The sequence below is a fragment of the Paenibacillus durus genome (genome assembly GCF_000756615.1).
Taxonomy (GTDB): Bacteria; Bacillota; Bacilli; order Paenibacillales; family Paenibacillaceae; genus Paenibacillus_AQ; species Paenibacillus_AQ durus.
In genome coordinates this window covers 3,401,386-3,458,497 of the sequence record NZ_CP009288.1, presented here as the reverse complement: position 1 = coordinate 3,458,497, position 57,112 = coordinate 3,401,386, and the positions used below count along the sequence as shown (strand labels likewise).

The window sequence follows — 57,112 nt, the reverse complement described above, 5'->3', positions numbered from 1 at the left end:
CCCGAAGTATGGCTTCAGGAGAGAAAGACGGTTTCCCGATGGGCTGCGGGGCGGAAGAGCTGGCAGCAGGAACAGGAGAAGCAAGGTCAGCAGGAGAGAAAACAAGCCGATGATGATAAAGGGAAGAGACCAATCGCGGGCGGCGAAAAAGCTGCCAAGCGGCAGACCCAGCATTTGGGCAATGGAGAGACCGGCGGTGGCAATGCCCATTCCCTGCAATATTTTGTCCTTGGGAAGCAGGATAGGAATGGACGCCCAGATTTGCGGGGATATGACGGCCGCACTGACACCGGCAAGAAAACGGAACAGGACCATGCTCCAGAAGCCGGCAGCAGCGGCGCATAATCCCGTGGAAATAGAGAATGCGGCCATCCCGAATACCATAACATGCTTACGGTTGAGCCGATCGGATATCGGTCCCGCCACCAGGGCAAATAAGGCATAGCCTAGAGCATAAGCGCTGACCATCCAGCCCGAGCTTGCCGTAGATACATGAAACTCATGCCTAAGGACGGGAAGAAGGGGACTGATCAGAAAGGTATCCGTGCCTATAGCGAACATGACCAGAAAGAAGAGTGCCAAACTTGATTTTTGCATAATAAGCCTCCTATTTCATTAGTTAAATAACTATTGAACAATATAGCTATAAAAAACCGGATCACAGGGAATCCAGGAATCCGGGCAAATAAGTGTCGAATGTCTCATAATGAAGCTGTATGTATTTGGTCTGAGCTTCCTTTCGGACAAGAATCAGCCCTGCCTCCCTCAGGGTGCGGAAATGGTATGAGGCGTTCGATTTGGAAGCTTCGCAGCGTTCTCCGATCTCTCCGCAGTTCAGTTCAGTACGGCTGCCCTTTAGGGTCCGAATGATCTGCAGACGGGTAGGATCGGCCAAAGCCTTGAAGATGCGCACACGTTGTTCGTCAGAAGCGGCAAGTTGTTCAATAGTCATAGAACTATTATATCGTCATGCGGCAGTCTGTCAATCGGAATGTCATAATGTTGCTACAAATTGAAAGGGAAAAGCTATACCGTAGTGAAAAATATGTTGTATAGTAAATTTAATTACATAATTCCTATTAAAAAACTAGGTTTAACGTTGACTGGAAATACCAGAGGCAGATGCAATCCCTTGCGGGGGTTGTTTCCGCCTCTTTTTTCATTATCCGGCTAACGGGAAAGGAGAAACGATGTCTCATCACTTGACGGATTCCAATCACGACAACGTGAAGCATCAGCAAATTCGTCTCATTCACAAAAGAACAGGGAGCATAGCGCTGGCTGCAGCGATTATAGCGGCGTATATACTGCTCCTGCTGCATCCCGAAGCGTTCAGCATGTTCCAGAATCTTATCATGATGAAAAACGTGCCGCAGCTAACCATGAACGCAAGTTACGGCATGATTTTGACAGTTGGCGTTCTAACCTCCTTTCATTGCGCAGGAATGTGCGGGGGCATCGCAATCGCCCAGTCCGTGCGTACCGGAAGCGGGCACGGCAGGCTGGACCGCTTTAGGCATTACGCCCCCTCCATCCGCTATAACGGAGGCCGAGTGATTTCCTATACGATTTTTGGCGGACTCGCGGGCGGGCTTGGCCAGGTGTTCCAATTTTCCGGTGTCTGGCGGGGGATTATCCCTTTGCTCGGCGGACTGTTCATGATCATTATGGGGATCAATCTGCTTGGTTTGTTCAAGGTGCTTCGCAGAGTGAATCTGAGCATGCCCTCATTTGCGTTCAACCTTATTAAGAGCGGCGCTTCCCGTCTCGGGCCGTTTGCGGTAGGGCTGCTGAGCGCGTTCATGCCCTGCGGGCCTTTGCAGATTATGCAGCTGTATGCTCTGGGTACAGGCAGCGTCGTTCACGGAGCTCTTTCCATGCTGGTCTTTTCCCTCGGGACGGTGCCCATGCTCTTCCTGTTTGGAGCCGTGCATCCAATGCTTAGCAAAAAGTTCGCCGGGCGAGTCCTAAAAGCAAGCGCACTGATTGTCATCGTTCTGGGACTGGTCATGCTGAATAGAGGATTTGCCCTAACCGGCATTTCCCTCGCTAACGGTAGCGATCATTGGAGTGACAATGCGGTGATTGCTCAGCTGGCCCCGGACGGCAAGACACAGGTTGTGGAAGCGCGGGCGGGAAAGGACAGCTATCCGCAGATCGTTGTGCAGAAAGGAGTTCCGGTCAGGTTGAATCTCTATGTGGATGAAGAGGATTTGAATAGCTGCAACAATACCGTAAGCCTTCTTGGCTTCAAGATCGAGCAGAAGCTTCATGCCGGAGACAATACAATCCGGTTTACACCTAATGTGAAGGGCGAGTTTGTCTACACCTGCGGGATGGGCATGATCAAGAGCAGCATTATTGTCGTAGAGGATATCAAACCATAGCAATGCATACCAAGGAAGGAGGGGTCAGGATGGCGGAAGCTACCCTTCGTGTATACGGAATGACCTGTACGCTATGCTCTATGACCATAGAAGCGGCGCTTAGCAAGTTGAAGGGGGTCCACAGCGTATCGGTCAGTTATGCGACAGAGAAAGTGCTTGTTGAATATGAGGAAGAGACCCTCGATCTATCGGAGGCTGTACGTGTCATCGAATCCCTGGGCTTTTCAGCAGGCGTCAAAGGAAAAGAACAAGAAAATGGCCGTCGCAGCGGCAGACAGCGGGAAATGAACAAGCTGAGGACTCGTCTTATGATTTCCGTCCTGCTCAGCCTTCCGCTTTTTGTAGCGATGCTGCTGGGAGGCCTTGGATTATGCCATGATGTAATCTATGGGAAGCAGGAAACGTGGTTCTCGCAAATTCTTGATAGCATCAGACAAAAAATGCTATGGATGCATAACTGGAAAATCCAGCTGGCGCTTGCCGCTCCCGTACAATTCATTATCGGCTGGCCTTATTACAAGAACGCCTTCTATTCCCTTAAAGCGAGAAAAGCTACCATGGATATTCTGGTCGTGCTCGGAACGAGCGCTGCGTTCGGCTATAGCTTATATACGGTTCTATATAAAGAGACCCTGGTGATCGCCGGGATGCAAAATATTTACTTTGAAGCCTCCACCGTAATCATTACCCTGATTCTCCTTGGAAAATATCTGGAAGCGGTAGCCAAGGGAAGAACCTCCAGCGCCATTCGCGCTTTGATGGAACTGGAGGCCAAGTCGGCCCGCGTTGTCCGGGGTGGGGAGGAACAGGATCTGCCTATAGCCGAAGTGCAGGTGGGGGATGTTGTCATCGTTCGCCCGGGCGAGAAAATACCGGTGGACGGCATCGTGACGGAAGGAAGCTCGTTTGTGGACGAATCCATGCTCACAGGGGAAAGCACTCCGGTGCAAAAAGGGGAACACGATACCGTCATCGGTTCTTCCTTCAACCAGCATGGAACTTTCAAATTCCGGGCAACCAAGGTGGGAGGGGAAACCTTCCTTGCCCGAATCGTACAAATGACGGAGGCGGCTCAGAACAGTAAAGCGCCCATTCAGAAAATAGCCGACAAGGTGGCGACCTATTTCGTCCCTTTCGTCCTGCTTGCTTCATTAATAACGTTTTCGATTTGGTACTGGGTGATTTACGGGGGAACGGTATTTTTACTGGACCTGGCATTGATCAACGCGGTAGCGGTGCTGGTTGTATCCTGCCCGTGCGCCCTTGGGCTGGCTACCCCTACCGCCATTATGGCCGGCATGGGCAGAGGCGCTCAAAACGGGATTCTCGTCAAAAACGGTGAGCAGTTGGAGCGGGCGGGAAAGATTACGACGGTGGTCTTTGATAAAACCGGAACGCTGACATCCGGCAAACCGCATTTGACCGATCTTATTGCGACGGGAGGCGCAGACCGTTCATTAAGCCAGGACCGTATCCTGTTCTTGGCCGCCGCTGCGGAGAAACGGTCGGAGCATCCTTTGGGTCAGGCTATCTATGAAGCCGGAGCGGCTCGGTTCCCGGAGGGCATACCCGAACCTGCAACCTTTTTCGCTGTTCCGGGAAAAGGGGTTTGCGCTTTTGTAGACGGGGCCGAGGTGCTGGTAGGTTCGCCGCTGTTCCTTGCCGGGTACGGCGTGGATCTGGAGCGGTTCGACGGCCAGGCTTCGGAGCGGCTTCGTCAAAGCGGGAAGACGACCGTGTTCATAGCTATCGACCGGGTGCTGGAAGCTGTGGCAGGATTAGCAGATGAGCTTAGGGAAGGGGCGCTTGAGGCTGTTGCCGAGCTAAAGCAAATGGGACTTGAACTGCATATGCTTACAGGCGACAACCGCCGGACGGCCGAAGCTATAGCCGCGCAATTGGGAATTCAGCATGTGGTAGCGGAGGTCCTTCCGGAGAGTAAGGCGCAGGAGGTTGAGCGGCTGAAGCAAAAAGGGAAGGTTGTGGCCATGATTGGAGACGGGATCAATGACGCCCCTGCCATGGCAACGGCTGATATCGGCATTGCTATTGGATCGGGAACAGATGTGGCCATCGAGACAGGGGACATTGTGCTGCTAAAAGACAACCTTCTCGCTATTCCATCCGCGATCCATCTTTCGATCAAGACCATGACCATTATCAAGGAGAATCTGTTCTGGGCCTTCATCTATAACCTGCTGGCAATTCCTTTGGCAGCCGCAGGCTACCTAAATCCGGTGGTGGCTGCCGGCGCCATGGCCTTAAGCTCCCTGTCCGTCCTGTTTAACTCATTGCGTCTGAGACGCTACAAGCCGGGACACCTAAAAGTTTTCCAAAGCAAACGCCGTTTGCAGGAAATTCGGTCATAATCAGAAAGAACAGTATCAGGCTCCTGCGGCTCGTTCTCCGGCCTAAACATAATGCGGCTCATCAATGGCGCTTTCCGCCGTCGGTGAGCCGTTTGCGTGTCTTGTCTAACCGGCGCTTCCTGTGGTATAGTTCTAGACGCATAAAGAATAATTGAAGAAGAAAATCTGCGGGTTTTTCGCAGGAGAGGTTCGCAAACTCCCTCTATAAAAAACTAAGATCCGATATGCCCGAAGATGGGTATGTCCATTTTTCACGTTCTTAGTCAACATGGATCAGGTTTGATGAAATCTCGTTCTTCTTTCCGAATACCGGCGGAGAATGCCGAAGGAAAAGAGAGGGATTTTTTGTTATGTCCGAAGGAAGATTGAAAGAAGAAATGCCGGACGTTACGCTGCTGGGCAACCAGGGGACGCAGTATAAGTTCGGTTACGCGCCCGAAGTGCTGGAGACGTTCGATAACAAGCATCCGGGCCGGGATTATTTTGTAAAGTTCAACTGTCCGGAATTTACGAGCCTGTGCCCAGTGACCGGCCAGCCCGATTTTGCCACCCTGTATATTTCGTATATTCCCGAGATCAAGATGGTCGAGTCCAAATCGCTCAAGCTGTATCTGTTCAGCTTCCGCAATCACGGTGATTTTCATGAAGACTGCGTCAACATCATCATGAACGATCTGATCAAGCTGATGGACCCGCGCTATATCGAGGTATGGGGCAAGTTCACCCCACGCGGCGGCATTTCCATCGATCCTTACTGCAACTATGGCCGTCCGGGAACCAAATATGAAGCAATGGCCGAGCACCGGCTGCTGAATCATGATTTGTACCCGGAGACAATCGACAACCGATAAGGAGAGATTCGAGCATGAACAAAAAAGCGATGGTCGTCTTCAGCGGCGGACAGGACAGCACAACATGTCTGGTATGGGCATTGAAGCAGTTTGAAGAAGTGCAGGTCGTGACCTTTAACTATAATCAGCGGCATGCGGCCGAAATTGAAGTCGCCAAGGAAATCGCCGCCCATTTCAATGTGAAGCAGCATATTCTGGATCTGGGCTTGCTGAACCAGCTTGCGCCGAACGCTCTGACCCGCGGGGATATTGAGATTAAGGCGGGAGAGGACGGGGAGCTTCCGAGCACATTTGTCGACGGGCGGAATTTATTGTTCCTGTCTTTCTCGGCAATACTGGCCAAGCAGTTCTCGTACAACCATATTGTTACAGGCGTATGCCAGACGGATTTCAGCGGCTACCCGGACTGCCGGGATGTCTTCGTGAAGTCGCTGAATGTTACGCTTAATCTGTCGATGGATTACGAATTCGTTATTCATACCCCGCTTATGTGGCTGGACAAAAAAGAAACATGGCAGATGGCCGACGAGCTCGGCCAGTTTGACTATATCCGCGAGCATACGCTGACCTGCTACAACGGGATCAAGGGAAGCGGCTGCGGCGAGTGTCCGGCCTGCCAGCTGCGAAATCGCGGCCTGAAGCAGTATGAAGCGATCAGAAAGACGGTGGGCCGCTAATGCTGCATGAGGTTTCGGTATGTAAAATCTTCTCGTTCGACGCGGCGCATCAACTGGTAGGGCATAAAGGGAAATGCGCCAACGTTCATGGGCACACGTATAAGCTGGAGGTTGTGCTGAAAGGCAAGCCGGTCGCAGAAGAGGGGCGTTCCGATGAAGGCTTCGTCGTCGATTTCGGCGATATTAAAGAGCTGGTGAAGGAACGAGTTGTCGACCGGCTGGACCATGCTTTTCTCGCCAAAGGCGACGAGCCCGTTCTGGAGGCCCTTAAGACGAGCGGCTCGAAGACGGCGGTGCTGTCTTTCCGTACGACGGCTGAGAATCTGGCCAGCTACATCGCCTATACACTGAAGACGAGCGGCCTTCCGGTGTATTCCGTCAAGCTGTGGGAGACGCCGAGCGCTTGGGCTGAGGTCCTTGCCGCAGACATCCCCGAAGAAGGTCCGTCTTACCGGTTGTATGGAGGCTGCGATCTATGAGCGCCAAAATTCCGGTAATCGAAATGTTCGGGCCGACGATCCAGGGAGAAGGGGCGGTCATCGGCGTCAAGACGATGTTCGTCCGCACCTACGGCTGCGATTACCGCTGCGCCTGGTGCGATTCCGCCTTTACCTGGGACGGAACCGGTAAAGACAAGAGGGTCATGATGGACGCCGAAGAGATTATGTCCGGTCTGACGGAGCTTGGAGGCGACCGTTTCGACTGTGTGACGATATCTGGCGGCAATCCGGCGTTGATCGGCGAGGGACTGTCCGAGCTGATCGGCCTTCTTCATGAACGCGGCATCAAGGCCGCGATTGAAACCCAGGGCAGCCGCTGGCAGGACTGGTTCATGGAGGTGGATGCTCTTACCATCAGTCCGAAGCCGCCAAGCTCGGGGATGCCGACTGATTGGGAAGTGCTGGACAGCATTATGGCGCGGGTTCGCACAAGCGGGAAGGGTGGCCACAGCTTGAAGGTCGTCGTCTTTGATGACGAAGACTACAAGTACGCGGCCCAGGTTCATCACCGTTATCCGGATGTTCCGTTCTTCCTCCAGCCAGGGAACGATAATGTCACGGAAGAAGGCGACATATCGGCGCGTCTCTTGAACAAGCTGGAGTGGCTGTTTGAGAAAGTGATTGTCGATCCAGAGATGAACGCCGCCCGTGTTCTCCCTCAACTGCATGCATTGATCTGGCACAACAAGCGGGGAAAATAATTTAGGCGTGTGGTTGACTGCCACCACGTATCGCCCCACCGCGCGTTGGGAGCTGCACGCGGTGCAGAAGTTATTCATACAACCAGCGACATTTGTCTGTGAAATTTGTTTCTTTTTCTGAAAATGTATTTTATTTATTACAGCTTGTTGACAGTGTAAGATGAATGATTGACAGTTCAGCAGGCAATCATTTAGGATGTAAATTAAATAATTCCGATAAACAAAGTATGGATTTTAACGAAGCTGACTGGATCGCCAGAGGCCGGACCCAACACCTGTATACAGGTTGTAGGTCCGGCCTTTTGCTTTTTAAAAAGGTCGGCTTAACCAGATGAAGGAGGGGAAGCAACTGGGGGTTGGATTTTATACGAGGGGAGTTCATATGAATAATTTCAATTATAACCATCAGAATGGACTGATCATCACATGCTTAAGGCTTTGAAGTCAATTCATCATGCGCTGACAAGCTACTATCTGTTTTTTTTGCTTATCATCATTTGGGAGCTTGCTCCCAGACTTGGATGGGTCAGTGCTGTTTTCGTCCCTCCTTTTTCCAGAGTTATTAAGGTAGGAGCGGATTTGGGAGTCGGAAATATTCTGCTGTATATTGCAATAAGTCTGAAAAGGGTGTTCGCAGGTTTCTTTATATCCACTTTGCTGGCTCTGCCTCTTGGATTTATACTGGCTGGCGCGCTTCCATGGCTGGCCCGGTTCATTAGACCGTTCACCCTGTTTCTTTCCCAGATTCCGCCCTATATTCTCTTTCCCGTATTCGTCATTATTATCGGCATAGGCGAAGGGGGAATCTATACGGTTATCTTCTGGTCATCCTTTTGGCCGATACTGTTCACTTCCATTGCCGGGATCAGCCAGGTTGATCCGCTTCTTGTCCGGGCAGCAAAGGCCATGAATGCCAGCCGTATTCAGATTTTTTTCAAGGTGGTGCTTCCGGCGGCTTTTCCGGCGATCATGACCGGCATGCGGACAGGCCTCACGATGAGCTTCTTTATGCTGATTGGCGCGGAGAGCATGGGAGCGGATAAAGGGTTGGGCTGGCTCATTCACAATGCGCAAAGTATGGGATTCATCGAACGGATTTATCTCGGAGCCTTGATCGTGGCTGCGGTCGGAGCGCTGCTGAATTTCATTCTGGATTTTCTGGAAGAGAACATCGTGGACTGGAAAGAGGTCGCGGAGGAACAGACCGTTTAGCATGATAAGACTGAATAGACAGTGAGGTAACCTAACACATGAGCACGTTCTGGTTAAATCTTAGAAAAATTGGCTTTGGAAGCATTCCGATTATTCTGTTCTTCATTTTCTGGGAGGTCGGAGCGGGAATGGTGCCCAAAGGCGTAATTTCCCCGCCTTCAGAGGTTATTAAGATTCTATGGACAGCGGCAACTTCCGATGTGCTGTTCAAACAGACCGCAGTTAGCCTAGGGAGAGTAGGCATGGGCTTCGTACTTTCCATTCTCGTTGCCCTTCCGTTAGGCTTTCTTCTCGGAACATTCTTCCAACCTGCCGAGAAGCTGCTGCTGCCCTTCTTTCGGATGTGCGAGAAATTGAACCCGTTTGCCATCATTCCGATATTTATGATCTTTTTCGGAATTGGCACAGCCGAGAAAGTGGCGGTAGTCTTCTGGGCTACCCTGTGGCCGCTGCTGTTCAATACGATGGCCGGCGCCAGAGCCGTTGACTATTCGCTCATACGCGCAGCGAGATCGATGGGTGCGACGAGACGGGAGCTTTTTCTCAAGGTAATCCTGCCGTATGCGCTGCCCAACATCTTTATCGGCGTTGAAATTGCAGCTCAATTGTCCTTCTTCATGATTATCGCCTCGGAAGTCATTGGGGCCAGCACTGGACTGGGCTGGTACTATATCAGCGCTACAACCAAGTATCAACTGCCGCTAATGTACGGCATCATACTTTATATTACGGTGTTGTCCATCCTTATCAATCTTGCATTTGGAAGGTTAAAGAAGCACTTTCTGGTATGGAAAGAAGCCGTTCAAATTCATTAGGCGGTTCAATATTAAAAAATGTTCAGGAGGTTAAAAGAAATGGCAAACAAGAAGAAAACAAATTTCATTATTATCGGTTCTTTGGCGGTTGTTATTGCCGGCGGGATCGGAATTGGAAGCTATTATGGAAGAACATCGGACACGATCCAAGGTGCGGCTGGCCTTAAAAATCTCAAGGATGCGAATAATACAGCGGCAAATTCCGGCAAAAAGGTAATCACGCTCAAAACCGATACCAAATTGAATTGCTCCTCAACGCCTTGGGTCATCGCAGAGAAAAAAGGATTCTTCGCGGAGGAAGGTCTGGAAATCAAATATACGGGTGAGTTGAAAACGGAGCAGAAGCTTCCGGCCATTCTGAACGGAACCAATGATATCGGAGGGACATTGCCTAATGCATTGGCTACATATATTGCAGGCGGTGCCAAGGTCAAGGCGGTTACTTTGGGCGAGGTTGACCCGCCGGATAGCGTTGATCCCAAATTCCGTCATATGCGGTATGTGACCAGTGAGAAATTTGCCGGTAAAACATTAAAAGAGTATGTTGAATCGAAGAAGGGAGCCAAAATCACGGTCAGCGGCACCGCCCCGAACTGCAGCACCTTTATTTTTAATGAGATTTTTAGAAAAGAAGGATTGGACCCAAGCCAAATCCAATATGTCGCTTTCGAATCGGATACGGCTGCCATTCAAGCTGTTCAGCAGGGCAACCTGGATGTCGCGGGCATTCATCCTCCGTTCTACAAGCTGGCCAATGATTCCAAGCTCACCCTGCTGGCCGATTCCCATGATACAGGGCTGGGTGCCGCATCGGGCGCTTCCGTTTATTACTTTACCGATAAATTTATCCAAGAGAACCCGGAAGCTGTTCAGCGCTTCGTGAACGCCATTAAGAAAGCGCAGGACTGGGTTAATCACAATACGGACGAGTCCGTCAAGCTGACTGCCGAATATATCGGACAACCGGTAAATGCCACCCACTATTACTTTACCGACAAAGGTCTGCCAACCGACCTCTTCCAGCCATGGATTGATGATCTGGTTCAGTCCGGCACACTGAAGAAAGACCAAGTCAAAATTGACGATATCGTCACTACGCAGTTCAGCAGCTAAATATCACTTAAGACCGCACGCGAGCCGTTCGCTGTGCGGTTTTTTAGAAACGGCTTCGTTCTTCCGTGCAGGAGGAGGGGAGCCGTTTTTTCTATTGAAGGATGTCCTGTAAGACTGCCTTGTCATGAGAATGTAAGAACTATCCCATATAATGGGTCGTGTAAAAATACACCGAGAAATGGAGAGGATAAAATGTCTATATTGCAGGCAAGCGGCCTGATTAAGCATTACGGCAAAGGGTCTAGTGCAGTTCGTGCGCTTCGAGGAGTAGATTTGGAAGTTCAGGATGGAGAGTTCGCGGCGGTGGTCGGTACATCGGGAAGCGGGAAGTCCACGCTGCTGCATTTGCTTGGCGGGCTGGACCGGCCGACTGAAGGGAAGGTTTTAATCCGGGGCAAAGATATTTATGCGATGAACGATGACGAACTGACGATTTTTCGCAGACGAAATATCGGGTTCATCTTCCAGCAGTATAATTTAGTACCCGTACTGAATGTGTATGACAACATCGTTCTGCCGATCGAATTGGACGGAAACCGTCCCGATAGTGAGTTTGTCTCGCATGTCGCCGAAACGCTGGGGCTGACGGCGCTGCTCCATCGGCTGCCGGGTCAGCTCTCCGGGGGCCAGCAGCAGCGGGTCGCCATCGCCAGAGCGTTGGCGGCCAAGCCTTCCTTTGTTCTGGCGGACGAGCCGACCGGCAATCTGGACAGCGCTACGAGCCAGGAAGTAATCGGGCTGCTGAAGGTGACCAGCCGGCAGTTTAATCAGACGATGGTGATGATCACGCATAACGAGGAAATCGCTCTGATGGCCGACCGGGTGATCCGGATCGAGGACGGTCAGATTATGGAGGGCAGGGTCTATCATGTTTCCAAACAATACTAAGATCGCGGTAAACAAGCTGGCAGCCGGGAGCATGCGAATGAGCCGCACAAGAAACCGGTTTGTTATTCTGGCTATTATTTTGACGACCTGGCTGATTACCTCTTTTTTTAGCATCGGCATGAGCGTTTCCAAATCATGGGATATGCAGGAGGCCAAGCTCGCCGGAACGATTGCCCAGGCCGTATTGTCCGCTCCAACAGAAGATCAGCTGGAGAAGATGAAGGCCCTTGATTATGTCCAGGCGGTCGGACTTCAGGCCGTGCTTGGCGCCGCTGAAGGCATTTCGGGCGATCCGGACAAGACAGCCCATTTGGTCTGGTATGATGAGACCGAATGGAACACGATGCGGGGGCCTGCTATTGACGGATGGAAGGGAATGTATCCCGCCGCCGAGAACGAAATTGCCGCTCCGCTGGAGCTGCTCCGGCAATTGGGGATCGATAAGCCCGAAATCGGGATGAACCTTCCTCTAAGCTATACCGTGGTGTCTGGGGGCAAGGCGGTGCAGCATAAAGAGACTTTCAAGCTTACTGGCTGGTTCAAGGACTACTCACAGCTGGGCTCCGGAGACTTGGGCAGTCTGCTAGTATCGGAGCCATTCGTGAAACAGAGCGGAGCCGCGATGCAAGATGTCGGTGTGGCATCTATTTTATTCACGGACAACAAAAATATTGAAAAATTAATGGATAACATGCGGCAGGATCTTAAACTCTCGAAAGGCCAGGAGCTAAGCCCCGCATCCGGCATATCGTATACGGACAGCGGAAGAACATCGACGCTAATCGGCTATGGCGGATTGGTTCTATTCGTAATGCTGAGCGGCTATCTGCTGATTTACAATGTGCTGTATCTGTCAGTTGCGGGCGATACCCGGTTTTATGGCCTGCTGAAGACAATCGGCGTCACGCGCCGGCAGATCCGGACCATGATTCGGAGGCAAGCGCTGCGGCTCGCGCTGATCGGCATTCCAATCGGTTTAATCGCCGGAGCGGCTACTTCGTTTGGTATTGTGCCGCTTGCCTTGAACACGATTGACTTACAGGTTGGCGGAAGCATCTCGTTTCACCCGCTTATTTTTGCCGGAGCGGCTCTGTTCGCCCTGATCACGACGATGGTCAGCTGCATCAAGCCGGCCAGGGTTGCAGGCAAAATCTCGCCCGTGGAAGCGGCCAAATACACCGGAATTACTCCTTCTTCCAAAGCGAGAATGAGCAGCGGCGGCTCGAAGCTGCACCGGATGGCGCTGCGCAACATCTTCAGAGTAAAAAAACGTGCGCTCGTCGTATTTTTGTCCCTGTTTCTAGGGTTAACCACCTTTCTGGTTATCAACACTCTGGTGCTCAGCATGAACCCGGAACATTTTGTGGACGATTATATGCGGCATGATTTTGAATTGACCCATGAGTCCGGAGGGGATAAGCAAGCTGTAACACCCGAGCTATTGGCGAAGATCAAGTCGATCCCCGGGGCAAAAGACATTAGAACCACATATCTCGCGAATGCCGTGCTGGATTATGATCCCAAAGTGTTCGGAAAATACGTGGATGAATTCAAGGCGCGATATATGGGAGGCGGCTCGGGGGAAGTCGATTTTACGAAAAGGCCCGATATGTTCAGTGGGAATGTGATAGGGCTTGACCCGGCCGACTTTCGTGAGGCGAATCAGAAGCTGCCAGCTCCCGTAAAGGTGGAGCGGTTTGAGATCGGTGAGGTGGCACTGCTGGATGGGGAAATTCCCGCTTTCAAGGCCGGAGACAACTTTACAATGAAGATTGCGGGCGCCGCTAAAAAAACGAAGATGGAGATCGGCGGAATGACAGGCTTCGATGGCCTGGTTACTTTTCGTAAAACTGCTCCCAATGTGTATATTAGCCAGACTGCTATGAAGCAAATCTTAAAAGATCCGATTATTTATAAAGTCTCCTTTAATGCGGATCGGAAGGACTGGCCGGAAGTCGCAGAACAGGTCAAAGCGGCAATTGCCGGAAACGGTGATCTGAAACTGGAATCCAAAGTCGACATGATGAATATGATGCAATCGGCCAAGCTGGCGTTCTATATTCTCGGCGGGGGACTTGCGCTGATTCTCGCCCTGATCGGCCTGTTGAATTTCGTCAACATTATGATTACGGGCGTTCTGGCGAGGAAGCCGGAGCTGGCCGTGCTGGAGAGCATCGGGATGACGTCGCGGCAGATTAAAAAGCTGCTGCTGCTTGAGGGAGCCTGGTATGCGTTCATTTCCTTACTGCTTGTCACCGCGTTTGGGAATGCGCTCGGCTACGGCGCGTATCGGCTCTTCAGCCAAGAAGCGACGTATGCGGTTTATACCTTCCCGGCCATTCCGCTTTTGGTAGTGATTGTGCTGGTGGCCGCAGTTTGTCTAGTGGCTCCCGTTGCCGCTTTCAGGCGGGTTCGCAGCTCTCCACTTCCCGAACGTCTGCGCGAAGCCGCCTGATTCCGGGCGGGGAATGCGCAGCATGTCGCTGCACGTCTCCGGCGGTCCTTGATAAACTGAAGGCGGAGGGGTGAAGAAGATGACCACCATTATGATCGTTGAAGACGACCGGCTGCTGCTTGAGGGATTGGCCTATACACTGGAAAAAGAACGATATGAAGTGCTGGCGGCCGGCTCTTACAGAGAAGGCGTGGCTTACTTTCAATCCCATAGCATCCAGCTTGCCATTCTGGATATCCGCCTGCCCGACGGCAGCGGCACCGACTTGTGCAGGGAGATCCGCCGGAGCTCCGGCACGCCCGTTATTTTCCTTACAGCCAACGATACGGAGCCGGAAATCGTCGCCGGCTTCGACCTTGGGGCGGACGACTATATTTCCAAACCTTTCAGCATGGAAGTGCTGCTGCGCCGGATAAAGGCTGTCTTAAGAAGGACCGGGGAAGATGAAACCGGAATGGAACGTTATTTTATTTATAAAGATTTGAAGGTCGATTACGGCAAAATGACGGTCTGGAAAAACGAAGAGGAGCTGAAGCTGACGACGACCGAATACCGGCTGCTTGAAGCGCTTGCGCAGAACAGCGGACAGGTCATGACCCGTGAAATGCTTCTGGACCGGCTGTGGGACCAGTCGGGGAATTTTGTCGATGAGAACACGCTCAGCGTCAATATCAAAAGGCTGCGGGATAAGCTGGAGGACGATCCCAAAAACTGCCGGTACATCAAGACGGTTTTCGGCATCGGCTACACATGGGGTGACGGATGAACAAGAATTCGTTCCGAATCTTTTTGTTAAGGTGGGCGGTTATATTGGGATTCGTGTCCGTCCTGTTCGTCATGCTGATGTTATACTTCCGTCCAGAGCCTCCGGTCTTGATCGGCGGTTTCGTCTATATTGCTTGCGCCGGCGCGATATGCGCGGGGTTCATGTTCTCTGTGCGAAGGGAAATGGAAACCGTTCTTACGCAGCTCTCTGAAATGATCCAGAGTCTTATTTACAGCCGGGATAAACAGATATTTTCGGTGACCGAAGATACGCTGCTGTCCAAGCTGCAAACCCAAGTGATTCAACTAACCGGAATCTTGTCCGTCCAAAAAGAACGATATTTGAAAGAAAATAGAGAGATTAAATCGTTAATCTCAGACCTCTCGCACCAGCTTAAGACGCCTCTCGCCAACCTGGCGATGTACAGCAGTCTTCTTGATGACGCCGGATTGCCCCCGGATAAGCGTCTGGAGTTCGGCAAGCGATTAAAGAGCCAAATCGATAAGCTGGCATGGCTGATGGACAACCTGATCAAATTGTCGAGACTGGAATCCGGGATTATTTCTATCAAGACAGAAGCGAAAGATCTGGGTAATACGGTGCTTGCCGCAATCAAGCAGGCGTTCCCGGCGGCGGAGATGAAGAACGTAACCATCGAGTGGAAAGGCGGACAGGGAATTTCGCTTTGCCATGACGCCAAATGGACGGCAGAAGCCATCTATAACGTGATCGATAATGCTGTAAAATACACGGAGCCGGGCGGGAACATCATCATCACACTCATAGCCTATGATCTGTTTGCCAGAATCGATATCGCGGATAACGGACAGGGAATTCCGGGCGAAGAACTGAATGCCATATTTAGACGATTCTACCGCGGGTCGAATGTACGGGATGCGGAAGGCATTGGTCTCGGACTGTATCTGACCCGCAAAATAATCACCGAGCAGGGCGGATACATCAAGACGGCATCCGAGCCCGGCAGCGGCAGCACATTCTCGCTGTTCCTCCCGCTGGGTCGGGCATCTACGGGAAAAGATGATTTCCTGTAATAAAAAGTTCGGTCTTATTATCTCTATATAGTAACAAGGAGTGTATTGAGATGCCATTAATCGAAACGAAACAGTTGGCCAAGAAATATGGTCAGGATGAAACGACGGTGCAGGCTCTATATCCGCTTGATCTTACGATTAACGAGAATGAATTTTTAGCTATTGTGGGACCGAGCGGGAGCGGGAAAAGCACGCTTTTACAATTGCTTGGGGGCTTGGATACTCCGAGTTCCGGCAAGGTAACTATTGAGGGACAAGATTTATATGCAATGAATGAGAGGGAACGGTCGATTTTTCGCAGAAGAAATTTTGGATTTATCTTTCAGTCGTTTAATTTGATTCCGATCTTAACAGCCGAAGAGAATATTACTATGCCCTTGTTGCTGGATGGGAAAAAGCCGGATTTGACATATCTGCGTGAGCTTTCGCGTAAATTGGGCATCGAAGAACGATTGCACCACCTGCCGGGGCAGTTATCAGGGGGGCAGCAGCAGCGGGTTGCAATTGCCCGTGCGCTTTCCGGGAAACCGAAGATTGTCTTTGCGGATGAACCGACAGGTAATCTGGATACCCGTATCGGAGAAGAAGTACTTGATCTATTGATTGAATCGGTACGGGAATTCGGCAAGACGCTAATCGTAATCACACATGACCCCAAGGTAGCTGAGCGCGCTTCCTCTGTATTAAATATAGTGGACGGCCGCATTATGGAAGGGGCAAGACAATGAACTCTTACCTGCAATTTGTTACGAAAAGCTTGTCCCGGCAAAAGATGATGGCTATTCTGGCGGGTATAAGCATTATTCTGGCAACCACGCTTCTTACAGCGCTGGGCTTGTCCTATTCCCTCATGAAGGATGCCATGATTCACCAAGCTGAAGAAGTAGGAGGACACCATCATGCCGTCATTTACAATCTGGATCGTTCGACCGCAGAACAAATACGACATGAGCCACTAGTCAACGATGCTGGTTTAAGTCTTACTTTAGGAGCATTCACGCTTCCTGGCGGGGGAATAAATGTAACCATTGAAGGTTTTGATTCCGAAGTTCGTAGTATGCAAAATGTGCAGCTGCTTGAAGGGAAGTTCCCGACAAAAGAGAATGAAATTGCGCTTGAGCAGGCCGTTCTTAAGCAGATGGGAATTACCGGAGAGATTGGGCAGAAGATAACGCTAGATATCAGCTCCATCAATGGTTCCGCTGGCCATGAGTTGAGACAGACATTAACATTTAAACTCTCGGGAATTTTGAAGAATTCTATAGGCACAAATGCAACTAATATTGGTTTAGGACTCGCTAGCCCGGATGCGGCAGTGAAATTGTTGCCGGTAGACTATCAAAAATATTCCATATTTATCAGAGTTGCCGATGGTCATAATCCCGAACAAGTCATTTCGGACATTGCCCGAAAGTATGAAATTAGTAAGAACCAAATTCTTTACAATGACATGTTGATGGCTGCGCAAGGCTATAAAGGCAGTTCGATCCGCGATTCCAGCCTTGGCTGGGTATTGACGGGCGGATTAGTGCTGCTCGCCGCATGTCTTGTGATCTATAATGTATTTCATATTTCGATGTTACGCCGAATTCCTCAGTTTGGCATGCTGCGGGCGATTGGAGCCGAGCCGAGGCAAATTCGTTCCCTTGTACTCGGAGAAGCTTTTCTTCTGTGTATTATTGCTATTCCACTCGGAATGCTTGCAGGCGCCGGGTTTGCCGAGTGGCTATCGCAAATGATTGCCGGTTTGTTTAATCCGGATATGCTGGGGGTTTCCTCCACCAAAGAAGCTCAAGAGGTAATAAGAAGCTATCATTCCCTTTCCTATTGGCCGTTTGTATTAGCAGGCTGTGTCAGTCTGGCAGCCACATTGCTCTCCGTACTCGTTCCGTCACGCAAGGCTTCCCGTGTGTCGCCTACGGTAGCCATAACCGGTCGTGCCGCCGTTTCAATTCCTGTTCGCCGCAAGAGAACTGCCCATAATGTTGCACGAATTCGCCATTTCGTCAGCTATATGGCACGGCTGAATCTTAAGCGAAATCCGGGCCGGACCTTTACCACTATGTTATCTTTATTTATGGGAATTGTCGTTTTTGTATCCATCCATTCTTTTTCCATGTCGCTAAGCGGTACTGCTAAGGCCGATCAGCTGCTTGAGGGAGATTACGACCTGTTTGTTAATCAGAATAATAAACAGGCAGGATTCTCCGAACAGAATGTAACGTCCATTGAATCTCTTTCGGGGATCAGGGAGGTGCGAACAGCTCAGTATCAGCATGCCGAAAAAGACGATGTGCAAATAAAAGGGGCACCGGTATTATCGACGAATGAAGTATTTGGTTATAATCCGTCGATGCTAAGTAAATTAAAGGAATTCATGCTGCAAGGCTCTATTGATGAAGCAGCTTTAAAACAGGGAACAGGGGTCATCGCAATTAATCCTATGAGCGTTGAAGGGGTTCAACTTCCGCACCTTAAAGTGGGCGATAAAATAACCGTACATGGAAAAGAAATGACGGTAGTTGGAGTGGCAGGTGGGCATGCCTACCAGAGAACCTATGACAGGTTAGGCTATGATGTTATCATGCCTTCGGCTGTTTACCAGGAGCTCTATGGCCGATCCGACGTTCAAGCGGTTCAACTTTTTGTCGATCCTCAAGCAGATCGTCATTCGATCGAGACCGCACTTGGTGCGATCAAAGATAAAGTCCCATCCTCCACATTGGTTTCTCATGAAGAGGCTCAGGCTCAGGTTGCAAACACCAAACGTCAAATGAATATCCTTGCCTGGGAATTTATCGGTTTTGTCGGACTCATCGGAGCGTTAAACATCTTTAATACAAATTACACAAATATTCATACCCGTACGGTAGAGTTTGGAACCATGCAGGCGATTGGAATGGAGAAAAGGCAATTGTTCAGTATGATTATATGGGAAGGATTGCTATATGGATTGGTGGCGGCATTAATTGGAGTAGTCGCAGGGAGTGGAATCTCATACTTCTTACACTCAATAAATGGCGATTTGGCTTCTTGGCGGTTTCCGTTTGTTGAAATTGTTTGGTCCTTTATTGGCGCCATTGTCATTTGTTTAGTCTCTACTTCGTTGCCTTTAAGAAAAGTGAATCGGATGTCAAGTATAGATAACTTGAGGGCGATTGATTAGATTTTTTTATGTTAAAAAGATGAAGATGAAGTTGAACGCCCGTGCCGTCCTCTCCGAGAGGGCGGTTTATCTTTTTATCAGAAAAGTATTGCAATTTCTATAATACCGAGTATAATACTTGGTATAAAGAAAGCGAGGAGAGATAGAAATGTCTGTCGATGATTATCTGGACCTGTATAATTATGCTAAGCAATTAGGCGATGCCCAGTGGCAGGCCGATCTGCTTACTTCCTTGAAGAATTTCAAGAACATGACAGAAGCGGAAATCCGTGAACAGAAGGTTAGAGAAATGTGGCTCCGTTTTGACCATATTAACGCGAATTTGCTGGAATTGTTCGACAAGCTGCGTACCGGCGGGGACGATAATCAGGCGAGAGCCTGGAGAGAGCGGGTCTGGGAGCTTAAGCTGGAGAGAATCTCATTGGCAAAAGAACTTCAGGACAAATACATCCATTTGCGTCACTAAACCATAGATAAAGCCTGAAAAGGGCATAAAAAAAGGCATGCAGTTGTCTGCTCTGCCAAGACCGGATTCAATTTTGAAAAATTACTTAGACATTGGCATGCATTCACGCATCATCGTCATGCACATTGTCATCATTTCATCGCAGTCTTGCATTTTCTTCATCATCATATCCATGTTCATGGACTCCATATTCATTTCGGACATTTTTTCCATGCACATTTTCATGCTGTTCATCTTAGCCATCATGTCTTCCATACACATACACATCATCATTTCCATACACATGCTTTCCATTAATCATTCCGCCTCTCTATTAAATTGGTGTCATTGACTCTTTTAAATTACTATATTTTTCTTACCATTTCAACGGTATGGCAGTAATATCTCATGAAATTATTCTATAATATGTCATAGTTATGTATATTTCTACCATATACATGTCATTAATCCGAATACTTCGACAGTCCTTTCGAGCGAGAAAGGGCTGTATTTTTGCGTAGATGGAATGATTTTGCATGAAAAAGCGCCTTATTCATTTCCCCGAAAGGGAACGGATAAAGCGCTTAGAAGTTCCGGCCGATCACATGGTGGACCCAATTTCGATCCATTCCGTGGACCAACTGCCAATCTCTTTTAAAATAGGAGCCAACGCCGCACCTTTCGCAGTCAGCGAATACTCGATCCGTACCGGAATGTCGGGGTATACCGTCCTTTGGATAATGCCCTCGTTCTCCATTTCCTTCAGCCGGTCGGAGAGCACCTTTCCGCTGAGATTGGATAGGCAGCTTTCAATTTCACCAAACCGGCGCGGACCGGAGATCAACACAAATACGATCAGTGCGACCCAACGCTTGCTCAATAGATCGACCGCTTTTTCAAAGCGGGGACACATAACGAAATCCTTCAATTGCATCACCTCACATTCATTATAACATAAACTTACAATAAGTAATTATAAATATTTAATTATATATTATAACTTGACGAATATATATTACAATGATAAACTTACTTACAAATAGTTACTTAACGTTTATTAACCCGACTACTCTACTGTGAGCGGCGATGGGGATGAAATACGATATTAAGGAAGGTGCGCTCATGATCAAGCCCGAAGTTGTTTCCATACTGAAAAATAAAATTCAAACCATTGAACGGAGCGACTCCGCCAATATTCTGGTTGGGCCGATCACGCTGCCGGTAAATTTAAATGGGGAGACCGTTACGTTTAAGTGGTACAGTTGGCTCCATGTTACGGATGAAGAACGGAACGAGATCATGGGGGAAGAGATGACGGAGAAGCTGATCGGCCGCCTGGTCGGGATGAAGCTTGCCGACAGCCAGCAGTCCAGCGTCTTGGTGTACGGGGATTTTGAAAATGCCGACACGGCGCTGATTCGGATGCATAGCATCTGCCATACGGGGGATATTTTTGGCAGCAAGCGCTGCGATTGCGGCTTCCAGCTTCACCAATCGATGAAGATGATCGTGGAGAACGGCTCCGGCGCTCTATTTTATCTGGCCAATCATGAAGGAAGAGGCATCGGGCTGTTCAGCAAGGCTATGGCTTACCTTCTTCAGGAAGAAGGCTATGATACCGTGGAAGCGAACCTGGAGCTGGGTTTTGAGGATGATTCCAGAAGCTATGCGGACGCCATCAGTGTGCTTCAGCGCCTTCGCAGCAAGCCGGTCACACTGATCACGAACAATCCGAAGAAGCTGATGGCGCTGAAAGCCGCCGGTATGAATGCTGTGAAGCGTGTACCGCTGTGGGGCGATGTCTCCGTCTTCAATGAGAAGTATTTGCGTACGAAAGTAACCCGTTCCGGCCATCTCGGAGCATAGGACGGGGAAATACTGCCGGGAATTATGGCGAGGTAACAAGGAGAACGGAGTAAAGGGTGGTGCTTTTTAGCCCGTTCCTTTATAATGCACTTGAATAAACTTAAATGTTTAGCGAGGTATATTATGGTAGCGATCGATGTGCAGGATTTACGAAAAACCTTTAAAGTGCAAAAAAACCGCGGAGGCCTCAAAGGGGCCTTCGTTGATTTGTTTAAGCGGGAATACAGTGAAGTGACTGCGGTCAAAGATATCTCGTTTCAAATCCCTGAGGGTGAAATCTGCGGATATATCGGCGAGAACGGTGCGGGGAAATCAACAACCATCAAGATGCTGACAGGTATTCTCGTCCCGACTTCCGGGCGGTTGACTGTCGGCGGCTATGTGCCGTATGAAGAGCGGGAGAAGTTCGTCCGGAATATCGGCGTCGTGTTCGGCCAACGCAGCCAGCTCTGGTGGGATATTGGCGTGATCGAGTCGTTCGAGCTGCTGCGCAAGGTATACCGTGTCGGCGAGGCCGATTATAAGAAAAGATTGGACGAGCTTGTAGAGAGACTTGAGCTTCAGGAACTGCTGAACCGTCCTGTCCGCAAGCTTAGTCTTGGGCAGCGGATGCGCTGCGAGCTGGTAGCGGCCCTGCTGCATAATCCGTCCATCGTGTTCCTCGACGAGCCGACGATTGGTCTTGATATTGTCGTCAAGTCGGAAATTCGGTCATTTCTCAAGGATATGAACCGTGAACATGGTACGACCATTCTGCTTACAACCCATGATTTGCAGGACATTGAGGCGCTCTGTTCGCGGGTCATCATGCTGGATGACGGAAGGATTATTTACGATGGAGGGCTGGATGAACTGAAGGAGCGCTGGGGCACCGGCCGTGAAGTGGCCTTCCAGTTCGGCACCGCCACGAAGCTTGACCGTCTGGAACAGCTTACATCAGGGATGCCCGTAAAATGGACAGCCGAGAACAATCTGGCTGCCACAGTGTGGATTCCGCTGGAACTGAACGTGTCGGATGTGCTTGGGCGGGTGGTCGGTCAAGCCGACATCACCGATATTAAGATCATCGAGACCAACACGGATGATATCGTCCGCAGTATTTACCAGTCCGGATCGGCGAATAAGACGGAAGAGGCGATGCTGGCGCTACCCCGGGAAGGAGCCGGACATGTCTAATCGTACATCCGTTGCAGGGGCTTCACCGGGAGGCGGATATAGGGGAGACGAGGGGTCTAAACGTGTGCAGCGCAGATTGCTGTTAGAGGCGTATTTCGATTTCATCCGCATCCGCTTTTTGACCATGCTGGCGTACCGGCTGAATTATTATACCGGAATCTTGATCTACTCCCTCAATATCGGCGTCAATTATTTCACCTGGAAAGCGATATACGGGCAGGGAGAGTCATTGGGCGGCTTTACGGCAGCGCAGATGACAACCTATGTGGCTGTATCATGGATGGCCAGAGCGTTCTACTTCAATAATCTCGACAGGGAAATCGCGACGGATATCCGTGACGGAAGCATCGCTATCCAGTTTATCAGGCCATATAACTATGTATTTGCCAAAATGATGCAGGGCTTCGGAGAAGGAATGTTCCGTTTCCTGCTGTTTATGATCCCTGGCATGGCTCTTGCCATGCTGCTGTTTCCGGTGCAGCTTCCGCATGATCCGGCGGCGTGGGCCGGCTTTTTGGTCATGCTGTTTTTCAGCTTCCTGATCAATTCGCAGATTAACATCATTACAGGGCTGCTGGCCTTTTTCGTGGAGAATAACGAGGGATTGATGCGGATGAAACGTGTCGTTGTTGATCTGTTCTCCGGCCTGATCATTCCGATCAGTCTGTTTCCGGGCTGGCTGTCCTCCATCCTGAAGCTGCTGCCGTTTCAGGCGATTACGTATCTGCCGGGCTCTGTCTTTACCGGGCGGGTGCAGGGCGTGGGGATTTGGAACGTATTTGGCATTCAAATCATTTGGTTTGCGATTCTGCTGATTCCGCTGTTCTGGTTATACCGCGCGGCAAGGCAGCGTCTGTTCGTGCAGGGAGGCTGAGGAAGTGTTGTATCATTTGGGACTGCTGTCCGAATATTTGAAAAACTACATGAAGACCCGGCTCACCTACCGTGCGGATTTTTGGGTAGAGGTGCTCTCGGATCTTCTGTTCCAGGTAACGAATCTGGTATTTATTTTCGTTATCTTTATGCATACGAACACCCTTGCTGGTTGGAGCCAGAACGAGGTGGTCTTTGTTTACGGCTTCTTTATGGTGCCTTGGGGCGTGTTCGCCTGTTTCGTGAATATGTGGAATTTCAGCGAACGCTATATCGTCAAAGGGGAAATGGATCGTATTTTGACGCGTCCCGCCCACAATCTGTTTCAGATTTTTCTGGAAAATGTGGACCCGCCCTCGCTAATCGGCTCGCTGATCGGGCTGCTTATTATGGCGGTCAGCGGCTTCAACCTGGGGCTGCCCTTTGAGTGGTGGACGGTTCCAGCGTTAATCTTGCTGACGATCAGCGCTACGGCCATTTACACGGGGATTTATACGACTCTGACGGCGCTGTCTTTTTATTCGGACGCACCCACAGGCATCATTCCGCTGATGTACAACATTCAGTCGTACGGCCGCTATCCGGTGACGATTTACAACCGGGCGATTCAGGTGCTGTTGACCTGGATTCTGCCGTTCGCTTTTGTCGGTGTCTATCCGGCGGGGCTGTTCCTCCAGCGTGAAGAGATGACGCGGATGGCGCTGCTAACGCCGGTCATGGGTGCAATCTTCCTGTCCATTGGCTTGTTCGTCTGGAACCGGGGAGTGCGGAAATATAAGGGAGCGGGATCTTAAACGTCGCTGCCTGTTACTTGAGGAAGAAGCTTCCGGCGAAAGCCGGGAGCTTCTTCTAGTTATGCCATAAATACAAGCAGCAAGTTGCATAGGGCAAAGACAAATACCGCATAGTCACTGAACCTGAATCGGTAAATACGGATCGGTGTTCTTCCCTCATCGCCTTGATAACAGCGGGATTCCATCGCTACTGCCAGATCCTTGGCGCGCAGAATGGACATCACGAACAGCGGCATCAGCATCGGTAGGACCCCGCCGAAGCGGGAGGCGATTCCGCCGCGATGAAAGCCGCCTCCCCGGGCAAGCTGCGCTTTGCGGATTTTATCAAACTCCTCGATGAGAATCGGAAGAAATCGCAGCGCTATAGAGAACATCATGACGGCTTCATGAACCGGCACGCGCCATTTTTTCAGCGGCTTTAGCAGAATTTCCAGGCCTTCCGCCAATGTAATAGGAGAGGTCGTCCGAACGAGCAGCGACAGCAGAAGAACAATGCCGGCAATCTGCTCGCACATCATCACTCCTCTCAGCGCTCCTTCGGAAGAATAGCGCAGCCAGCCCCACTCTACCATATTGTCTCCCGGACCCGGAGTGAGCACAGCCTGGTAAATCATCGTCGAGAGAAAAAATATCGACAAAGAGAGAAGCGTGACGGCCAGCACCTTCCACGACAGCCGTGCAATGCCCCACATTGTGAAGAGCAGCGCCAGTTGGGCTGTTTTCAGCGCGAGATGATGTGTCAGGAGCAGGGCGGCTCCGAACAATAAAGTAGCTATGATTTTCATGCGCGGGTCCCAGCGCTCCAGCCAAGAATTTTTCTTCTGATACAACAAGAAACCATTAACGGACATAAAGTATTCCCTCAATTTCTATACAGCAGATTTTCATGGCGGTTCAGGAAGCCTTTCACGGCTTTGGCCGCTTGAGACGGTGAGAGGAGTATCCCCTCGGGAATTGCGCCGATCTCACTAAGCAGACGCGAGACGGTTAGAACTGGAGGTTCTTCCCATCCGAAGGCCTTTAATACGTGCGGGTCAGACAGCAGCCGAGAAGGTGGGCCGTCTGCAAGGAAGGCTCCCTCTTTTAGCGCCAGCAGGCGGGAGGCGTGTTCCAGAATTTCCTCCAGTTGGTGGCTGACCCATATGACGGTAATCCCCTCGTCTCTGTTCAGCGAGTGCAGGAGGCTGAAGAGGGACGATCGCGACTGCAAATCCAGCCCGGCTGTCGGCTCATCCAGAATCAACACTTCGGGCTCCAGTACAACGACTCCCGCAATCGCCACTCGCCGTTTCTCGCCGCCGCTGAGCTCGAAAGGACTGCGGTCCTTGAAGGTTTCGTAATCCAATTCCACCGATGCCATAGCTTTGCGTACTTTCTCCTCTTGAACTTCCAGAGGAAGCTTCCGGTGACGCAGCCCGAACGCAATATCATCAAAGACCGTAGTAGCGAACAACTGATGCTCCGGATATTGAAAAATAAAGCCGATCCGGTCGAACAGCTCCGGCTGACGTTTGAGATGAGGGTTCGTACCGTCCAGCAGAATCGCTCCAGACGAAGGGGCGATAAAGCCTTTCAGCAGCTGCAGAAATGTCGATTTGCCTGATCCGGACTTTCCGGCAATGGCCAGCATTTCTCCGCTTTCCACAGTCAGGCTAAGATCCTGAAGAACCCATAGACCGCCAGGTGGCTTGCTTCTGCGCCCCTTCATATAATTGAAACTAACATGGTTTAATCGGATTTGCATAATAACCCTCGCAATTCTTCCCCGTTCAGCTTCGCGGATACGGGAACGCCGTGACCCCGAAGCTGTATCGCCAATTGCCGGTAATACGGCAGCTCCACCCCGCATTCCTTGAGGAGAGCAGAATCCAGCTCCAGCTCGGCCGGAGTCCCGGCAGCCGCGATCTTACCGCCTTGAAAAAGGAACCACCGATCCGCATCCATCACTTCTTCCAGATGATGTGTAATGTAAATCAAAGTTACTGGATATTCCTTTCGGACCTTGTTCAGCGTCTCGATGAACTGGCGCCGTGCCGCGGGATCAAGCATGGAAGTGGCCTCATCGAGAATGAGACAGCGGGGGGAGAGTGCCAGAACCGCAGCCAAGGCCAGCTTCTGCTTTTCTCCTCCCGACAGATGTGTTACAGGACGATCTTCATCGGCATCCAGTCCCACTAGCTCTATGGCCCAGGTGATCCGCCGGGTGATATCTTCCTGCGGCCAGCCGATATTGGACAGACCGAACGCAATGTCCTCACCTACAGTAATTCCAACCTGCTGATTCTCGGGATTCTGGAATACAATCTGCACGGCCCGCCGAATGTCCTGAAGATCGTTCCGGTTTGCAGTCATGCGGCCTAGGGTAAGAACGGTTCCCTGGGTTGGAAGCTCAATACCGTTAAGCAGACGGGACAACGATGATTTACCGGACCCGTTTCGTCCAAGAAAGGCTACAAATTCCCCGGGCTCAATAGAAAGGGAGACGTTGGACAATACCGGCCTATGGCCGGCGTTCGCTTCCGATTCGTCAGGTTCATAATAATAAAAAGTAACGTCTCGAATGTCGATCATGTCTGATTGCCGCCTTGTTTACCCTTTGTGCCAGCGGAGTTCTTATGTAGAGGTTCCTGCTGTCTTGCTGTCACTGGACCGAATACGCTGTTATCATCATCCGGATCAAAGATTCCGTCGGCCGTATTTGGAATTTGCCAGAAAAAGTCGATTTTTACGCCAGTTTCCTCTGCGAGCTCCAGGAAGTCACGCATGAACACGCCTTTTCCGGGATCGCAGGAGGGACTGCCTGAAATGCCGAGGCCTCCGACGATGCTGTATCCATGATCCTGATAGATCTTCAGCTGCTCAACGGCTGGCAGTAGAATCTGGCGGTTGTGGGCGTGAAACTCCGGGGTATCGTATTCTTCCACGGTCATCGGAGGCCGCTCCGGACCGAGAAAGGTGAATTCGGGACAGGGCAGTTGAAAGATGCCGTACCCCTGCTCGTAAGTCCAATCGACTGCCGCTTTCATTATGCCTGGACTACGAGCTTCGCCTTTCACAACAGCATTTTGGTTAATGACGCAATGGGAGGCGACAATTAATTGTTTGCTACGCAACATAGCTATTCCGTTTCTTGTAACTGCGAGGGTTTATTAAGGATTGCGGCAAGTTTTTCACAATATAGTACACCAAAAGGGCCGACAGGATTTTATCAATAAGATTTTCTCCAAGGCGGGGAAGGAATGCAGCGGCGAACAGACTCGTTCCAGCCTGCTTCAGCCAGAGTACAGCCACGTCCTGAACGCCTCCGGTAAAGCCGCCGAACAATCCAACCGCTAGTATGGTGCCGACGATCGGGCACAGGATGCCAAGCACAATGCCGGAGATTAGAGCGGAAGAGAAGCGGTAACCGTTCTTGCGGGCCGAATAACCGACAACCAAACCGACGATCACATTGACAAGGGCAAAGGGAATGGCGGTATAACCGGTTGTGACGCCAAGTACCAGATTCGTCAACAGGCCGACCAAAGCGCCCCAGAGCGGTCCGAATACAGCGGCGATGAAGATGGTACCCACCGTGTCCAGAAACAGGAAAGGGATTTTCAGGCTGCTTACGACTGTGCCGGCAACCACATTAATAGCTACGGCCAGCGCTCCAAGCGTAATGACTAGTGTTTTTTGATTCATCGTGTACCTCCTAAATTGTATGATTATTTATTCAGATAAACCCATCGGATAAATAGGAATAGTTTTTATTGTATGGCGATTCTTCAATCTGTCAATGGAATTATATTCAATTTTAATTAATAAAATGCCAACGGTTGAACGTTGAGGAGGCCGGACACAGTTTAATTAATGGCATTAACAAATAAACTTAACTACATTAATGAATTGGGTGTCAGTTTGCAAAATAGCGAATAAGCTCAGTATTTGTCTGATAATTCGGGAAATGAGCGCGGTTTTATTTAATCTGATTAATTAAAAATAAATCCTCCAAATCATCACGGTAAATCTCATTCAATTTTTAATATAATACATAGTATTGCTATGCATAGTAATTATAGGTATAATGACTGGTAAAATTGTACATCATATTGATTCTTGAAAGGAGAGAGGGCGATTAAATTGAACAAGGAACTCATGAAAGGCAGCACCGGCACTATGCTGCTTACGCTGCTGAGCCGTCAGCCGCTGTATGGTTACGAGATGCTTAGGGAACTGGAACGCCGGTCCGAAGGGGTGTTTTCCCTAAAAGAAGGAACGCTTTATCCCATTCTGCACAGTATGGAAGCCGAAGGCTGGGTCGAAGCTTATTGGGAAGCCGTAAACGGCCGGAACAGGAAATATTACCGGATAACGGACATAGGGAGCAGAGTACTAAACCAGAAGAAAACGGAGTGGGCCTTGTTCCGTAATGCTGTCGATTCCGTTATCGGGGAAGGAGGAGCATGAGTGAAGGATTATAATGAGATGAGTCCTTATCTTAAACGAGTGTGCGCACAGGTAAGAGCGCGAGCCATACACCCGGAACTGCGTAGGGAACTCGGAAGCCATTTGGTTGACCTGGCGGATGACAGGGAGAGTCAAGGCTGGGAACGTGAGGAAGCTGTTCAATGGGCGATGCAGCAGATGGGTGATCCCGAAGCAGTTGGAAAGAGCCTTAATCGCATACATAGACCGAGAATCAATTGGGGGCTGCTGGCGGGAGCTCTGTTGTTTGCGGGCAGTGGAATTATTGGGATGTTTTCTTTGAGCGCATCCTCTTACATGGGTACTCGAATGAATCCGGCCCTTCCGCAGTTTGGGGAAAGGCATCTTGTATATGTGTGTATAGCGGTGATCCTGATGCTGGTACTGTCACTAGTGGACTATCGCAAGCTGAGAAGCTTGTCCTGGCCGCTCTACATCCTGACATTGGCGGGAATGCTGGCTGTCCAATTCAGCGGGAATATGGTGAACGGTGTTAACCGATGGTTAGTTCTTCCCTTACATTTCGCTATCAATGTGATGGGTTGGAGTCCTTATTTGCTCATCATTGCATTAGCTGGTATCTGGGTGTGCAGCGGAATTCAAAAGACAGGCGGAAAGCTCCCAATCAATGGGTGGCAGGCAATTCCGCTGATTGGAGTGCCTTGTCTTCTTTATTGGCGGGGGCATGTCCTGCCAGAGATGGTTCTTTTTGCAGGAGTGTCCCTTATTCTGTTCGCCTGGTTATCCGGCAAATGGATAAGAGCTGTTCTCTTGGCTGCCATAGTAACTACGGCGGGGTTTCTGGCTGCATGGAATACGGATTATTATCACGCTAGAATCTCCGCTGCGTTGAATCCGATAATGTTTGCCGAAGGCGCAGGATATATCCAAATCAAACTCAGTGAGGCTGTTGCTTCCGCCGGATGGTGGGGACACGGCTTTGGAGCGGCCAATGAACAGCTTCCTTACCTTTATTCAGATATGCTGTTTCCGTATTTGATCTACAGCTTTGGCTGGGTGGCGGGCCTCTTCCTTGCGGGGCTCATTCTTTGGTTTGTTATACGCACCATACAAGCTTGGTTCTCCGTACGTGACACCTACGGAAAATCCTTGATTGCTGGCATTGCACTGATTCTTGCTTTTCAGCTCGTGTACGGAGTGCTCAAATTAAGCGGACATGTCCTCATCATCGGCTTGCCGCTGCCGTTTATCAGTTATGGCGGAAGCCATCTGCTGATCGAATACGGCGCCCTGGGGCTGCTGCTCGGCGTATATCGCAGAAAAGATCTTATTCCGGGCTCATCCGCCTCACTAAGCATGAAGTTCTAGATATCCCGTATCGTTAAAGGAAATGCTACAATCATAAATATACACAACGGGAGGTCAACCAATGGGACGTGAAGTACAGCATTTGCCTTACGGCTACGAGCCGCCGGCGGAGAAACGCAGAGGGACGTTAATCTATTATGATTCCTTTGAGCATACGACTGATGAAGAATTGAGAGCGGCGGCGCAGGCGGCGCTGGATAAAAACTTCAGCAAGCTTGTACTCTATCCGCTGCATGAGGAAACAGTGCGCAGAATGTCCAAGGAGCCCGCCAGCTCGTACTACAAAAGGGAAGACCGTCTTCATGAGTGGAAAAGGGAGCAGGGCGCTTCCTACATTACGGTGGAGAACCTAGAAGGCAAGCGGAAAAAGTATACGCCGATCGACTCCGCCCTGCGTCATTTGACCGAGCGTTATCCGTCGCCGCATTTTCTGTACCTCACTCCGGAGACGGCCAATCTGTTCGCCTCGTTCTCCTCTTTCGAAGAATGGATTAAGAAGCTGCGTCTGCTGCTGCCGGAAGTGCCGCGTGGTCTGCATCCCCGGCTTGAAAAGTTCCGCCACCGCTGGTCGGTGGTTGGCGAAGGGAACGACAAAGAGAAGTGACTGCCCGGACCGTAGGCGGACGGGGGGGGAGCGCAGCCGCTGCTCACAGCCTCCCTTACAAAAATTCAAAGCAGCCTTCAGCGAGGGCTGCCTTGTTTACGTCTATAGGTGTACATTTTCCATTGATAATGGATAAAACAGCCGATGCAGAAGCCGAGTATGGCAACGAAAGCCGCGGCAGCTACAATAGCGGTGAAAATATACGCCGAAATTAACCAACCTCCGAGATAGCTGATGAGTCCTGCGGCCAGACAGAGTACGGCGATAGTTTGATTGAAGCTTTGCTGATCCTCATCTTCGAGAATATAGGCGGAACGGTCTTTCCTCAGAAACCGGACGGAGAGACGGATCACTGGATTGTAGTGGAAAATAAGGCCGAGCAGCCCGGCGGCCAGCGGAATGGCCAGAAACCAGTAAAAGCCGGTAAACCAGGTCAGCAGCACGGACAAAGCAATGACGGATTGATTGACCCTGACGAGCGGTCTGGGAATCCCCTTTAACGTATCGGTCATAATACCCACCTCGCATATTGGAATAATTAAATTATATTATCTTCCAGCCTATTTTTAAAGTGATAGACATTGACTTTTAGTTTAAATTTATGATTTTATTGTGTAGACCGAATGTTGCCCTCCTCAATAGCAATCTTTTTACTGGAAACTTATTGAATTAGAACTTATGTTCGGTTATACTTTGAGATACCACAGTATTAACAAATGATTGGATGCAGCTCTTTGAAGCGAGTACAAAAATAGAGAGAAGAATACACTAATAGCAGGAGGAATTAAGAGTGGGAGAAACAATGCAATCTACAGCCATAAACATGGAAAAGATCAGGAAAATGCCGATCTTAATCGCGCTGCTCCTTAGCGGTTTTATTGGCATGTTCAGTGAAACGGCGCTTAACGTTGCTCTCAGCGTATTGATGGATGCGCTGAATATTACGCCGACCACGGCACAGTGGTTGACGACGGCTTATTTATTGACACTGGGCATTCTTGTACCTATCTCGGGACTGCTGCTTCAGCGGTTTACCACGAGACAGCTGTTTATCGCATCCTTGTCTTTTTCCATCATTGGAACGGCCCTGGCTGCCGCATCGCCAAGCTTCGAATTTTTGCTGATCGCCCGCGTGGTACAGGCTATGGGAACGGCACTGCTGCTGCCGCTGTTGTTCAATACGATTCTGGTGCTTATTCCGGCTGAAAAAAGAGGCGCGGCCATGGGCATGATCGGCCTTGTCATTATGGTGGCACCTGCCACCGGCCCGACCATTGCCGGTCTGCTTATTGAGAACCTGAGCTGGCACTGGATTTTCTGGCTTCCGCTGCCGTTTCTTGTAATCGCGCTGATCTTCGGAATGGTATACATGCAAAATATAACGGAGGTAACCAAGCCGGCAATCGACTGGTTCTCGATTCTACTCTCCACCGTCGGCTTTGGCGGTGTTGTATTTGGCTTCAGCAGCGCAGGAGAAGCGCAAGGCTGGAGCAATCCCAAAGTACTCATAGCCATTGCTATTGGAGTTGTGTCGCTGGTGCTGTTCGTATGGCGCCAGTTGACGATGAAGCAGCCACTGATGGATTTGCGCGCGTTCAAGTATCCGATGTTCGTCGTCGGATTGCTGATGATTTTTATCTGTATGATGGTCATTCTGGCCGCCATGCTAATCCTTCCGCTGTATCTTCAGAATGGACAGAACTACAGTGCGTTCAAGGCGGGGCTTATGCTGCTTCCGGGGGGACTTATCAATGGCTTGATGTCGCCGCTAATGGGCCGGCTGTTCGATAAATTCGGACCGAAGTGGCTTGTTATTCCGGGTCTTGCTATTGTTGCAGTTTCGCTGTGGTTCTTTGCGGACATCAACCCGGCTTCCTCGGTTGTGTTCACGATCGTGCTGCACAGCTCGCTGATGATCGGTGTATCGATGGTGTTCATGCCAGCGCAGACGAACGGAATCAACCAGCTTCCGCTTGAACTGTATCCGCATGGTACGGCCATTATGAACACGCTCCAGCAGGTTGCGGGAGCCGTTGGCACCGCGCTTGCCATTAGCATCATGACGGCCGGCTCGAAAAGTTACCTGGAGAGCGTAGAGAATCCACAGGACCCGGTTCATCTGATCCCAGCCTTTACTCAAGGGGTGCAGCACGCTTTTATCTTCGCAACGGCGCTGACCATTGTCGGTCTCGTCATCGCTTTCTTCCTGAAGCGTGTTAACGTCCGCCATCCGCAGGAAGGCGCTATGCATTAACGAAACATCAACCGTACTAAAGGCCCTCGGCGGAATGCCGGGGGCTTTTTCGAAATATTCTTGCGTTCTTCAAGGACGCCGTCAGGCGTTTCTTCTTCCGGAAAGGGAGCTGTTCTAGAACCCGCGTAAAACCTTCTTGTCTGTTCCGTTGCAACAAAATGCGGCGTGTGCGCGTCTAGAGGGTAATACCCTGTATAACAGCACAGAAAGAAGGATGAATATGAAGACTCTATTTGAAACATCCGCAAAAATAAAAAAAGGGGCGCTGCTCGGTCTCGCGATCGCTTTGGGAGCCGGTGTCGGCACAGCGGCATTTACTCCATCTGCATCGGCAGCTACGGTAGCTTCGACTGTAACCGCCGAACAAAGCTTGAGCGTATATAACCAGTTCCAGAAATATTTGAAAAACTCGGCCAAGACACCGGCAAGCTTAATTCAGGCCCGTAATTATTTGCTCAACAACATAAAAAGAGCCGATTCCTGGCGGGCTACCGTCATGGTGCTTCAGCTCGAAAATGCACAAAAGGCGAGACTGGACGCTTTTTCCGAAAAACTCTTTCCGGAGAAGGTGCAAAAGGCGATCGACGCCGCCGTTCGTAAGAACGGGTTGCAGACCGGACTTACCTACACCAGCTTGTTGAATACCATTACAGATCCCGGCGTTCGCGCCATATTGACCGAGTCTTACGGTTACGGCTATAAGCTGGAGACCAGTGAAGGCATGTACTATCCCGTGATGCATTACGAGGGTTTCAAATATTTCAAGTCTTATATCGGAAAGGACATCGCCGCCTATATTGATCTGATGGCTACCGATTCCAATAGGCCAGCCCTGAGCGATGCAGCCATCATCATTACATGGGATGAGCTGATTAACCGTGCGCTTGCTCTGGAATCCTACGTAAAAGAATCCCCGAAGTCCAACCGAACTGCTGCGGCTAAAGACAAGCTCAAACTGATGGGAATGTTCGTCTTTTACGGTTCAAACAATACACCCGCCTATGATTATGGAACAAGCGGGGAACCGACAACCATCGATCCCAAGCTAAGACAAGCCTATGAAAAGGCAGTGCAGAACGGGACGGGGGACAGCAAAATTTTGAAGACGATCAAGAGTGTGCTGGGGCTTCTGGATGCGAGCGGCAACAGATGGAACGGAGATATCAAGAAATTTTTACTGGAATTTAAGCAGTTTGGATGAAAATGAGGATATGCCAGGTGACCGTCCGATTGTAAGCTAACAAAGGAAAGGCCTCACTCCCCACTAACTGGTGGAGAATGAGGCCTTTTGGCTTTTTACTAAAACCCTTTGTATTGAGGTTCTTCGTGTTCCAGATCCTGAACCCGGCTTTCCACTTGTTGAACGATTTGTTGAGTTTGCTGCGCGGCATTGGTGAACAACGTTTTGGCCTGCTGATTTTGAGTGCTCAATGCGAACTGTTCAAGGCTTGCTTGAGCGCTTTTTAGTGAAGAAAGGCAAGTCTTTACATCGGAAGCTACAGTCATTGTCAATTCCTCCTGTGTTGGCGTAATGTATTGGCGTAATGTATTGAGCCGTTCACTAATATTTGCTTATTGAGCTGTAATTATTCACCGATTGGATTTTTGTCAGGACGGTTACGCAAAAGGAACATTTTCGCATAGTTTCGGAAGCCTCGAGAAATAATGAACTTGTTAAGAATACCAAGAAACAATGAGGAGGACGCTGAAATGCCGACTTGGCTGGAGGTTATTTTTCGGACCATTTTCGCGGTGGTCGTACTTTTTCTGTTAACGAAGATACTTGGCAAAAGACAGGTGTCCCAGCTTTCTTTTTTCGAATATATTACGGGGATTACGCTTGGCAGCTTGGCAGCCTATATCTCGCTGGATACGGATAAGAACTGGCATCTGGGCATGATCGCGATTCTGGTATGGATCGCCATTTCCTTTGGAATCGAATTTCTGCAGCTCAAGAGCAAGAGGGCCAGAGACTTTATTGACTTTAAATCGACTGTACTGATCAAGGACGGCAAGATCTTGGAAGAGAATATGAAAAAAGAGCGCCTAACAACGGATGAGCTTCTGGAACTGCTGCGGAGCAAAGACGTGTTCAAGGTGGCCGATGTGGAGTTTGCGCTTATGGAGTCAAGCGGACAGGTCAATGTGCTGCTGACCCGCGAGAATCAGCCGCTCACTCCGAAGCATCTGGGAATTAAGGTAGCCCCGGAGAAAGAAACCCAAGCCGTCATTATGGACGGAAAATTGATGCCTGAAGCGCTCGATATGATGGGGAAGACTCCAAAGTGGCTGCTGGATGAGCTTGAGCAGCAGCAGCTTAACCTGCAGGATATTTTCTTGGGCCAAGTCGATGCCTACGGGGAGCTGACTGTCGATTTGTATGCAGATAATGCTCAAGTCCCTCAGCCGCAGGAGAAGCCGGAGCTGTACGCCCTGCTGAAAAAATGCGAAGCCGACCTGGAACTGTTCGGACTGTCCTCTAATAACAAGGACACCAAAAAGCTGTACGAGCAGTGCTCGTCCCAGCTTCAGGCAGTGATTACCGAGCTTAAACCGCTGCTGACCACTTAAAGCACCAGATGCAGCAGCATCAGCGACACAATGCCACTGTCACTGCTTCGAGCATGCTGCGTGTTGAAATGGAGACGAGAAAAGCAGGAACTGCTGCGAACAGCTCCGTATTGGCTTGTCAGCGGGATGAACTTACCGTCCTGAGTCAGCAGCTCCTGCACCACTAGAGCGGCCATAATCGACACGGCACGTGACTTAACCGCCGCAAGCCCCAATCCGGAAGCTTGAACCGGGTGAGCACCATTGTTAATAAGGCATATTGTCAACTAACAAATGCAAATTTTCAAAATAATACTTGACTGTACGTTCTTAAATAATTAAGATGGATTCAGAGAGGAGGAGTGATGATGGCGAGACCTCGGGAGTTCGATGAAGAAACAGTATTGGATAAAGCAATGGAACTGTTTTGGAGCAAAGGCTTTGAAAAAACATCAATTCAGGATTTATGCGAGCATACCGGAGTACACAGAGGCAGCTTGTATGAAACGTTCGGGGATAAGAATGATTTGTTTCTGGCCGCGCTTGACCGGTTCCGGCATCATTCAGCGGGAAAACTGTTTGCGGTGTTGGAGGAGCCCGGCAATCCGAAGGACCAGCTTGCCGCCTTTTTCGAGCGGCTAATCGAAAGATCTATGGACAACACAAAAGAACGGCGCGGCTGCTTAATTGCCAATACGGCCGTCGAGCTGGCGCCCTTCGACCCCAAGGTGGCGAGCAGGGTGGAGGCAAGTCTGCTCGATATGGAGAACCGCTTCTACAGCTTCCTGCTCCGCGCGCAGAAGGAAGGCGGGCTGAAAGGGAAGCGTAATCTCCGCGAGCTGTCGCGTTTCCTAGTCTGTGTGAAGCAGGGAGTGCATATCGTGGCCAAGACGACAACTGACCCCAAAACGTTACAGGATGTATATAAAGTCGCACTTTCAGCTATATTTTAATTTTTTTTGCCTAATTAAAGAATGAACATTCTTAAAAAATGATCAGGAGGAATAACAATGACTCAAAAAATCGCTTTGGTTACCGGTGCTAATAGAGGTCTCGGACTGGAAATATCCAAACAACTGGGCGCGCTAGGCATCACCGTTCTGATGGGCGCCCGCACGCTCTCCTCGGCGGAAGCTGCGGCGAAGCCGTTGTCAGCTGCGGGCATTGATGCGGTCGGCGTTCAGTTGGAAGTTACGAACAAGGACGACATTGCAGCGCTGGCCGAATGGATAGACCGGCGCTATGGCAAGCTGGATATCCTGATCAATAATGCAGGCATCGTGCTCCGTTCTTCTGGAGGAAATCTGGACGCTTTCCGTCAGACCTTTGAGGTCAATACGTTTGCTCCGTTCTTACTCACAGAATCGCTGCTTCCGCTGCTGCTGAAGAGCGAGGCGGGACGCATCGTGAACCAGAGCAGTGCGATCGGCTCCATTACCTTAATGCATACCGATGAAACGGTACGTAAGCTCGGAGATCCGGCATATGCCGCATCCAAGGCGGCACTGAACATGCTGACCGCTTATTGGGCGCAGAAGCTGGAGAGCACCGCACTGAAAGTAAATTCAGTGCATCCCGGACTGGTACAAACGGACATGGGGGGAGCCAATGCGGAAATCCCGGTAGAAGAAGGCGCCAAGACGGCTGTGGCCCTGGCAACCATTGATGCCGACGGACCGAACGGACAGTTCTACTATATGGGCAAGCCTCTGCCATGGTAATTGTAGGAACATAGATTATATGCTATATAAGCAATGATAGAGATAGAGACAAGGATAGGAGTGAAGGGATGCAGTTAATAAATAAAGCTCCCCGGTGGTATTATGGGTGGACTGTGGTTTCGATCGTTTTTTTCGTATTACTGGTATCGGCAGGCATTAGTTCGATTCCTAGCGTATTGATGCTGCAGTTTGAAAAAGAGTTCGGCTGGAGCCGCTCTGCGGTGTCCGGCGCATTGTCGATCCGCATATTTTTGTACGGGCTGATGGGACCTTTCTCCGCTGCGCTGATGGCCCGCTTTGGCGTTCGCCGCATCATGCTGCTGACGTTGAGTTTGCTGACAATCAGCCTTGCGTTAACGTCGTTTATGACGGAACTCTGGCAGTTCATTGCGCTTTGGGGAGTTGTCATAGGCCTGGCCACCGGGGCACTCGCTAATGTGCTGGGCGTTACGGTGGCGGGCCGTTGGTTCGTGAAGCACAGAGGGCTTGTTGTCGGTATGCTTACAGCCAGCGCGGCGACGGGTCAGCTGCTGTTCCTGCCTCTTTTGGCGAAGATCTCGGTTGTCCTCGGCTGGCGGTTTTCCATTTACACGACTATTACGGTTCTGATCGTGCTGATTCCGATAGTGGCGATTTGGATGAAGGATCATCCTTACAATGCCGGTGTTCCTCCGCTGGGAGAGACGGAGATTGTACCGCCTGCGCCGTTCCATGGAAATTTATTTCTCGCTCCGCTGCTTGCGCTGAAGGATGCGGTGAAGAGCGGCACGTTTTGGCTGCTGGCAGGCACTTTTTTCTTCTGCGGCTTCTCGACCAACGGCCTTATCGGCACGCATCTGATCCCGGCTTGCGGCGACTTTAACATCCCGGTTGTAACGGCTGCGGGGCTCCTCGCTCTGATGGGGATGTTCGATATGATCGGTACGACGCTGTCGGGCTGGCTGTCCGACCGTTTTGACAGCAGATGGCTGCTGTTCTGGTATTATGGCCTTCGGGGATTGTCGCTTATCTTCCTGCCCTACGCGCTGGACGGTGGTTACACGCTTATGCTGGTGTTTGCCGTGTTCTACGGGCTGGACTGGATTGCAACCGTACCCCCGACCGTCAAAATTACCGCCGATCATTTCGGAAGAGAAAAAGCGGGGATGGTATTCGGCTGGATTCTGGTCGCTCACCAGCTTGGCGCTTCGGCGGCCGCTTATGGCGCCGGAGTGATGAGACAGTGGCTCGGCAGTTACACGGTTCCTTTCGTTACCGCAGGTTTTCTGTGCCTCTTCGCCTCGCTGCTGGCTATTAGAGTGGCAAATATGCGTAAATCGGCTGCGGCTATTGAGGCCTGAGTAATCAGACTTTATATTGTCATGTGATGTTGTTAACTGTTTTTTCCAGTCGAAAAAGAGAAAATGAAGAGAATAATAATTTGAATTTTATGGAAGAAGGAAGCGATGCGGAAATGATAGCTTGGCGGGAATCGTACGAAATTGGAGTAGAGAAAATAGATTGTCAGCACAGGCAGCTGCTGGTCAAGCTGAACGAGTTCTTTGATGCCTGCTCGAACCAGCAAGGGCACGAGAAGATCGAAGAGACACTTAAATTTTTGAAGGACTACACCATTGAGCATTTCGGCAGTGAAGAAGGATTAATGAACGACATCCATTTTCCGGAATTAGCCGAGCATCAGAAGGAGCATGCCGATTTCGTCAAGACTGTTCTTGAGCTGGAAGAGGCGGTTAAGACCAAAGGCGTTTCCGTTCTGACTACGATCAAGCTTAACCGCACGTTGACGGACTGGCTGATTACCCATATTAACAAATGCGACAAGCTGATTGGGGATTACATGGCCGAACAGCGTGCGAAAGCGTAGATTTTCTTGAGTACATAGTTGCGATTTTTTAAAAGCGGCAGCAGGGCAGGAATTCCGTCCTGAACTGCCGTCTTTTTTATTGGGGTCAGCCGGAAACTTCCGGTTGGCTTATTTTTTTACAAATTTAATCCGAATCTTTTTAATTCAATAAAAATCCCCTCAAGCCGTTTCCCTTTCTCCGTTAACGTATATTCGACGCGCGGAGGAACCTCCGGAAATACCGTTCTTTCCAATACCCCATGATCCTCCAGTTCTTTAAGACGGAGCGACAATGTCTTCGGACTAATTCCATCCATGGATCTCAACAGGTCGCTGAAACGCATCGTCCCTTCGATAAGCAGATCCCGAATAATTAAAAAGGTCCATTTCGTCCCAATGACGTCCAGTGTTTTGGCAATGGGGCAAGGCTCACCCGGTGTTCCTTTGGTCAGAACGATCGGTTCGATTTTACTCATCGAAGCATCCTCCCAAAAATATTTTTGACTTGATATAGCTTATCATACCACAATAATATACTTTCGGAAACTATATGAATTAAATATCACTACTTCCATAAATGAATTTACTGCATATATAATATCGTTGTGATCAGATATACCCATAAGGAGATGGAGAAAATGAAAAATATACTTATCATTAACGGTCACCAAAAATATGGTTCAGCAGAGGGGAAATTGAATCAGACATTGGTGGATAGCATGGTGAGTCTTTTAAGTGAAAAGAATCAAGTGCAAACTACAACGATTCAAAACGGATACAGCACCCAAGAGGAGCATAAGAAATTTATTTGGGCGGATGTTGTCATTTACCAAACCCCCATCTATTGGTTCAGTGTACCCGGGCTGCTCAAAACATATATGGATGAAGTGTATGAATACGGCGTATTTTTCAAGGGTGCGGACGAATATGGAAGAGGCGGGTTATTAACCGGCAAGAAATATATGTTCTCGACAACCTGGAATGCCCCGGAAAAAGCATTTAACGACCCGACGCAGTTCTTTAAAGGAGACAGCTTGGAAGGAGCAATCGCTCATTTGCACCGTGTACAGGAATTCCTCGGCATGCAGCCTTTAAAGAGCTACGCTTGCTACGATGTCATCAAAAATCCAAAGCTGGACAAATTCGTATCCGAACTGGGTGCGCATCTAAATGAAGTGCTGAATTTCTAATACATCCCACAAAATAGGAGGAATTCTCGTGCTGCAAAATCAAAAAATCGTAATTATCGGCGGAAGCTCCGGCATTGGCCTGGAGACGGCTAAACAAGCAATTGCTCATGGAGCAGAAGTGATCATTGCCAGCCGCTCGGAAGACAAACTGCAGAAGGCGAAAGAGCAACTGGGAGCCAAAGCGGCGGCATATACGCTGGATACGACGGATGAACAGCAGGTGCAAGCTTTTTTTGAAAAAATCGGCAAGTTCGATCACCTAGTTGTCAGCGCCGCGGAAACATCCGGTGGGTCCTTCCTTCACACGGATACGGCTCAAGCCCGTCAGTTGTTCGAGAACAAATTTTGGGGTCAATACTATGCGGCTAAATATGGGGCGCCGAACATTGCAGCGAACGGTTCAATTACCTTATTCTCCGGCGTAGTCGCCTATAAATCGATGGTTGGATCGTCTGTATTGGGCGCGGTCAACGCTGCGGTGTCGAGTCTCGGCCAGACCTTGGCTTTGGAACTTGCTCCAATCCGTGTGAATATCGTGTCGCCGGGTATTATCGATACGCCTTCACGCAGCAAAATGGCTGAAGACGCGCGCAATGATTTCTACGCTGCGGTAGCAGGCAAACTCCTGGTTAAACGGGTGGGCAAAGCGGAGGATGTCGCACAAAGCGTACTCTACCTGCTGCAAAATGGTTTTGTGACCGGAACTGTCCTTCACACAGAAGGCGGACATATTTTAACTTAACTGCTTTGGCAGCAAGACATGGGAAGCCGTTCTTCTCTCCTGCGGGAAAGAGGAGCGGCTTCCTTTATTTTGGATGTTTACAAACCGTGGAGTCACACGTAATATTGGGCACAAATGCATTTAGTATTATAATAAAGGATGACATTTTGCCATTGCCGTATAGAGAAATATAACCAAAGGAGACATAGGAATGAAGAGAATAAGATTGGTCCTTTCCATTGCTGGAGGCGTACTGCTGCTCAGCCTGGTCAATTTCTATATCGGCTACCATGCGTGGCTGCTTATACAGAATTGGCTTCCCGGGACGAGCCCGGGAGTGTTCTGGCCGGTCTTTTGGGTCATCGCTCTCGCTTTTATTATTTGCAGAACTCCGCTGCCGTCTGTCTTTAGGCCGCTCGCCCGATTTCTCAAGGTCATCGGCTCGTATTATCTGGCTCTGATGCAGTTTGCTATCATTCTATTGCCCGTGGCTGATCTGTTCTACTGGATTTTATCCCTTGCCGGCACCGATATTTCGGGGTATATTTCCGAAGCGGGTGCGGTAATTGTGGCGCTGCTGGCGATTTTTATCGTATGGGGCTCCCGGAATGCGTGGAGCACGGTGCTCCGCGTTCACACGCTTGGGCTTCCCAAGCAGTTTGAGAGAGAGCTAACGATCGCCGTCGCATCCGACCTTCATCTTGGCGATATTGTCGGCAACCGTCATTTGAAGAAAATGGTCGACCGGATGAATGCGATGGAGCCGGACATTGTTTTACTGGCCGGGGATGTGCTTGATGACAGCGTGGAGCCGTTCGTCCGCCACCGGATGAGCGAGCAGCTTGGCAAGCTGAAGGCGCGTTACGGCGTGTTCGCCGTGCTGGGCAATCATGAATATTACGGCAAGGACATCAAGAAATATACGGATTTAATGAACGAAGTCGGCATACGCGTGCTTCAGGACGAGGTAGCCGAGACCGCTGGAGTGTACATTGTGGGCAGGAAAGACAAAGCGGCAGAGAGCATGGACACCGAAGGCCGCAAGAGTGTCGCCTCCCTGCTGGAAGGACTGGATATGACGCGTCCCGTTATCATGATGGATCACCAGCCAACCGGATTTGAGGCCGCCGCCAGGGCCGGCGTCGATGTGCTTCTCTCGGGGCATACGCACCGGGGACAAATCGCGCCCATCCACTGGATTACCAGACGCCTGTTCGAGCTGGACTGGGGCTATCTGAATAAAGAGAATCTGCATGTTATTGTTTCTTCAGGATACGGAACCTGGGGTCCGCCCATCCGTCTCGCCAGCCGGTCGGAGATCATCGGCCTGTCGCTGAGCACCAATTAATGAAGCTTCCTATCGCGATCATGCATAATTTTCCTTCCTGACCGAAACACTATTCAAGGTATTAAAGAATGGTTAAGGAGAGGATTGCGATGAGTCCCGACAAAAATTTGATCAACACGGTAAAAGATTTGGAGAAGACGGCGCCGACCTCCCATGAGGCTAATCAGATGGAGCAAGAGCAGATGGACCGGCGCAAGGAGATGCTGCGCAGAGACAAAGGCTATAAGGAAAACGAGCAAAGCTCCTACGAGTAAGGCGGGCTTGCGGGAACGGTAGCATCCTGCGGCCAGGCCACGGCGAAGAGGACTTTGCCTATCAAGGGACAGCGAAGATACCAGTCGATTAAAGCACATTCTGCCATAAGCGCAGGGTGTGCTTTTTTGACTTCTTGAAGCTCAATTGTAGAAAAAAGTGGGGAAGATCGTTGACAAGAATGGATATATTGTATATATAATATATATACATTAATTACATTGCAGCGGAATGAGGTGAAGGATGAACATTATTTTGTCCAACTCATCGGGAGAACCGATTTATGCGCAGATTGTAAGCCAGATCCGGCAGTTGATTTTGCAGGGCGAGCTTGCCGCGGGGGACCCGCTGCCTTCGATCCGTCAATTGGCCAAGGATTTGCAGATCAGCGTCATTACGACAAAGCGCGCATACGAGGAATTAGAGCGGGAAGGGCTGGTGGACTCGCTCGTAGGAAAAGGTTCCTTTGTGTCCGGCATGAATCAGCAGTATATCCGTGAACAGCGATATCGGCTCTTGGAGGAGAAAATGAAAGAAGTGATGGAAGAAAGCAGGCTGCTTGGGATCGGGTTTGCGGAAATGGTTGACATATTCAGGACGCTTAAGGAGGAGCAGGAATGAGCAATGTAGTTGAGATTCGGGGAGTTTCGAAGTCTTTTGAACGTTTTGCGCTGAGTCAGGTGCAGTTCGAGGTGAAAAAAGGGTTTATCACCGGATTGATCGGACCCAACGGCGCCGGAAAGAGTACGCTGATCAAAATTATGATGGATATGGTGCGTCCAAGCGCAGGGGAGGTTCGAATCTTCGGCAGCACTCTTGCGGATAATCCGGGCCTAAAGGAACGCATCGGGTACGTCTCGGATGAGAATTATTTCTATGAGAATATGACGATCCGGAATATGAGAAAAATGATTGCCCCCTTTTATCAGCATTGGGATCATACGGCCTTTACCCGGTATCTGGACCTGTTCGAGCTATCTGAAAAGTCCAAGATCAAAGACCTGTCGAGAGGGATGAAGATGAAATTCTCGCTTGCGGTGGCACTGTCTCACGATGCAGACCTGCTGCTCATGGACGAACCGACCGCAGGCCTTGATCCCGTCTTCCGCAGGGAGCTGCTGGATTTACTCGGGGAGCAGATTATGGATGAGAACAAGTCGATCATCTTCTCGACTCACAATACGACGGATCTGGACCGGATCGCGGACTATATTGTCTTCATGAACCGGGGGAAAGTCGTCTTCAACGACAATAAGGATGAAGTGCTGGAACGGTATGTGCTGGTCAAGGGCGGGCGCGAGCTGCTGGACAAGGATGTACTGAAGTATTTTGTCGGGGTAAGGGAAGGGGCTCACGGGTTTGAAGCCTTGGCGCCGGACCGGCGGGAAGCGGAAAAGGTCTTTCAGGGAAGTGCGCTGCTGGAGGCGCCGACGCTCGAAGACATTATGTATTTCACTGTAAAAGGAGGCAAGGCTCATGTCTAATCTCGTTTCCTTGATCCGCAAAGATTTTATGCTGTCCCGTAATTATCTGTTATTCTTGTTGGTCTATCTCATTTTTATGACCATTATGAATACGGGAAGCGCGCCGTTCGGGTTGAGTCTGCTTGTAACAATGCCCGCTATGATGATGCTTCTTACCACCTGCCTGCAGGATGTCCGAAATGTGAATATCAGATTCTCGCTCAGTCTTCCGGTACACCGCAGCTTGATCGTGGCCTCCAAATATGTATCGGTTCTGCCCTTTACCCTGATTGGCGTTGCATTTACTCTAGTAATGTCTCAGGTGCTGCCGCAGTTGGGATATGAAGGTCTGAATATAAGCTGGAGGGAAATGGGGGTCTCTATTTTGCTGGTACCGCTGATCGCCTCGATTTACCTGCCCCTTTACTACTGGCTCGGACCCAAGGGATCCCAATATGTAAATACCGTATTTTTTATGGTCGTTATCTTCGGCTCAGCCAATTTGGGAGACATCATTAACGGAATTCCGGGTTTGAAGACCTTTATTCAGGAAAGTCCGGATATGGGTTTCGAAAAATGGCTGGTCGGAGGTGCCGTCTACATCGTATTTATCGCAGTTTCTTACCTTATCTCTTTGCGTCTGTTCTCCACCCGGGATTTATAGTTTCCTGGTTGATCTCCATCCTGACGGTTAAATACGAAATAGCGGGGCAACTGTTGGGCCATATTAGGAGATGAAGGAGGAATAACAGATGAGTGTGAGAATATCCAAAGGAAAATACGACCGTCTGCTTAAGCTGTCCGATGACAGGGGGCTCTTTGTGGCGACGGCGATTGATCAGCGGGGATCGCTTAGAAAATCGCTTGGGCGCGCGCTTGGAGGCGAAGCCGATGCACGGCATGTCGCCGAATTCAAACGATTGGTTTCCGAAGAGCTGACGCCATACTCTAGCGCCATTCTGCTCGACCCGGAATACGGCTGGGATGCGGCGGCGGTCCGGCATAAGGATACCGGCCTGCTGATCGCTTATGAAGAAACCGGCTATGATGCCACGGAAAAAGGACGGCTGCCCGATCTTCTGCCGGAATGGTCGGTCCGTCGGTATGCGGAGAAGGGCGCCGACGCCGTCAAAATTCTGATGTATTACGACCCGGACGACGACGAGAAGATCAACACGATTAAGCATGCCTTCATTGAACGGGTCGGCGCGGAATGCGAGTCCGTCGGTATCCCGTTTTTCTTCGAGGCCGTCACCTACAGCGATACCCTCAAGGACTCCGCCAGCGCGGAATTTGCCAAAGCCAAGCCGGAAAAGGTGAAAAAATACATGCGGGAATTCACCCAGCCGCAATACAAGATTGACGTGCTGAAAGTGGAGGTTCCGATTAACCTGAAGTACGTGGCGGGCACCCGGGCCAACGCGGGCGGCGAAGCCGTGTATACACGCGAAGAGGCGATAGCGCATTTCAAGGCTACGGCGGGTCTGACGAGCGTACCGTTCATTTATTTGAGCGCAGGCGTCACCAATGAAACGTTCATGGAGACACTGGAGCTGGCCGGAGAAGCCGGGGTCCCTTTCTCGGGCGTGCTGTGCGGACGGGCAACCTGGCAGGACGGCGTCGAGATCTACGGGAAGCATGGAGCGGAAGCGCTGCGGGCATGGCTGAAGGATGAGGGCGTGCGGCGGATGATCCGTCTGGGTGAAATTTTGTCGAAGGCCGCGGTCCCCTGGTGGGATTTCTATGGCGGCAGGGACAAGATCGAGGTCGTGGAACGGGAAAAAACAGGAGTATAACCTTGAATACGGGCGGCTTCACAGACATTTTTCGTCTGTTGAGGCCGTTTTTTTGTGGAATGGAACATACTCACTCATTTTACAGAACTTGAAATCCATTGTTGACTTCAAGTGCACTCGAAGGTGTATGATGAAAACGAAATCGAGTCCGGAAGCGGAAAGGAGGATGCGCGGATGGCCTTAACCATCAAGGAAGCTGCCGAACAGACGGGTCTTACCGTCCATACCCTAAGGTATTACGAGCAGGAGGGACTCTTGAGGGCGCTTAAACGGGATGAGCGGGGAAATCGGCTGTTTGAGCCGGAGGATCTGGATTGGCTGTATTTTATCCGCTGCTTGCGGGACACCGAAATGCCTGTGGCCAAGGTCAAGCATTTTGCCGAGCTGGCTTTCAAGGGCGACCACACCATGAGGGAACGTCTGCAAATTCTGCAAGACCACAAGCGCTCGACGGAGCGGAAGGTGGAGGAAATGAACTCGTTTTTGGAGAAAATCACGCACAAGACGGAATGGTATGAAAATTTGGTCCGTGAAAGGGAACAAGCGGCGGAAAAAGTGTGATCGCGCGGCATTATATGTGAAAAATATCACTATTTTGTTTAGGAGGAATTATCCATGTTGTACCGCAAATATGGCAAGACAAACGAGATGGTCTCCGTTCTGGGCTTTGGATGCATGCGGCTTCCCGTAATTGACGGCAACGCCCGCAATATCAACGATGACAAAGCGATCGCGATGCTGCGTTACGGGATCGACAACGGGATCAATTACGTGGACACCGCTTATCCATATCATGGAGACGGCATGGGGGGACCTGGGGAGAGTGAACCTTTCGTCGCCCGGGCGCTTAAGAATGGATACCGCGACAAAGTGAATATCGCCACCAAGCTGCCCAGTTGGCTGATTCAGACCCGGGAGGATATGGACCGCTATCTGAACGAACAACTGGAGCGTCTGGAAACCGACCACATCGACTTCTATCTGGTGCATGCGCTCAACGCCGGAACCTGGAAGACGGTTAAAGAACTCGGCATCGGAGAGTTCCTCGATTCGGCCGTGAAAGACGGACGAATCCGTTACCCCGGATTCTCGTTCCACGACGAACTGCCGGTGTTCAAAGAAATTGTCGATGCCTATGACTGGACCTTCTGTCAGGTGCAGTACAATTATCTGGACGAATACTTCCAAGCCGGAATCGAAGGTCTGGAATACGCTGCGGCCAAAGGCATCGGCATCGCCGTCATGGAACCGCTGCGGGGCGGCAGGCTGGTTCGCGACATTCCGGACGGCGTGCAGGCTGCCTTCGATAAGGCCGATATCAAGCGGACGCCCGCCGAATGGGCGCTGCGGTGGGTGTGGAACAACCCTGACGTGGCGGTCACCTTAAGCGGCATGAGTACCATGGAGCAGGTAGAGGAAAACCTGAAGATTGCAAACGAAGCGTATTCCGGTTCTTTAAGCAAGAAGGAGCTGGATGTTGTGAATGAAGCGCGGAACGTTTTCCGCCAGACGCGAGTCAGCTGCACCGGCTGCGCCTACTGCATGCCTTGTCCGGCCGGAGTGAACATTCCGGGCAATTTCACCTATGTGAACGAGTATTATTTACTCGATAACGACTTCCAGAAGAAGATGTTGAAGGAAACCTATAATGCCCGGATTTCCGAGAAAGAACGGGCATCCCAATGTGTTGAATGCGGCACCTGCGAGGAGCATTGCCCGCAGAACCTGCCTATCATCGAAGAGCTTAAGCATGTAGCGGAGGTGTTCGCTTAACCCGCGAACAGCTATGCATCGACATGCATCATTCAATTTTAAATTACTTGCAATATAACCTGGACAGAAAGGAGAGTAAACCGGTGAACATTCTCTATTACGATTGTTTTGCGGGCATCAGCGGAGATATGAACCTGGGCGCGCTTCTTGATGCCGGGGTCGATCCCGATTACTTCCTTCGGGAGATCGCCAAGCTGAACCTGAACGGCGAATTTGAAGTTACTATCGCCAAGGCGCTCAAAAAAGGAATCAGCGGCATTAAAGTGGATGTTCGGCTGACGGGGGATCATCATGGTCCGCACCAAGGGTCTGGACATGCGCACGAACACGAACATAACCATGGGCACGAGCATGAACATGGACACGAACATAGCCATGGGCACGAGCATGAACATGTTCACGTACACGAGCATGCACATGGAGGACACGAACATAACCATGTGCACGGACATGAGCATGTACACGAGCAGAATCACGCCCATGAGCATCCTCAATTCCAGGGGCACAATCATCATGAGCAAGGCCATACCCATAGGCATGAACATAGCCACGATCACCCTCACGGCCATCATCACCGCAATATCGGGGATATTGAGCGGATCATCGGGGCCAGTTCGCTGCCTGACCGGGTAAAGGAGCTCAGCATGAAAATCTTCATGCAGGTTGCCCTCGCGGAAGCAAAGGTTCACGGCAAGCCGCTGGAGGAGGTCCATTTTCATGAGGTGGGTGCGGTAGATTCCATTGTGGATATCGTTGGAGCCGCCATCTGCCTCGACTATCTTCAAGTGGATAAAATCCTGGCCTCTCCGGTTCAGGTGGGCGGCGGCTTTGTCCGCTGCGCTCACGGGCTGATTCCGGTGCCTGCGCCGGCGACCGTCGAGATTCTGAAAGGCATTCCGTTGAAGGCCGGTCTCGTTCCGTTCGAGACGACGACGCCTACGGGAGCTGCGATTCTGGCCGCGGTGGTGGATGAGTTTACCGACAAGCCCGATTTTGTGATGGAGGCGGTCGGTTATGGACTCGGCAACCGGGATCTGGAGATCCCTAACGTGCTGAGGGTCTACCTGGGCCGGATGGAGGATAAGAAGGAAAGCGCCGCAGCCGGACCGATTCTGCTGGAAACGAACATCGACGATATGAACCCCGAGTTGTACAGCTACGTGGAGGAGCAGCTTTTTGCCCATGGCGCTTCCGATGTATTCAAGACTCCGATCATCATGAAAAAGGGCCGCCCCGCCGTTAAGCTGAGCGTGCTTGTCGGTCCGAAGCGGGAGAAGGACGTGCTGGAGGTTATTTTCAAGGAGACGACATCCCTTGGCGTACGCAAATTCCCGGTCGGCAAAGCCATGCTGGAGCGCAGCTTCGTTAAGCACAGCACCCGGTACGGCGAGGTAACGATCAAGAACTCCTATTATGAAGGAAAGCTTGTCAAATATAAGCCCGAATACGAAGACTGTAAAAGGCTGGCGCTGGCAAACGGCGTGCCGATCTCGAAGATTTACCGCGAAATTTATACCAGTTATGAGGTGAATTTGGATGAATCGCAACCCGAAATATGAGGCCCTTCTCGATTATTTGAAGCAGCTTGACCGGGTGGTGCTTGCTTTCTCCGGCGGGGTGGACAGCACCTTCCTGCTGCGCGCGGCCAAGGAAGCGCTAGGCGACCGGCTGAAGGCCGTCACGATTCTTTCCCCTTACATTCCCAAATGGGAAATCGAAGAGGCCAAGGAGCTTGTACGGGAGCTCGGCGTCGATTACGAGATTATCGAGGCGCCCTTAATTGACGAAATCAGATATAACCCTGATAACCGCTGCTACCTGTGCAAAACCGCAGTGTTCAGCATGATCAAGGAACTGGCCGGGAAGGGCGGGTACCGCTATGTTATCGACGGCACTAACTTTGACGACATCCATGACTACCGGCCGGGGCTGAAGGCGCTCGCCGAGCTGGGAGTCAAGAGCCCGCTGCTCGACTGTAAGCTGACCAAGGCGGAGATCCGCAGCCTGTCCCGGGAGCTGGGGCTGCCCACCTGGGATAAGCCGCCGTATGCCTGCCTGTTAACGCGTATCCCGTATGACAGCGAACTGCGCATTGAGGATTTCGAGAAGATCGAACGGGCGGAAAAATATTTGATGGACCTTGGCTTCCGCGCCATCCGGGTCCGCTGTCACGACGATTTGGCCCGCATCGAGGTGGGCCGGAGCGACCGCAGCAGGCTGTTCGACGAGGAGCTTATGGACCGGATCTCGGAAAAGCTGAAGGAATTCGGCTTCCGCTATGTCTCCCTTGACCTGGCGGGTTACCGGACGGGCAGCCTGAACGCCGCCATCGGCGTCACGGGGTGAAGCGGCATGGATAATGAAGCGCTTCGGAAGCTGCTCACCTCCGTGCAAAATGGCGAGATCAAAGTGGAAGAAGCCCTGGAAGATCTTAAGGAGCTGCCTTTCAAAGACCTCGGGTTCGCGCTGATTGACAATCACCGGGAAGTGAGAACCGGTGCTCCGGAGGTCATCTATTGCGCCGGGAAGACGGTGGAACAGGTACGGCAAATCGTCGAATACATGCTCACGAGAGACAACAACATTCTGGGCACCCGGGCAAGCGCCGAGATGTATGAAGCGGTAAAGGCCATCTGTCCCGAAGCGGAGTACAATCCGATCGGGCGGACGATCACCGTCCGCCGCAGACCGGTGGAGCTGACCGACAGTTACATCGCGATTGTCTCGGCTGGAACCTCCGACCTTCCGGTTGTCGAGGAAGCCGTCGAAACGGCCCTCATCCTTGGGAACCGTGTAGAGAAGATCACCGACGTAGGGGTTGCCGGGATTCACCGGCTGTTCGACAGGCTCAGCGTGATTCGGGGAGCCAAGGTCGTCGTGGTTGTCGCCGGGATGGAAGGCGCACTGGCCAGCGTCATGGGCGGCCTCACCGACAAACCCGTCATCGCCGTCCCGACGAGCATCGGCTACGGGGCCAATTTCGGCGGGCTGTCGGCGCTGCTGTCCATGTTGAACAGCTGTGCCAGCGGAGTCAGCGTGGTCAACATCGACAACGGCTACGGCGGCGCGTACTGCGCCAGCATGATCAACAAGCTTGCCGGCTCATGAGCCGAGCAAATGATAGGAAGGCCGGCGATTCCGGATGGAAGTTGCCGGCCATAAATCTTGCCAAGCACGGCTCCCCGGAGAATATCCGGGAGTCCGTGCTTTTTTGGCGTAATGTGATGGATCACAGACGAATGACACGCTCACACATTTTGCATTGACAAATGGATTAGTTGACGTTATGATGTGAGGAATTTTAGACAAGGAGTGGAAAAAAGGTGGCCTACTATTACCCGGAACCTTCCCGGACGTTCAGCGAATTTCTGTTGATCCCAAACTTGACGACTAAGGATTGTACACCTGCAAATGTGGACCTCAAAACACCGATTACCAAATTTAAAAAGGGCGAGCAGCCGGACATTTCCTTGAATATCCCGTTCTCGTCGGCGGTGATGCAGTCCGTCTCCGATGATCAAATGGGGATTGCACTAGCCCGCTGCGGAGGCATTTCGTTCATTTTCGGTTCCCAATCCCCGGAAGACCAGGCGGCCATGGTCCGTAAGGTAAAGGAGTACAAATCCGGGTTTGTCGTGAGCCGCTCGAACTTGACCCCGGATCATACCTTGAAAGATGTGCTTGAACTGAAAGCGGAGACGGGACATTCCACAATCGCCATTACCAATGACGGTTCGCCGACAGGCAAGCTGCTGGGAATCGTAACCGGCCGGGATTACAGAATCAGCCGTGATCCGCTGGACAAACCGGTAAGTGAATTCATGACGCCGTTCTCTTCCCTGATTGTCGGAAAGTCCGGAATCAACCTTCCCGAAGCCAATGACATGATCTGGGAGCACAAGCTGAACTGTCTGCCGATCGTGGACGGAGAGCAGCGGCTGGAAAGTCTAGTATTCCGTAAAGATTACGACGCTCATAAAGAAAACCCGCTGGCGCTGATGGACAGCAATAAGAGCTATATCGTCGGGGCCGGCATCAACACGAAGGACTATGAAGAGCGGGTGCCGCTCCTCGTAGAAGCGGGCGCCGATATCCTGGTGATTGACGCGTCGGACGGGTATACGGAGTGGCAGCGTGACACCATCGCTTACGTCAAAGAGAATTTCAATGTCAAGATCGGAGCAGGGAACGTTGTAGACAAGGAAGGCTTTCTGTATCTTGTCGAATCAGGCGCCGACTTTGTGAAGGTAGGCATCGGCGGCGGATCGATCTGTATCACCCGGGAGCAAAAGGGAATCGGCAGAGGACAGGCGTCGTCGCTTATCGAGGTTGCGGAGGCAAGGGAGCAGTATTATAAAGAAACAGGAATTTACGTGCCAATCTGCTCGGACGGGGGGATTGTTCACGATTACCATATCACGCTTTCGCTCGCGATGGGCGCCGACTTCGTCATGATGGGCCGGTATTTCGCCCGGTTCGACGAGAGTCCGACCAAGAAGCTGAAAGTTGGAAACAACTTTGTCAAAGAGTTCTGGGGGGAAGGCTCCAACCGGGCGCGGAACTGGCAAAGATATGATACCGGCGGAAAGTCGGGGCTGGTCTTTGAAGAAGGCGTTGATTCGTACGTGCCTTACGCGGGAAGTCTCAAAGAGAATCTGGACAAGACGATCAGCAAGATCAAGTCGACGATGTCTAACTGCGGCGCGAAATCAATCGATGAATTGCAGCAAAACGCCAGAATCACTCTTGTTTCTGCAACCAGTCTCGTCGAGGGCGGCGCGCATGATGTTATCATGAAAGAAACCAGCTTTTCGGGAGAGTAACCATATAACAACAAAGTTCAGAAGGGATAGTTGGCATTGAGCAGAATAGTGAAGACATTGACCATTGCCGGGAGCGATTCGAGCGGCGGCGCGGGAATCCAAGCGGATCTGAAGACCTTTCAGGAATATGGAACCTATGGTTTCAGCGCGTTGACAACGATCGTAACGATGGACCCGGATAACGGCTGGCATCATCATGTGTATCCCGTCAGCGCCGAACTGGTCGCGGAGCAACTCAAGACGGTCTTCGCCGGGGGACCGGTAGACGCCCTGAAGACGGGCATGCTCGGCAGCGTGGAGATTGTCCAGGTGGCGGAACAGGCAATAAAGAACAACCATCAGGGCAATGTGGTTATTGATCCTGTCATGGTCTGCAAAGGCGAGGACGAGGTGCTGAGTCCCGAGAGCGCCGAGGCGATCCGTGAGCTGCTGCTGCCGCTCGCTACGGTCATTACGCCGAACCTGTTCGAGGCGGGTGTGCTGTCCGACATAGGCAAGATCTCAACGCTGGACGAAATGAAAGAGGCCGCCGCGGTTATTCATCGACAGGGAGCGCAGACGGTTGTTATCAAGGGCGGTAAAGCGCTTGGCGGAGACAAGGCGGTGGACCTGTTCTATAACGGAGACGAGTATACGGTATTCGAGACGGATAAAATCGAGCCGGCGCACAATCACGGTGCGGGCTGCACCTTCGCCGCTGCGATTACGGCAGGTCTCGCAACCGGCTTGAGCGCACGTGAAGCCGTCGCCAAGGCGAAGGACTTCGTTACGGCGGCGATCCGCGCAGGCTACGCTTTCAACAAGTATGTCGGCCCCGTGTTTCACGGGGGTTACCGTTTGAACCGGTAAATAATACAATCCGGGAAAGCACTAAAATTCAGGAGGCGCGGCCGCCGTTCAAGACAACGGGGCCGCGCCTCTTTGGGTTTGTAAGAGGAATGAAAGGGGCTTGAAAGGGGGGCGCCTGGAAGCTGAGTCCCATCGTCAGCCGATTCAGCCCATCTATCGTTCCAGGCGGTATTGTTCCGGAGCCTTGCCGGTGATTTTGACAAATGCGCGATAAAATTGGCTGGCTGAAGCAAAGCCGAGGCCCGCGCTGATCGCGGAAATCGTAGCTTCGGTATATTCGAGCTCATACTTGGCGCGCTGGATCCGCAAACGAAGAATGTACTGATAAGGCGTGAATCCGGTCGCCGCTTTGAAGGAACGGATAAAATGATATCGGCTCTGGAGAGCCATTGACGACAATAAATCAATGCGAATAGGTGATGTATAAGAGCGGTGTATGTATTCAAATACGCGATCCATGTATGGATCTCCCGTACTGGAAAGTTCAGGAAGACACGGGTGAGTCGTTTCCGGACAGGCCCCTCTTTTCAGATTGCGTGTAAGATATTGCAGCACATTGGCCTCCGTAAGACTCCGCCAGCATCGATCATCCCCATCAGTCATAAATAGCGGGGAAATCCAGCGATTGAACTCCGCGTTTAGTTCCAGGGGGTTGATGACCTGCTCCACAGCGATACAATCGGCTTCTCTAACCCGCAAAGTCTCCCACAGCGAAGGGCGTACTTTGATCACGATTGCGCGGTTTCCTTTATCCACCCGGATTTGATGCTCCTGCATCGGTTGATGGATGATTCCTTCTCCCTCCGGAATGAACCCGGATGCGCCACGGCTAATGTCGGAGGAGCCGCCGCGGACGGCAAAGGTCAGCTGTACCCAGTTCTGATGAACATGGGGAGTTTCTTCGTAATGTTCTTCCAATCTGCACAGCTCGATGTTCTCCGTCACAACTTGCATTTTCATTAGCGTTCACCCCGTCTCATTATAGCATGATAGCAATAATTGCAGATGAATCGAGCAATTTTCACAATGACATTTTTACTTGGGATTGTTTACAATACGTTAATCAGATGTGATTATCTCGAGAATAGAAAAGAGGTTGCAGAGGAATGGACAGCATTTTGAAAGTAAGCAATGTCTCGTGGAAAAGGGGAACGCAGACGCTGCTGGACGAGGTAAACTGGAGCATTGAAAAAGGGCAAAATTGGGCGCTGATGGGACTGAACGGTTCAGGTAAAACGACGCTGCTGAACATGATCAACGGTTATATCTGGCCGACCGAAGGGGAAATTTATGTGCTCGGCGAGCGGTTCGGCGAGACTGATCTGCGGGAACTCCGCAAGTCCATCGGCTGGGTCAGCTCTTCCCTTCAGGAGAAGCTGCACGGATCAGACCGGACGCAGCTAGTCGTCATCAGCGGAAAGCATGCCTCGATCGGACTGTACGCCAATGCGCCAGAAGAGGATTTTGAGCGGGCGTGGGCTTTAATGGAAAAGCTCGGCTGCGGGCATTTGTGGGACCGGGAGTACCGTACCTGTTCACAGGGGGAGAAGCAGAAGCTGCTGATCGCCCGCGCCCTGATGGCCGAGCCGAAAATTCTGATCCTGGATGAACCGTGCAACGGCCTGGATTTATTTGCCCGGGAACGGCTGTTGGAGAGCATTGAAGAGCTGACCCTGAGCGAGAATGCGCCTTCGCTCATTTATGTCACCCATCATACGGAGGAAATTCTGCCCGTCTTCAGCCACACGCTGCTCTTCAGGAAAGGCCGGGTATTTGATTCCGGCACAACGTCTCACATGCTGAACGGAGAGACGCTCAGCCGTTTTTTTGAAGTGCCCGTCACGGCCCGGCAAAGCGGCGGCCGAACCTATATTTTTCCCGGCAATAACAGATCGGGCAAAGGAGAATAAAAGCATTGGAAACATCATATACCACGAATACCCGAGCCAAAGCCAAGGAGCGCTTTCCGCTTGCGATTCTGTCTTTGACGCTCGGCGCTTTTGCCATTGGAATGACCGAGTTCGTAATTATGGGCATCCTGCCTAATGTAGCCGAGGACCTTCATGTGTCGATCGCTTCGGCAGGGCAGCTGATTACGAGCTATGCTCTGGGCGTTGCCATCGGAGCTCCGATTCTGGCGATGCTGACGCATCGGCTCCCGCAGAAACAGCTGCTCTGTCTGCTGATGATCTTCTTCACTTTGGGCAACGGCATTGCGGCGATTGCGCCGAATTACGCCGTATTGATGGGAGCCAGACTGTTTACCGCTTTGGCCCATGGCACCTTTTTCGGCGTCGGCTCCGTAATAGCGGCAGGACTTGTGAAGCCGGGACGACGCGCGGCGGCGGTTTCGATTATGATGGCCGGTCTCACCGTAGCCAATATTATTGGAGTCCCAATCGGGACGTTTATCGGCCAGCATCTGGGCTGGCGGGCGTCGTTTGGAGCCGTAGCCGTGATGGGCGTACTGTCGCTTGCCGGCATTCTGCTGCTGGTGCCCGCAATCAAGGCGGAGGAGACGTCAAGCCTTACGCGCCAACTGCGCGCGCTGATGCAGCCGAAGCTGCTGCTGGTTCTGCTGACGGGAGCGCTGGGATGCAGCAGTTTGTTCACCGTCTTCACTTATATTACGCCGCTGCTGGAGGACATTACGGGGTTCTCGGAGAGCAGCGTCGCCTTGATTCTTGTGCTGTTCGGCGTCGGCGTGACGACGGGGAATATCCTGGGAGGCAGGCTCGCCGATTGGAAGCTTATGCCCGTAATGCTGGGGAGCTTCGCGTTTCTGGCGGCTATTCTGGCATTTTTCGCGTATTCGGTTCATATTCCGGCGCTCGCGGTTGGTACTATATTTTTGTGGGGAGCCTGCGCTTTCGGAGTCCTGCCCGGTCTTCAGATCCGGATTATGACGCTTGCGAAGGACGCTCCGGCATTGGCATCGACTTCAAATCATTCCGCGCTAAATTTAGGCAATGCTTTTGGCGCCTTTTTCGGAGGATTCATCATCACGCATATTGGTCTAGGGGCTCTGCCTTGGTTCGGTTCGCTGTTTTCCTTTATCGGGCTTCTGCTCGCAGCTTCCGTCTACGTCTGGGACTTGAAAGGCGAAGGGCGCTGATGTTACTGTAAAACTAATCATACTCTTGATCATTCCACTTTTGATACCCAACATTCCGGCTGAACCGCTGGTCCTTTGCTTGGGTATTTTTTTGATTTAATAGCAGAGGGCAAGTTTACAAATGGAGTAGTGGAGAATATAATAATTTTATCTAAAGTTGCACAAGGTAAACTTTTGTGTGCTTGGCTAATTTTTAGGCGGGGAGGAAAGTATCTATGATGGAACGTACTCAGACTGTGGGCCTGGCCCAGCAAAATGAAAGACAACTTCTCGCCGCACGTTCCGCTATTCAAGGAAAGGGTAGAGGACTCAGCAGAATTCTGCCATTCCTTGGACCTGCCTTTATCGCGGCTGTCGCGTATCTCGACCCCGGCAACTTCGCCACCAACATTACGGCAGGCTCAAAGTACGGATACCTCCTGCTATGGGTTATTGCAGCCTCCAACTTGATGGCCGTTCTTATTCAGTCCTTGTCCGCGAAGCTTGGGATCGCGACCGGGCGTAATTTACCCGAAGTTGCGCGAGACCGTTTCCCCAAGGGAGTCTCTTTCTTCTTATGGATACAAAGCGAGCTGGTCATTATGGCCACTGACCTGGCGGAATTTCTAGGAGCGGCGCTCGGCCTATATCTTCTGTTCGACATTCCCATGCTGCCCGCTGCGCTGATTACAGCGGCAGGTTCCTTTGCCATACTTGAGCTGCAGCGGAGGGGATACCGTTCTCTTGAAGCGGGAATCGCCTCCATGATTCTGATCGTGGTGCTGGCATTCGCTTTTCAGGTCGTCATGGCTAAACCGGCGGTGGGCGAAGTGTTTCATGGCATTGTGACACCAAGCTTCCAAGGCGTTGACAGTGTGCTGCTGGCGGCGGGTATTCTCGGGGCGACCGTCATGCCGCATGCGATTTAT

62 protein-coding genes and 1 riboswitch (2 of these 63 running past the window's edge) are annotated in these 57,112 nt (G+C 51.0%); of the genes, 48 read left to right on the top strand and 14 right to left on the bottom strand.

Annotated elements, in window-relative coordinates; translation table 11 throughout:
* Together PDUR_RS14625 and PDUR_RS14620 are read right to left on the bottom strand one after the other, a co-directional pair.
* Positions 1-597, bottom strand: partial view of an MFS transporter gene (locus PDUR_RS14625; RefSeq protein WP_042206912.1) — the 5' portion only. It extends 558 nt beyond the left edge of the window; 597 of the gene's 1,155 nt are visible here — the first part of the coding sequence; the start codon lies at positions 595-597; its stop codon lies off the left edge, out of view.
* A 61-nt stretch (positions 598-658) separates the two neighbouring features.
* Positions 659-952, bottom strand: coding sequence for an ArsR/SmtB family transcription factor (locus PDUR_RS14620; protein ID WP_025698635.1), 294 nt, complete (start codon positions 950-952; stop codon positions 659-661).
* A 238-nt stretch (positions 953-1,190) separates the two neighbouring features.
* Between PDUR_RS14620 and PDUR_RS14615 the strand changes: the two genes are divergently transcribed.
* From PDUR_RS14615 to PDUR_RS14540, 16 genes are all read left to right on the top strand, one after another.
* A complete protein-coding gene (locus PDUR_RS14615; protein WP_052410233.1) occupies positions 1,191-2,387 on the top strand; it encodes a sulfite exporter TauE/SafE family protein in 1,197 nt (398 codons plus the stop codon).
* 29 nt (positions 2,388-2,416) lie between these two features.
* A complete protein-coding gene (locus tag PDUR_RS14610; protein ID WP_042206911.1) occupies positions 2,417-4,756 on the top strand; it encodes a heavy metal translocating P-type ATPase in 2,340 nt (779 codons plus the stop codon).
* 178 nt (positions 4,757-4,934) lie between these two features.
* Positions 4,935-4,973, top strand: a riboswitch (PreQ1 riboswitch).
* Positions 4,974-5,106: 133 nt separating this feature from the next.
* Positions 5,107-5,607, top strand: coding sequence for a preQ(1) synthase (queF, locus tag PDUR_RS14605; protein ID WP_025335111.1), 501 nt, complete (start codon positions 5,107-5,109; stop codon positions 5,605-5,607).
* A 14-nt stretch (positions 5,608-5,621) separates the two neighbouring features.
* Positions 5,622-6,284: a 7-cyano-7-deazaguanine synthase QueC gene (queC, locus tag PDUR_RS14600; protein ID WP_042206910.1), complete on the top strand. Its 663-nt coding sequence runs from the start codon at positions 5,622-5,624 to the stop codon at positions 6,282-6,284.
* Positions 6,284-6,763, top strand: a complete 480-nt coding sequence (gene queD, locus PDUR_RS14595; protein WP_042206909.1) for a 6-carboxytetrahydropterin synthase QueD — start codon at positions 6,284-6,286, stop codon at positions 6,761-6,763. Before queC ends, queD begins: the two co-directional genes overlap by 1 nt.
* On the top strand, positions 6,760-7,485 hold the full coding sequence (gene queE, locus PDUR_RS14590; RefSeq protein ID WP_042206908.1) for a 7-carboxy-7-deazaguanine synthase QueE: 726 nt from the start codon (positions 6,760-6,762) through the stop codon (positions 7,483-7,485). The genes queD and queE overlap by 4 nt, the downstream gene beginning before the upstream one ends.
* A 579-nt stretch (positions 7,486-8,064) precedes the next feature.
* Positions 8,065-8,697 (top strand): ABC transporter permease, encoded by a 633-nt coding sequence (locus tag PDUR_RS14585; protein ID WP_218918406.1) that lies wholly within the window; start codon positions 8,065-8,067, stop codon positions 8,695-8,697.
* A 38-nt stretch (positions 8,698-8,735) separates the two neighbouring features.
* Positions 8,736-9,512: an ABC transporter permease gene (locus PDUR_RS14580; RefSeq protein WP_042206906.1), complete on the top strand. Its 777-nt coding sequence runs from the start codon at positions 8,736-8,738 to the stop codon at positions 9,510-9,512.
* Positions 9,513-9,551: 39 nt separating this feature from the next.
* Entirely contained in the window at positions 9,552-10,625 is a 1,074-nt protein-coding gene (locus tag PDUR_RS14575) for an ABC transporter substrate-binding protein (RefSeq protein ID WP_052410232.1), read from the top strand.
* Between the two features lie 192 nt (positions 10,626-10,817).
* Positions 10,818-11,513, top strand: coding sequence for an ABC transporter ATP-binding protein (locus PDUR_RS14570; protein WP_042206905.1), 696 nt, complete (start codon positions 10,818-10,820; stop codon positions 11,511-11,513).
* The gene (locus PDUR_RS14565) at positions 11,494-13,968 is read left to right on the top strand and encodes an ABC transporter permease (RefSeq protein ID WP_042206904.1); all 2,475 of its coding nucleotides are present in this window, start codon (positions 11,494-11,496) and stop codon (positions 13,966-13,968) included. The genes PDUR_RS14570 and PDUR_RS14565 overlap by 20 nt, the downstream gene beginning before the upstream one ends.
* Before the next feature lie 79 nt (positions 13,969-14,047).
* Positions 14,048-14,734 carry a response regulator transcription factor gene (locus tag PDUR_RS14560; protein ID WP_042206903.1) on the top strand — a complete coding sequence of 229 codons (687 nt, stop codon included), beginning with the start codon at positions 14,048-14,050 and terminating at the stop codon, positions 14,732-14,734.
* 53 nt (positions 14,735-14,787) lie between these two features.
* A complete protein-coding gene (locus PDUR_RS14555) occupies positions 14,788-15,786 on the top strand; it encodes a sensor histidine kinase (RefSeq protein WP_233277574.1) in 999 nt (332 codons plus the stop codon).
* A 50-nt stretch (positions 15,787-15,836) separates the two neighbouring features.
* The gene (locus tag PDUR_RS14550; RefSeq protein ID WP_042206901.1) at positions 15,837-16,514 is read left to right on the top strand and encodes an ABC transporter ATP-binding protein; all 678 of its coding nucleotides are present in this window, start codon (positions 15,837-15,839) and stop codon (positions 16,512-16,514) included.
* Positions 16,511-18,952, top strand: a complete 2,442-nt coding sequence (locus PDUR_RS14545; protein ID WP_042206900.1) for an ABC transporter permease — start codon at positions 16,511-16,513, stop codon at positions 18,950-18,952. Before PDUR_RS14550 ends, PDUR_RS14545 begins: the two co-directional genes overlap by 4 nt.
* A gap of 148 nt (positions 18,953-19,100) precedes the next feature.
* On the top strand, positions 19,101-19,418 hold the full coding sequence (locus PDUR_RS14540) for a hypothetical protein (protein WP_042206899.1): 318 nt from the start codon (positions 19,101-19,103) through the stop codon (positions 19,416-19,418).
* Positions 19,419-19,499: 81 nt separating this feature from the next.
* Here PDUR_RS14540 and PDUR_RS14535 read toward each other — a convergent pair whose 3' ends face one another.
* Both PDUR_RS14535 and PDUR_RS14530 read right to left on the bottom strand, forming a co-directional pair.
* On the bottom strand, positions 19,500-19,712 hold the full coding sequence (locus PDUR_RS14535; protein ID WP_042206898.1) for a hypothetical protein: 213 nt from the start codon (positions 19,710-19,712) through the stop codon (positions 19,500-19,502).
* 286 nt (positions 19,713-19,998) lie between these two features.
* Positions 19,999-20,310, bottom strand: a complete 312-nt coding sequence (locus PDUR_RS14530) for a catDE operon transcriptional regulator CatR (protein ID WP_156130714.1) — start codon at positions 20,308-20,310, stop codon at positions 19,999-20,001.
* 209 nt (positions 20,311-20,519) lie between these two features.
* Between PDUR_RS14530 and PDUR_RS14525 the strand changes: the two genes are divergently transcribed.
* The 4 genes from PDUR_RS14525 to PDUR_RS14510 all read left to right on the top strand — a co-directional run bounded on the left by PDUR_RS14525 (position 20,520) and on the right by PDUR_RS14510 (position 24,106).
* On the top strand, positions 20,520-21,263 hold the full coding sequence (locus tag PDUR_RS14525) for a GTP cyclohydrolase II (protein WP_042206896.1): 744 nt from the start codon (positions 20,520-20,522) through the stop codon (positions 21,261-21,263).
* Between the two features lie 123 nt (positions 21,264-21,386).
* Complete coding sequence (locus PDUR_RS14520; protein WP_042206895.1) at positions 21,387-22,439, top strand: ABC transporter ATP-binding protein; 1,053 nt, start codon at positions 21,387-21,389, stop codon at positions 22,437-22,439.
* 79 nt (positions 22,440-22,518) lie between these two features.
* Complete coding sequence (locus tag PDUR_RS14515) at positions 22,519-23,313, top strand: ABC transporter permease (RefSeq protein WP_042209384.1); 795 nt, start codon at positions 22,519-22,521, stop codon at positions 23,311-23,313.
* Between the two features lie 4 nt (positions 23,314-23,317).
* Positions 23,318-24,106, top strand: coding sequence for an ABC transporter permease (locus PDUR_RS14510; protein ID WP_179945158.1), 789 nt, complete (start codon positions 23,318-23,320; stop codon positions 24,104-24,106).
* Between the two features lie 59 nt (positions 24,107-24,165).
* Here PDUR_RS14510 and PDUR_RS14505 read toward each other — a convergent pair whose 3' ends face one another.
* From PDUR_RS14505 to PDUR_RS14485, 5 genes are read right to left on the bottom strand one after another with little or no spacing between them, the layout of a single operon-like run.
* Entirely contained in the window at positions 24,166-24,957 is a 792-nt protein-coding gene (locus PDUR_RS14505) for an energy-coupling factor transporter transmembrane component T family protein (RefSeq protein ID WP_042206894.1), read from the bottom strand.
* Positions 24,958-24,968: 11 nt separating this feature from the next.
* A complete protein-coding gene (locus PDUR_RS14500) occupies positions 24,969-25,850 on the bottom strand; it encodes an ATP-binding cassette domain-containing protein (protein WP_042206893.1) in 882 nt (293 codons plus the stop codon).
* The gene (locus PDUR_RS14495) at positions 25,835-26,677 is read right to left on the bottom strand and encodes an ATP-binding cassette domain-containing protein (protein WP_042206892.1); all 843 of its coding nucleotides are present in this window, start codon (positions 26,675-26,677) and stop codon (positions 25,835-25,837) included. The genes PDUR_RS14500 and PDUR_RS14495 overlap by 16 nt, the downstream gene beginning before the upstream one ends.
* Positions 26,674-27,222 carry a CD3072 family TudS-related putative desulfidase gene (locus PDUR_RS14490; protein ID WP_042206891.1) on the bottom strand — a complete coding sequence of 183 codons (549 nt, stop codon included), beginning with the start codon at positions 27,220-27,222 and terminating at the stop codon, positions 26,674-26,676. The genes PDUR_RS14495 and PDUR_RS14490 overlap by 4 nt, the downstream gene beginning before the upstream one ends.
* Positions 27,212-27,790: a CD3073 family putative ECF transporter S component gene (locus PDUR_RS14485; RefSeq protein ID WP_042206890.1), complete on the bottom strand. Its 579-nt coding sequence runs from the start codon at positions 27,788-27,790 to the stop codon at positions 27,212-27,214. Before PDUR_RS14485 ends, PDUR_RS14490 begins: the two co-directional genes overlap by 11 nt.
* Before the next feature lie 432 nt (positions 27,791-28,222).
* On the opposite strand from PDUR_RS14485, the gene PDUR_RS14480 reads away from it, so the two are divergent.
* From PDUR_RS14480 to PDUR_RS14470, 3 genes are all read left to right on the top strand, one after another.
* A complete protein-coding gene (locus PDUR_RS14480) occupies positions 28,223-28,555 on the top strand; it encodes a PadR family transcriptional regulator (protein WP_042209381.1) in 333 nt (110 codons plus the stop codon).
* Entirely contained in the window at positions 28,556-29,902 is a 1,347-nt protein-coding gene (locus PDUR_RS14475) for an FtsW/RodA/SpoVE family cell cycle protein (protein WP_042206889.1), read from the top strand.
* A 61-nt stretch (positions 29,903-29,963) separates the two neighbouring features.
* Positions 29,964-30,506, top strand: coding sequence for a hypothetical protein (locus tag PDUR_RS14470; RefSeq protein ID WP_042206888.1), 543 nt, complete (start codon positions 29,964-29,966; stop codon positions 30,504-30,506).
* Between the two features lie 77 nt (positions 30,507-30,583).
* Here the strand turns inward: PDUR_RS14470 and PDUR_RS14465 are convergent, their stop codons facing one another.
* Positions 30,584-31,018, bottom strand: coding sequence for a DUF4395 domain-containing protein (locus tag PDUR_RS14465; RefSeq protein WP_042206887.1), 435 nt, complete (start codon positions 31,016-31,018; stop codon positions 30,584-30,586).
* A gap of 290 nt (positions 31,019-31,308) precedes the next feature.
* Between PDUR_RS14465 and PDUR_RS14460 the strand changes: the two genes are divergently transcribed.
* Together PDUR_RS14460 and PDUR_RS27330 are read left to right on the top strand one after the other, a co-directional pair.
* Positions 31,309-32,760, top strand: a complete 1,452-nt coding sequence (locus tag PDUR_RS14460) for a DHA2 family efflux MFS transporter permease subunit (RefSeq protein WP_042209380.1) — start codon at positions 31,309-31,311, stop codon at positions 32,758-32,760.
* Between the two features lie 220 nt (positions 32,761-32,980).
* Positions 32,981-33,961, top strand: coding sequence for a hypothetical protein (locus PDUR_RS27330; RefSeq protein ID WP_052410231.1), 981 nt, complete (start codon positions 32,981-32,983; stop codon positions 33,959-33,961).
* Between the two features lie 98 nt (positions 33,962-34,059).
* Here the strand turns inward: PDUR_RS27330 and PDUR_RS14450 are convergent, their stop codons facing one another.
* On the bottom strand, positions 34,060-34,266 hold the full coding sequence (locus tag PDUR_RS14450) for a DUF1657 domain-containing protein (protein ID WP_042206886.1): 207 nt from the start codon (positions 34,264-34,266) through the stop codon (positions 34,060-34,062).
* Between the two features lie 204 nt (positions 34,267-34,470).
* Here PDUR_RS14450 and PDUR_RS14445 point away from each other — a divergent pair, with 204 nt between their 5' ends.
* Positions 34,471-35,331, top strand: coding sequence for a DUF421 domain-containing protein (locus tag PDUR_RS14445; RefSeq protein WP_042206885.1), 861 nt, complete (start codon positions 34,471-34,473; stop codon positions 35,329-35,331).
* Here PDUR_RS14445 and PDUR_RS14440 read toward each other — a convergent pair.
* A complete protein-coding gene (locus PDUR_RS14440; protein ID WP_156130468.1) occupies positions 35,328-35,597 on the bottom strand; it encodes a hypothetical protein in 270 nt (89 codons plus the stop codon). The genes PDUR_RS14445 and PDUR_RS14440 overlap by 4 nt on opposite strands.
* 78 nt (positions 35,598-35,675) lie before the next feature.
* Here PDUR_RS14440 and PDUR_RS14435 point away from each other — a divergent pair, with 78 nt between their 5' ends.
* From PDUR_RS14435 to PDUR_RS14420, 4 genes are all read left to right on the top strand, one after another.
* Entirely contained in the window at positions 35,676-36,263 is a 588-nt protein-coding gene (locus PDUR_RS14435) for a TetR/AcrR family transcriptional regulator (RefSeq protein ID WP_081949530.1), read from the top strand.
* Positions 36,264-36,320: 57 nt separating this feature from the next.
* Positions 36,321-37,031, top strand: a complete 711-nt coding sequence (locus PDUR_RS14430; RefSeq protein WP_042206882.1) for an SDR family oxidoreductase — start codon at positions 36,321-36,323, stop codon at positions 37,029-37,031.
* Positions 37,032-37,099: 68 nt separating this feature from the next.
* Complete coding sequence (locus tag PDUR_RS14425; protein ID WP_081949529.1) at positions 37,100-38,371, top strand: MFS transporter; 1,272 nt, start codon at positions 37,100-37,102, stop codon at positions 38,369-38,371.
* An 89-nt stretch (positions 38,372-38,460) separates the two neighbouring features.
* Positions 38,461-38,895, top strand: coding sequence for a bacteriohemerythrin (locus PDUR_RS14420; RefSeq protein WP_233277573.1), 435 nt, complete (start codon positions 38,461-38,463; stop codon positions 38,893-38,895).
* A gap of 116 nt (positions 38,896-39,011) precedes the next feature.
* On the opposite strand, the gene PDUR_RS14415 is transcribed toward PDUR_RS14420, so the two are convergent.
* On the bottom strand, positions 39,012-39,350 hold the full coding sequence (locus tag PDUR_RS14415; RefSeq protein WP_042206881.1) for a winged helix-turn-helix transcriptional regulator: 339 nt from the start codon (positions 39,348-39,350) through the stop codon (positions 39,012-39,014).
* Positions 39,351-39,512: 162 nt separating this feature from the next.
* On the opposite strand from PDUR_RS14415, the gene PDUR_RS14410 reads away from it, so the two are divergent.
* From PDUR_RS14410 to thiD, 15 genes are all read left to right on the top strand, one after another.
* A complete protein-coding gene (locus PDUR_RS14410) occupies positions 39,513-40,064 on the top strand; it encodes an NAD(P)H-dependent oxidoreductase (protein WP_042206880.1) in 552 nt (183 codons plus the stop codon).
* Between the two features lie 28 nt (positions 40,065-40,092).
* Complete coding sequence (locus PDUR_RS14405) at positions 40,093-40,806, top strand: SDR family oxidoreductase (RefSeq protein ID WP_042206879.1); 714 nt, start codon at positions 40,093-40,095, stop codon at positions 40,804-40,806.
* 190 nt (positions 40,807-40,996) lie between these two features.
* On the top strand, positions 40,997-42,133 hold the full coding sequence (locus PDUR_RS14400) for a metallophosphoesterase (RefSeq protein WP_042206878.1): 1,137 nt from the start codon (positions 40,997-40,999) through the stop codon (positions 42,131-42,133).
* An 89-nt stretch (positions 42,134-42,222) separates the two neighbouring features.
* Positions 42,223-42,387: a hypothetical protein gene (locus tag PDUR_RS29170; RefSeq protein ID WP_169733343.1), complete on the top strand. Its 165-nt coding sequence runs from the start codon at positions 42,223-42,225 to the stop codon at positions 42,385-42,387.
* Positions 42,388-42,628: 241 nt separating this feature from the next.
* Positions 42,629-43,006, top strand: a complete 378-nt coding sequence (locus PDUR_RS14395) for a GntR family transcriptional regulator (RefSeq protein WP_042206877.1) — start codon at positions 42,629-42,631, stop codon at positions 43,004-43,006.
* Positions 43,003-43,869, top strand: coding sequence for an ABC transporter ATP-binding protein (locus PDUR_RS14390; protein ID WP_042206876.1), 867 nt, complete (start codon positions 43,003-43,005; stop codon positions 43,867-43,869). Before PDUR_RS14395 ends, PDUR_RS14390 begins: the two co-directional genes overlap by 4 nt.
* Positions 43,862-44,512: an ABC-2 transporter permease gene (locus PDUR_RS14385; protein WP_042206875.1), complete on the top strand. Its 651-nt coding sequence runs from the start codon at positions 43,862-43,864 to the stop codon at positions 44,510-44,512. The genes PDUR_RS14390 and PDUR_RS14385 overlap by 8 nt, the downstream gene beginning before the upstream one ends.
* Positions 44,513-44,600: 88 nt before the next feature.
* Positions 44,601-45,644: a tagatose 1,6-diphosphate aldolase gene (locus PDUR_RS14380; RefSeq protein ID WP_042206874.1), complete on the top strand. Its 1,044-nt coding sequence runs from the start codon at positions 44,601-44,603 to the stop codon at positions 45,642-45,644.
* 174 nt (positions 45,645-45,818) lie between these two features.
* A complete protein-coding gene (locus tag PDUR_RS14375; RefSeq protein WP_042206873.1) occupies positions 45,819-46,205 on the top strand; it encodes a MerR family transcriptional regulator in 387 nt (128 codons plus the stop codon).
* Positions 46,206-46,259: 54 nt separating this feature from the next.
* Positions 46,260-47,417, top strand: coding sequence for an aldo/keto reductase (locus PDUR_RS14370; protein WP_042206872.1), 1,158 nt, complete (start codon positions 46,260-46,262; stop codon positions 47,415-47,417).
* A gap of 83 nt (positions 47,418-47,500) precedes the next feature.
* Positions 47,501-48,976 carry a nickel pincer cofactor biosynthesis protein LarC gene (gene larC / locus PDUR_RS14365; RefSeq protein ID WP_042206871.1) on the top strand — a complete coding sequence of 492 codons (1,476 nt, stop codon included), beginning with the start codon at positions 47,501-47,503 and terminating at the stop codon, positions 48,974-48,976.
* On the top strand, positions 48,954-49,763 hold the full coding sequence (larE, locus tag PDUR_RS14360) for an ATP-dependent sacrificial sulfur transferase LarE (protein WP_042206870.1): 810 nt from the start codon (positions 48,954-48,956) through the stop codon (positions 49,761-49,763). The genes larC and larE overlap by 23 nt, the downstream gene beginning before the upstream one ends.
* A 6-nt stretch (positions 49,764-49,769) precedes the next feature.
* On the top strand, positions 49,770-50,525 hold the full coding sequence (larB, locus tag PDUR_RS14355; protein WP_042206869.1) for a nickel pincer cofactor biosynthesis protein LarB: 756 nt from the start codon (positions 49,770-49,772) through the stop codon (positions 50,523-50,525).
* Positions 50,526-50,740: 215 nt separating this feature from the next.
* Positions 50,741-52,240, top strand: coding sequence for an IMP dehydrogenase (locus tag PDUR_RS14350; RefSeq protein WP_042206868.1), 1,500 nt, complete (start codon positions 50,741-50,743; stop codon positions 52,238-52,240).
* Positions 52,241-52,276: 36 nt separating this feature from the next.
* Positions 52,277-53,089 (top strand): bifunctional hydroxymethylpyrimidine kinase/phosphomethylpyrimidine kinase, encoded by an 813-nt coding sequence (gene thiD, locus PDUR_RS14345; protein WP_042206867.1) that lies wholly within the window; start codon positions 52,277-52,279, stop codon positions 53,087-53,089.
* A gap of 153 nt (positions 53,090-53,242) precedes the next feature.
* On the opposite strand, the gene PDUR_RS14340 is transcribed toward thiD, so the two are convergent.
* Positions 53,243-54,049, bottom strand: a complete 807-nt coding sequence (locus PDUR_RS14340; protein ID WP_042206866.1) for a helix-turn-helix domain-containing protein — start codon at positions 54,047-54,049, stop codon at positions 53,243-53,245.
* Between the two features lie 146 nt (positions 54,050-54,195).
* Between PDUR_RS14340 and PDUR_RS14335 the strand changes: the two genes are divergently transcribed.
* The 3 genes from PDUR_RS14335 to PDUR_RS14325 all read left to right on the top strand — a co-directional run.
* Positions 54,196-54,999, top strand: coding sequence for an ABC transporter ATP-binding protein (locus PDUR_RS14335; protein ID WP_042206865.1), 804 nt, complete (start codon positions 54,196-54,198; stop codon positions 54,997-54,999).
* A 5-nt stretch (positions 55,000-55,004) separates the two neighbouring features.
* Positions 55,005-56,204, top strand: a complete 1,200-nt coding sequence (locus PDUR_RS14330; protein ID WP_042206864.1) for an MFS transporter — start codon at positions 55,005-55,007, stop codon at positions 56,202-56,204.
* A 215-nt stretch (positions 56,205-56,419) separates the two neighbouring features.
* Positions 56,420-57,112: the 5' portion of an Nramp family divalent metal transporter gene (locus PDUR_RS14325; RefSeq protein ID WP_042206863.1), read on the top strand. It continues 603 nt past the right edge of the window; only the first 693 of its 1,296 coding nucleotides appear in the window; the start codon lies at positions 56,420-56,422; its stop codon lies beyond the right edge, outside the window.

Coding starts and splice junctions, on each gene's coding strand:
- PDUR_RS14490 (WP_042206891.1), bottom strand. CDS start 27,222: ATGTTGCGTAGCAAACAATTAATTGTCGCCTCCCATTGCGTCATTAAC.
- PDUR_RS14610 (WP_042206911.1), top strand. CDS start 2,417: ATGGCGGAAGCTACCCTTCGTGTATACGGAATGACCTGTACGCTATGC.
- PDUR_RS14570 (WP_042206905.1), top strand. CDS start 10,818: ATGTCTATATTGCAGGCAAGCGGCCTGATTAAGCATTACGGCAAAGGG.
- PDUR_RS14500 (WP_042206893.1), bottom strand. CDS start 25,850: ATGCAAATCCGATTAAACCATGTTAGTTTCAATTATATGAAGGGGCGC.
- PDUR_RS14335 (WP_042206865.1), top strand. CDS start 54,196: ATGGACAGCATTTTGAAAGTAAGCAATGTCTCGTGGAAAAGGGGAACG.
- larB (WP_042206869.1), top strand. CDS start 49,770: ATGGATAATGAAGCGCTTCGGAAGCTGCTCACCTCCGTGCAAAATGGC.
- PDUR_RS14375 (WP_042206873.1), top strand. CDS start 45,819: ATGGCCTTAACCATCAAGGAAGCTGCCGAACAGACGGGTCTTACCGTC.
- PDUR_RS14395 (WP_042206877.1), top strand. CDS start 42,629: ATGAACATTATTTTGTCCAACTCATCGGGAGAACCGATTTATGCGCAG.
- PDUR_RS14415 (WP_042206881.1), bottom strand. CDS start 39,350: ATGAGTAAAATCGAACCGATCGTTCTGACCAAAGGAACACCGGGTGAG.
- PDUR_RS14540 (WP_042206899.1), top strand. CDS start 19,101: ATGTCTGTCGATGATTATCTGGACCTGTATAATTATGCTAAGCAATTA.
- PDUR_RS14380 (WP_042206874.1), top strand. CDS start 44,601: ATGAGTGTGAGAATATCCAAAGGAAAATACGACCGTCTGCTTAAGCTG.
- PDUR_RS14470 (WP_042206888.1), top strand. CDS start 29,964: ATGGGACGTGAAGTACAGCATTTGCCTTACGGCTACGAGCCGCCGGCG.
- larE (WP_042206870.1), top strand. CDS start 48,954: ATGAATCGCAACCCGAAATATGAGGCCCTTCTCGATTATTTGAAGCAG.
- PDUR_RS14525 (WP_042206896.1), top strand. CDS start 20,520: ATGATCAAGCCCGAAGTTGTTTCCATACTGAAAAATAAAATTCAAACC.
- PDUR_RS14425 (WP_081949529.1), top strand. CDS start 37,100: ATGCAGTTAATAAATAAAGCTCCCCGGTGGTATTATGGGTGGACTGTG.
- PDUR_RS14520 (WP_042206895.1), top strand. CDS start 21,387: ATGGTAGCGATCGATGTGCAGGATTTACGAAAAACCTTTAAAGTGCAA.
- PDUR_RS14615 (WP_052410233.1), top strand. CDS start 1,191: ATGTCTCATCACTTGACGGATTCCAATCACGACAACGTGAAGCATCAG.
- PDUR_RS14530 (WP_156130714.1), bottom strand. CDS start 20,310: ATGTGTCCCCGCTTTGAAAAAGCGGTCGATCTATTGAGCAAGCGTTGG.
- PDUR_RS14550 (WP_042206901.1), top strand. CDS start 15,837: ATGCCATTAATCGAAACGAAACAGTTGGCCAAGAAATATGGTCAGGAT.
- PDUR_RS14575 (WP_052410232.1), top strand. CDS start 9,552: ATGGCAAACAAGAAGAAAACAAATTTCATTATTATCGGTTCTTTGGCG.
- queE (WP_042206908.1), top strand. CDS start 6,760: ATGAGCGCCAAAATTCCGGTAATCGAAATGTTCGGGCCGACGATCCAG.
- queC (WP_042206910.1), top strand. CDS start 5,622: ATGAACAAAAAAGCGATGGTCGTCTTCAGCGGCGGACAGGACAGCACA.
- queD (WP_042206909.1), top strand. CDS start 6,284: ATGCTGCATGAGGTTTCGGTATGTAAAATCTTCTCGTTCGACGCGGCG.
- PDUR_RS14545 (WP_042206900.1), top strand. CDS start 16,511: ATGAACTCTTACCTGCAATTTGTTACGAAAAGCTTGTCCCGGCAAAAG.
- PDUR_RS14450 (WP_042206886.1), bottom strand. CDS start 34,266: ATGACTGTAGCTTCCGATGTAAAGACTTGCCTTTCTTCACTAAAAAGC.
- PDUR_RS14485 (WP_042206890.1), bottom strand. CDS start 27,790: ATGAATCAAAAAACACTAGTCATTACGCTTGGAGCGCTGGCCGTAGCT.
- PDUR_RS14465 (WP_042206887.1), bottom strand. CDS start 31,018: ATGACCGATACGTTAAAGGGGATTCCCAGACCGCTCGTCAGGGTCAAT.
- PDUR_RS14435 (WP_081949530.1), top strand. CDS start 35,676: ATGATGGCGAGACCTCGGGAGTTCGATGAAGAAACAGTATTGGATAAA.
- PDUR_RS14410 (WP_042206880.1), top strand. CDS start 39,513: ATGAAAAATATACTTATCATTAACGGTCACCAAAAATATGGTTCAGCA.
- PDUR_RS14535 (WP_042206898.1), bottom strand. CDS start 19,712: ATGGAAAGCATGTGTATGGAAATGATGATGTGTATGTGTATGGAAGAC.
- PDUR_RS14420 (WP_233277573.1), top strand. CDS start 38,461: ATGGAAGAAGGAAGCGATGCGGAAATGATAGCTTGGCGGGAATCGTAC.
- PDUR_RS14430 (WP_042206882.1), top strand. CDS start 36,321: ATGACTCAAAAAATCGCTTTGGTTACCGGTGCTAATAGAGGTCTCGGA.
- PDUR_RS29170 (WP_169733343.1), top strand. CDS start 42,223: ATGAGTCCCGACAAAAATTTGATCAACACGGTAAAAGATTTGGAGAAG.
- PDUR_RS14560 (WP_042206903.1), top strand. CDS start 14,048: ATGACCACCATTATGATCGTTGAAGACGACCGGCTGCTGCTTGAGGGA.
- PDUR_RS14505 (WP_042206894.1), bottom strand. CDS start 24,957: ATGTCCGTTAATGGTTTCTTGTTGTATCAGAAGAAAAATTCTTGGCTG.
- PDUR_RS14620 (WP_025698635.1), bottom strand. CDS start 952: ATGACTATTGAACAACTTGCCGCTTCTGACGAACAACGTGTGCGCATC.
- PDUR_RS14460 (WP_042209380.1), top strand. CDS start 31,309: ATGCAATCTACAGCCATAAACATGGAAAAGATCAGGAAAATGCCGATC.
- PDUR_RS27330 (WP_052410231.1), top strand. CDS start 32,981: ATGAAGACTCTATTTGAAACATCCGCAAAAATAAAAAAAGGGGCGCTG.
- PDUR_RS14400 (WP_042206878.1), top strand. CDS start 40,997: ATGAAGAGAATAAGATTGGTCCTTTCCATTGCTGGAGGCGTACTGCTG.
- queF (WP_025335111.1), top strand. CDS start 5,107: ATGTCCGAAGGAAGATTGAAAGAAGAAATGCCGGACGTTACGCTGCTG.
- PDUR_RS14370 (WP_042206872.1), top strand. CDS start 46,260: ATGTTGTACCGCAAATATGGCAAGACAAACGAGATGGTCTCCGTTCTG.
- PDUR_RS14565 (WP_042206904.1), top strand. CDS start 11,494: ATGTTTCCAAACAATACTAAGATCGCGGTAAACAAGCTGGCAGCCGGG.
- PDUR_RS14340 (WP_042206866.1), bottom strand. CDS start 54,049: ATGAAAATGCAAGTTGTGACGGAGAACATCGAGCTGTGCAGATTGGAA.
- PDUR_RS14495 (WP_042206892.1), bottom strand. CDS start 26,677: ATGATCGACATTCGAGACGTTACTTTTTATTATTATGAACCTGACGAA.
- PDUR_RS14445 (WP_042206885.1), top strand. CDS start 34,471: ATGCCGACTTGGCTGGAGGTTATTTTTCGGACCATTTTCGCGGTGGTC.
- PDUR_RS14385 (WP_042206875.1), top strand. CDS start 43,862: ATGTCTAATCTCGTTTCCTTGATCCGCAAAGATTTTATGCTGTCCCGT.
- PDUR_RS14580 (WP_042206906.1), top strand. CDS start 8,736: ATGAGCACGTTCTGGTTAAATCTTAGAAAAATTGGCTTTGGAAGCATT.
- PDUR_RS14390 (WP_042206876.1), top strand. CDS start 43,003: ATGAGCAATGTAGTTGAGATTCGGGGAGTTTCGAAGTCTTTTGAACGT.